Source organism: Algibacter lectus (assembly GCF_004368925.1).
GTDB lineage: Bacteria > Bacteroidota > Bacteroidia > Flavobacteriales > Flavobacteriaceae > Algibacter > Algibacter lectus.
The window spans coordinates 1,112,314-1,169,984 of sequence record NZ_SORL01000007.1 but is presented as its reverse complement, the minus strand read 5'-3'; the positions used below and the strand labels follow the sequence as shown (position 1 = coordinate 1,169,984).

The window sequence follows — 57,671 nt, the reverse complement described above, 5'->3', positions numbered from 1 at the left end:
AAAAGAAAAGTGGAATAAGAAAGTTTTTGAAAAAACAATTGATGTGTATCCAGGTTATGGACATATGGAGGTTATATTCAATGTAGATAAAAAAATGTCTAAATCTGCAACTTATGTTGTAGAAGCATTAATTAGAGATATTAACGACGAAAATAAATCTAAAGGAGCCTTAGATACAAGTACTTTATTTTTTACAATCCGTTAATGTTTTTAGTAGTGAATAATTATAAAATGGGAAGAAAAGCAATGAGAAGACTAGGATTATTATTGATGTTATTAGTGTGGTGCAATAGTTTTTATGCACAAGAACGAACTCAAGATTTTAATTTTAATTGGAAATTCACATTAGTTGAAGATACTAAAACTCCAACAAATTTACCTTTAGATGATACTAAATGGAGAGATGTGCGCTTGCCACACGATTGGAGTGTAGAAGCGTCGTTTAGTGAAGATTTAGATGGTGCTACGGGATATTTACCAGGTGGTGTTGGCATATATCAAAAACATTTTGATGCGCCTGCTGATGCTGAATCCAAAAATGTATTTGTATTGTTTGATGGTGTATATAATAATGCAACCTTTTGGCTAAATGGTAAATTATTAGGCGAAAATCCATATGGTTATTCACCAACTTATTTCGATTTAACTGAAGTTTTAAAAACAGACGGCACTAAAAATATATTAACCGTACATGTAGATCATTCTCGTTATGTGGACAGCCGTTGGTATACAGGAAGTGGTATTTACAGAAATGTAAAGTTAATAACGGTAGATAAATTACATATTCCTATTTGGGGAACTTTTGTAACTACACCCGAAGTTAGTACAGAAGTTGCAACGGTTCAAATACAGACCAAAATTAAAAATGGTTATAGTAAAAATCAGAATATCACGTTAATCACAAAAATTATTGATAACGAAGGTAAAACGGTTACCCTTCAAGAAAAAGAAACAAAAATAGGCTCAGGTAAAGAAATAGAGGTTTTACAAAGTTTGCAAGTCGCAAATCCTAAGTTATGGGATACAGATCACCCTAATTTATATAAAGTAATTACCAACGTATCTGTAAAAGGAAAAGTGATAGATACCTACACAACGCCTTTCGGAATAAGGAGTTTATTATTCGATAAAGACAAAGGTTTCTTCCTAAACGGTAAACCAACTTATGTAAAGGGTGTTTGTTTGCATCACGATGCAGGTTTGGTTGGTGCTGCTGTTCCTAAAGGTGTTTGGGAAAGAAGATTACAAATATTGAAAGAAGGTGGTGTAAATGCTATCCGTACCTCTCACAATCCTTTTTCAGAAGAATTCTTAGATCTTTGTGATGAGATGGGATTCTTGGTTCAAAACGAAATTTTTGATGAAATGGATAACCCTAAAGATAAGCAGCACAACATGAATGAAAAAAGTGTGCAGTACATTACTAGAGGTTATACTGAACATTTTCAAAAATGGGGAGAAAGCGATTTAAAGAGAACCATGTTAAGAGATAGAAACCATCCTTCTGTATTTCAATGGAGTATTGGTAATGAGATTGAATGGACTTATGAGGGCTATAAGCACGTAAGTGGTTTATGGGATCCCGAAGTAAAAGGTGGGTATTGGAATAAAATTCCGCATTTAACTAAAGAAGAAATGATAGCGCGTTACAATGCGTTGCCAGACAGAAAATTTAAATTAGCCGAAACCGCAAAGCGATTATCTAAGTGGGTTAAAGAAATGGACCAAACACGTCCTGTAACCGCTAATTTAATTATACCCGTAGCAAGTTTAGCTTCTGGTTATGCCGATGCTTTAGATGTGGTTGGGTTTAGTTATCAAACCAATCAGTACCATTGGAGTAAGAAAAACTATCCGAATAAATTATTTACCGGTACAGAGAACTCAGGCGGTTGGCAAGATTGGAATTCTATTATAGAAAACCCGATGGTGTTTAGTATGTTTATGTGGACAGGTATCGATTACATGGGCGAGGCTACAAATAAATGGCCTCAAAAAGGATGGGATGGCGATTTATTAGACTTTGCAGGTTTTAAGAAGCAAGGTTGGTATTATTTTAAAAGTATTTGGGTGAATAAACCACATGTGTCTATTGGCACAACACCTTTAGAAGGTTCTGGTTTTGAAAGCGATTCTTTAAGTGGAAAAGCAGTAGTATCTTCTAAAAAAGTATTGAATTGGAATAATAGTAAAGCCAACATGCATTGGAATTATAAACCAGGAGAGTTAGTGGTGGTTGAAGTTCCAACAAATAACCATGTAGTAGAATTGTTTTTAAATAATCGTTCCTTAGGAAGTAGAAGTTTAAGTGATAATCCTGATAGAATTTTACGTTGGGTAGTTCCTTTTGAAGCTGGTACATTAACAGCACGTGCAGGTTTTGAAGGACAAGAGGTTGAGTCTGTATTAAAAACGACATCTGCTGCTGTGGCCATTAAATTATCTGTAGATAAGACCACTTTAAATTCCGATGGGTATGATGTAGCTCACATCATTGCTCAATTAGTGGATAAAGATGGTTTAGAAGTAAAAACTGAAAATGCAGAATTAACTTTCAATGTAGATGGTAATGTTAAAGTTTTGGGTGTTGATAATGGCTCAAAGGATAATATTCAAGATTTTCAATCGAATAAAATCATAACTTTCAAAGGAAAAGCTTTATTGTTAGTACAGTCTTTAAAAGATAAAACAGGAAAGATGAATATAAAAGCTAAAGCACCAAATCTTAAAAGTAATTTGGTGGTAATTCAAGTTGAATAATTAATATAATTTATGCTCCTGAAGGTTTTCAAGCTTTCAGGAGCATTAAAAATTAAGTATTAATATTATTGAAAAATAACAAGGACTTTTTAATATGCTCTTGCCAATATGGCCATTCATGAGCTCCTTCAAATTCCTCATAGACATGAGGGATTTTTTGTGCTATTAATTGGTTGTGAAGTTTTCTGTTATGTTCAATTAAGAGGTCATCTTTACCACAATCAAATCGGGTAGGCGGCAAGTTGTTTTTATTACTTAGTATCATATCCAAAACAGAAGTTTCTGTTTGCTCTTTCTCGGTGTAAAGGGCTTCATCTTCTTCCACAAATAAATGCATTTGTGTAATATCGGTTATGGAAGAATGTCCGGAAATAGCACTATAAGTTTCTGGATGTTTTGCTCCTAAACGTAAAGCGCCATAGCCACCCATAGATAACCCTGAGATGAACAAATCAGATTTAGTACTCGTACAATCAATATTTTCAATAATAGCGTTATTTACATCTTCAACGATCCAGTTTTCAAAGTTTTTACTATTGTGTGGTAAATATGCAGAACCATCGCCCCATAAGCCATCCGAAGGCATAGCAATAACCATAGGCTTTAAGATACCAAGTTCCATCATTTTTAATGCCGTAAAATGAACACCAGCTTTGTGCGCCCAAATCCAAGCACTTCCATAAACACCATGCAATAATGTTACAATAGGAATATCTTTAAGATTCTTCATTGGTGGCACAAATACACAAATATCGCCACGACCTTTTAAATTGGGCGTTTTTACTGTTATAAACCGAAGATTATTACTTTCAAATTCTGGATTTGATAGTTCTGTAGTTCTAAATTTTGATTCCATACTGCTTGCTTAGTTTACAATAACTGCTGTATTTGTGCCTTCTAACTCACCTGAAACTGTTTTTAATAGAATGGCTCCTTTTGATTTGGATTGTACATAAATAACAGCTTGTCCGTTAAAAAAATCTCTAGTAGGTTTCGATAGGTTTTGTACATTGGTTGGATCGCCATTTCCTGATGCTAAAAATTGAGCGGCACCACTAACTTCAATACTCATGGTTTTGTTGTAATGTGGGTTTAAATTTCCGTCTTTGTCTACAACTGAAACCACGTACACGGCAACTTCACCATCGTTTATTTTTTGTACTTCATTTTTAATATGAATATGATGAGGTTTACCTGGAGTAACTCGTTTAGTTTCTGCTACTTTCTTACCTTTTTTGTTATATCCAACAACTTTAACTTCACCAGGCTCGTAAACAACATGCTCCCAAACCATAGCATAGGCTTTTAACTGAGCCATAGTTGTACCACCCGAAGCTTCTTTTTTTATGTCTTTAGCTAGAAATTCTGGTACAAGTGGTTTTTCCTTCGTTTTGATACCATAACTTTTGCCGTTTACAAACAGTTCAGCTTTGTCGTAAGTGGTATAGCAAACCACAGGGATTTCTTTACCTGCCATTTCAGGAAGTGACCAATGTGGGAAGACATGTAAAACTTCAGCATCTTCATTCCATTCGCTTTTGTATAAATAGAATTTGTCTTTTTCTAAACCTACCATATCAACAGGAGCAAAGTAAGAACTTCTTGATTTTGCTGTGTGGTATGGAGATGGTTCACCTAAATAATCGTAACCCGTCCAAATAAAATCACCGTAAACAAAATCGTTATATTCTTGTGAGGCTAATTCTTTGTATGGTGCATAACCCCAAGGTACATTGGTGTTTTCATAGTTTCCAGGTTGACCATCGGCATATAATTCTGTATTTACAGAGGTCCCTCTTTTATTTTGTAGCGTATCAAAAACAACAGGAAATTTATAGGAGTTTCTAGTACTTAACGCACCTCCTGTTTCACTTGCATAAAACTTTAAATTTGGATAATGTTCTCTTATTTTATGATAAATCCCTGGTTTATAATTAAATCCAGCCACATCAACTGTAGCTGCCATACCACTTTCTAAAGCATTATTAGCGGAGTTAAAGCCAGCGGTAGTAGCACGAGTGCTATCTAGTGTTTTTACAATATCATTTAGGTAAGCAGTAATGTTATTAGGGTCATGTTTGTATTGCTCCATAATTTCATTTCCAATACTCCACATAATGATACTTGGGTGATTTCTATCTCTTAAAATCATGTCGCTAAGATCTTTTTTAGCCCATAAATCGAATTGCTTGGAATACCCATTTAAAACCTTGCCTAATTGCCATTCATCAAAAGCCTCATCAATAGCTAGGATCCCCATTTCATCACAAATATCTAAAGCTTCAGGAGCTGGCGGATTGTGAGAAAATCGAATAGCATTTACACCCATATCTTTCATTTTTTTCATTTGACGTACAAATAATTCCTTATGAAAAGCGGCACCTACAGGCCCGAAATCATGATGCATATTCACGCCTTTAAACCGTGTTTTTTTATCGTTTAAATAAAAGCCGTCTAGTTCAAAACGAATACTTCTAATTCCGAAATTAGTAATATAAGAATCAACTAGGTTTCCATTTTTTAAAATTGACGTTTTTAATTTATAAAGATGAGGTGTTTTAATATCCCAAAGTTGAGGTTTTGTAACTTTAAAATCTTCAGATAGTTTCTCTTCTCCATTTAGAGAAATAGATTTTGAACTTTGTGTAATTTGTTTTCCGTTTGGATCGATAATTTCATTTAACAGCGTGTAATCACCTTCACCTAAAACTTCTAAATCTAAATGTACTAAAGCATGCTTTTTAGTGATTTGAGGTGTACTCACAAAAGTTCCCCATGTTTTAATATGGGTTTTATTCATTTTAGTGATTGATACTTTTCTGTACAAACCAGCACCAGGATACCAACGCGATTGACTATTGAAGTTTTCTAACCTAACAGCAATGGTGTTATCTCCGGGTTTTAAGAATTTAGTAATATCAAAGTAGAAAGAAATATAACCAAATGGGCGCTCACCAACATATGTGCCGTTTACGTAAACCTTAGCATTACTCATGGCTCCATCGAACATCAATTGAACCTTTTCCTCTAAATCGGCTGCCGAAATAGTATGTTTTGTTCTATACCATCCGATACCGACATAAGGTAAAGCACCTGTTCTTCCTGTTCTATATTTTGGCTTGGTTTCACCATCTTGAATCACCATGGTTAGTTGGATATCATGGGTGAAGTTAAAATCTTCTTTTACTGCCCAATCATGAGGTACGGTAACGTTTTCCCATTCCGCATCATCAAAATTTTCTTGAAAAGCCGCTCCATAATCGTAATTAGAAAACTTCCAGTCTTTTAGAATTTCAACGGTTCTACTTTGAGCCGTTAACAAGTTAATGGTACAAATTAAGATTATGATTGATGCGTATTTTTTCATTTTGTATACTATTTTAATTGAAGTTTTAGTCTTTTGAATCTACTAACTTATAAGTTCTTATATAATCAATGAAAGCAGTTCGGTCTTCTTTGTTTGCACTAGCAACTTTTCCGCCATCTTCAGGAATTGGATTCCAGTCGTAACTTTCAATAGAAAAATGAATGAAGAGTTGTTGATCAAAATCTACAGGTGGTTTTATGGTATATACATGTTTTCCGTCGAGGTAGAATAACAGTTCGGTTGGACTTTTCCACCAACAACCATACGTATAGAATTTATCAGAATTTTTAACATCAGGAATTATCATGTCTTGACTTCTTGTGGCTTCATTACATTCTGTTTTTCTAAAAATAGTATTAGAATGCATTATTTTGTCCCAAATTTTTCCCCAGTCTTTAGCTAGAGGCGATACACTTCCAACAGATTCTGTAATGTCTATTTCGTGTTTTTTACCACAATTATTTCTAGACATTAACCAAAAGCCACCGCCCATTTCGGTTTTACTCATTTTGAATTTAGATTCAAAATAATGACCGTATGAAATAGGTTGAACCGCTCTAATGATACCACCGTAATAGTTGTAAATAGATGGTGTTTTATATTTTAGGCTAGTGATGGTTTTATCTAATTTTCCAACTTCAATTTCCATGAAACCTTTGTTGACTTTGATAGAGCTTTCTTTGAATAGGGCAGGAGGTCTTCCAATCCATCCGAAGTCTGGATGCTTTTCAGGATCGCCTATCCATTTTTTATCATCTAATTTTTTTCCATCAAATTCATCGGAAAGATTATCGATTTTTACCCATTTTTTTCCTTCCGGAGCAGGTGTTTGCGCATATAACCCGCTGTTAAATAATGTACAAGTAAATAATATTATATAGAGCTTTTTCATTTTCAATTAAATTTTTTATTCAAAAACAATAACACCTTTTGCGTTTTTACCAGTAAGCATATCATCAAATGCCTGTTGTAAATTTTCTAACGGATAGGTTCGCGTTATCATTTCATCTAGCATTAATTCACCTTTATCATAGAGGTTTGTTAATTTAGGGAAGTCTATTTGCGGGCGACATTTACCGTACAAAGGGTTAATGTAGATTTTATCCCATTCAAACAATCGCATATCGATATTGATCTCTTGCTCGATACCACTTACTTGAACTGCTGTTCCTGCATTTCTAATCATGGCTAAAGGTGCAGCTCCTAATTCTGGAATGGCGGTACATTCAAAAGCATAATCGGCACCTCTACCGTTGGTCATTTTTTTAACTTCTTCCGAAGCTTTTATTAAACCTGTATCATTTTTATCGGCCAATATAGTGTGAGTTGCGCCAAATTGTTTTGCCATTTCTAATCGCTCCTGATTGATATCGATAGCAATAATTTTAGCTGCACCAGATATTCTGGCACCTTGAATAACGTTAAGGCCAACACCTCCTGTGCCTAAAACAACAGCCGAACTACCAGCTTGAAGTTTTGCAGAATTTACTACCGAGCCATAACCCGTCATAACACCACAGCTTATAATACTAGCGGAAGGCATTGGTATATTATTTTCAATCTTTACGCAAGCCGATTCTTTTACTAAAGTATATTCTGAAATGGTACCTATATTAAATGAACGCTCTATAGGTTCGTTGTCCCAAAGTGTGCCTTCTATATGGGCATGACCAGGTGTATAACCATTGCCACCAGCGGTTACTGGGGAGTTGTTTTCGCAAATATGTTGGTTTCCTTCTTGACATTGAAAACACGTCATGCAAGGAGTAGCCCAATTTAAAATAACAGCATCGCCTACATTTACGCTCGAAACGGCGCTACCTATTGCGGTAACAAGTCCGGCGCCTTCATGCCCCATAACAATAGGTTTTCCCCAGTTTAAAGAATCGTGATCTGTATGGCATAAACCAGCAGCTTTTATTTTTACGATAACTTCATCTGGTTTAGGATCTGCAACGGTTACGGTATCAATAATGAAAGTGCCGTCTCCCTTTGCAATGGCTGCTTTTGATGTAATAGGCATAATTTTATTTTTTTAAGCTAAAAAGCTGTTTGGTTTAAATGGTATGGATAAATCTGAGATTTTAGATTTGTCTAGTTTTTGTTTTGATTTGATGAATTTTGTTCCCAACACATAAGCTTTGGCAAAATTAACGGCGTCTACTGCTAGTAATTCGTCGTCTTTAAAATACCAGGCTGAAAAGCTGTTTTCGGCTTCTTCTTGTCGTATAATAATCTGATTATAACCTTTTGAAAGACCAACAATTTGAAGTTTTACATCGAATTGATCCGACCAAAACCAAGGAATGGTATCGTAAACTACTTCTTGCTCACAAATGGCTTTTGCTGCAGCTTTAGCTTGGTCTACCGCATTTTGAACAGATTCTAAACGCAAATAATATTTGTAATGCGGATTATAATGATAGGTACAATCGCCAATGGCATAAATATCAGGATCATTCGTTTTGGCGGTTTCATCTACTTTAATACCGTTTTCAATGACAATTCCAGCATTTTGAGCGAGTTCACTATTCACTTTAATACCAACCCCAACAACAATTAAATCGGCATGAAATTTAGTGCCATCATCACAAACCACAACGTTGTGATCATCTTTGTTTTCAATAGAAATTACATTTTTACTAGTGAGAACTTTAACACCATTATTTTGATGTAATTGCGTGAAAAAGTCTGACATTACTGGTGCTGTAACTCGGGCTAAAACACGTTCTTCTCTTTCTAAAACAACAACATTTGCAACTAGTTTTTTTAATGATGCGGCGGTTTCTAAACCTATATATCCTCCACCAATAATTACAGCTCTTTTTGTAAGTGAATTATTTATGGTTTTTCTAATATTAATAGCATCTTCAGCAGTACGCATTGGAAAAACGTTTTTTGCCAAATCTAGACCTTGAATAGGAGGGATGAACGGTCGAGCGCCTGTTGCAATTACTAATTTATCATACTGTTGTACGCTGCCATTAGCGAGAGTAATTGTTTTTTCTTCTTTGTTTATAGTGTTTACAGCGATACCTAATTTTAAAACAATGTTATCGGTTTTATAGTTTTCCTTCGGAAATAATAAACTTTGTTCCGTTCCTTCTTCACTAGTCAAATAGGCTTTAGAAAGTGGTGGACGATGATAAGGGAATTCCTTATCGTTATCATACAGGATAATTTCTCCTTCCCAACCTTCTCTTCGAAGTGCAAAGGCAAAATTAACACCGGCATGACTTGCTCCAATTACTATACAAACCTTATTTTGTGTTGTGCTGCTCATTAAAATGTTATTTAGCAACGGTTAAGATAAGTCCGTCTAGATCTTCACTAACTTTCATTTGACAAGATAAACGACTGTATTCACTTACGTTATCATCAAATTCTAGCATATCATTTTCAAGTTCATCAGGCGCTCCCGTTTTGTCCCATTGTTCTGGATTAACATGTACATGGCAAGTTGCGCATGAGCAAACGCCACCGCAGTCGCCATCAATACCTTTAATTTTATTTTGAACTGCTAATTCCATCACAGACCCTGTAGAACCTTCTACAATTGTTGTATTTCCATCACTTGTTATAAATGTTATTTTAGCCATTTTCGTTTTTTTTTAGAGTTTATTAAATTTTACTTGAATACTATCAAAGCCAACTTTACGCTTAAATTCATCAAGATTTTCTATGTTTTCTTCACAATCTAAAATCTCCATAGATTTTACTTTTTGTGTAAGTACAGTTAACAAAATTCTCATAATTTGACGCGCGTGAGTGGCACCTAAACAGTTATGAGTTCCGAATCCAAAAGCAACATGCGGATTTACTTTTCGGTCTAAAACCACCTCGTTTGCTTTTTCAAAAACACGCTCATCTCTATTTGCCGAAGCCCAACACATAGATATTCTGCTTTGTGCTTTTAAAGCATGCTCACAAACTTGAGTGTCTTCTGTAACAACGCGTCCCATTTGTGTTAATGGCGAGAAGTAACGTATAAGTTCTTCGATGGCAGTGTTCATTATTTCAGGCTCATCACGCAAACGCTCTAAAGCTTGCGGATGCTCTGCAAAATAAGCTATGGAGTTTGTTACTGCATTAATAACCGTATCTCTACCTCCTGCAAAGGTTAAAATCATGACTCCTTTTGCTTCTTCCTTAGTTAATTTTGTACCATTATTTTCTGAAGCCAATAGTACAGAGTACAAATCATTTCCAGGGTTAGCAATAGCTTTATCTAATTCTGCATCAATATAATCATATAAAATATTAGCTTTACTACTATCTAGTGCAGTGTCTTCGCTTCTAAATACATGAGTTCCCCAAGAAATCCATAAATCTGCTTTTTCCGGAGGCACATTTAATAATATAGTTAAGGCTCTAGATTGTAGTTTTAAAGCAAATTCTTCAACAACTTCAATTGTTTCTTTTGATAATGCTTCATCAACTACATTGTTAATGATTTGAGATAGGTTTTCTTGATATTTTGCTTCTAAAGGGCGCTTAAACCAAGGTTCTACTATATCTCTATAGCCTTTATGTTCTGGCGGATCCACTTCAAAAGGAATTTGACGCGTGTCTCTAATATGAACTTCAGAAGGAACTACAATTCTGCCAACTTCTTCACCTCCAGATTGAAATGTTTTCCAATTATGAGCAGATTTACGAACATCTTTATGACCTAAAATCATTGTTACAGGATCGTTTTGGTCATTCATTTTTCCAAAACCTTTTTCAAGTCTTGCTTTTTTGAATGGGTCTGAAATTTTGCTTTTTTCCATGAGTTGAATTTTTAACAAAATTGAATATAATATGCGATGTATTTATAGCCTTTTTTAGCTGATAAGTAACTTATTCTGTTTATAAAAGTGTATTTATAAATTAATAGTGATAAAATAGAATATTTATGAAGCCAGTATTAGAACAAATTGAGTTAGGTAAAAAGCAATCTATTTTGGTTTTTGAATATAATGCTCCTTATTTTGATACGCCTTGGCACTTTCATCCTCAGCATGAGTTAGTACATATTGAAGAAAGTGTTAGCACCAAATATATTGGTGATTATGTTGGGTTTTATGTTTTTCTTTTTAAAAACCTGCATATATGGAATCTCAAACGGCCGCAGTTTCAATGTTTAGTAAATTAGAATGATAAATTGTTTTCCTTTTAGTAAGTCAACCTGAAGAAGAATCATTAAGGTAATCAACACCTATATTAATATTTAATTAGGTAGTTTTTTCACATTCTTCAGGTGGATTTCATTCATAATTACTCATTTTTGTAATTCACTGCATGCAATCTACTAAGTACAACATCTTTAATTTTTGGAATTACGTTTTTCATTAAATACGGAGGATATGCACCTGCAATGTCTTTTCCAATTTCATTGTATAGTTCTCTCATATAAGTTGTGTGAACAATAGTTCCTACATTTAGCTTTGCGACACCCATTGTGATAGAACGTTGAATATCTTCATCTGGAATACCAGTTCCACCGTGTAAAACTAAAGGAACGCTTACGGCCGCATATATTTCTGCCAATCTATCAAAATGAATTTTAGGTGTTCTTGGTGTAAATCCATGTGATGTGCCAATACCAACAGCCATAATATGTGGGTTGGCTTCTTCAACCATTGCTTTTACGTCGGCTACACTTGCTAAAAAGTCGGTATCAGATTTTACAATAACGTTACGCCCCATAATTTTTCCAATTTCGGCTTCTACTAAAACACCGGCAGATTCAGCATATTTTACGACTTCTTTAGTCATTGTGATGTTTTCTTTCAAACTTTTTTGAGAGCCATCAATCATAACCGAATGATAGCCATCATCAATGGCTTGTTTACACATATCCACAGATACACTATGATCTAAATGTAAATAAATAGGTTGTTTTGTATAAGTTTGAATTCCTTCAACCATTTTTTTACATAATAAACTTGAATTTAATTCAACAACAGGAGGGTAGGTCATTGCCATTACCGGACAATTTGCTTCTTCCGCAGCTAATGCAACCGCTTTTAAGTCGTATATGTCATTTATATTAAACCCAATGATACATTTTTTTTGCTCTCTATAATTGTTTAATAATTGTATTAAATCTTGATTTTTCATTTTTTGAATATTTTAATGTTAGTAGTTTAAGTTTTTTTGAATACTTCGTCCTGTAGTTCCAGACTGGACAAACTCTAAATCTTTAATGTTTGCCCAATGATTAAATTCTTTTAAATCTTCTTGAATATGGCCTCTACCAATGATCCAATGGTGATCTAAACCTTTGCTTAAAATGGTTCCTACAACTGCTGAGGCTTTTACATTTTTAGGTGCAACTTCGCCATAAGCACCTCTAAATCGCATTGGAGAATCTACAATTTCACCTTCAAAAGAAAGCATACTAGAAGCATGTGGATATTGATATTTAGCGATGGTAATATGTCCTTTTTCTAGTAAAAATTCCAATAACATTCCATAAGATTGCGCCTCATCATAATTATCTAAAATACTATGGTTTCGTATTTCAAAGCCAGTTCCTTTACGAAGTAATTTTGTTGGAGAACCACCACAATGCCACATTCCTAATTTATTTTCGTCAGAATTTAAAATTGATAAATCGGTTAGAGTAGGCAAAGCATTTCCATTACTAATTTCGTTCATCGTAATCATGGTAAGTAAACCTCCCATATCAGATTCATCAGCGACTGGAATTCTTAGATCTTGAACTAAAGCACCAGCACCATCACCTGCAATTTGGTAATTGTCAAATAGTTCTGGCCAGTTTTTTAAAGCTACACCCAAATAGTTGCCTTGTCTAACGTAATCTGCAATTGCTAAACTAAAACGAACAGAAAGAAACAATTCACGCTCGCTTACTTTTTTATATTTACATTCTTTAGCGTTAATTAATTTTTTTACAATGGCATTAATACCTTCTTTTTTAAATTTGTTACCATGTTTCCAAACCGTTTCAATATCAACTCTGTCAACTCCTAAGCCAAAATGTTTAGCAATAGACATTTCGTTTAATTCACAATCGTAAAAACCAGGTACTCGCATACCTCCAATCATTAGTATATTAGCATGTTGCATTCTTTTTTTTGCACTTACAACTCTAATTAATCGATCTAAAACAACATCTAATTGTTTTGTTTTAGGCGCGTTGAAAACCCAAGAGTATTTAACTTCCAATGAGTTTAAAATGTTTAATAAAAAGTTTTGACCACAAAGCCTATTTGCGGTTAATCGCCCTCCTGTTACTTCAGGATGTGACCAACTTAATAAAGGGGTATTGTGTTCACGTAACCAATTTCCTAAGGCCAAAGCGAGGTCTCCAGCAATGTATGAAGCTTGGTAAATAATTAAACCGCTTATTCCTTCCGCTTTAAAATTATTTAAAACGTCTAATAATTCTTTTTTAGTTTGAACAGGCTCTTTTAAAGCTAATAATGCGTTGTTTACGCTAAAAACACTTTTAGTTTGTTCTACAGCTTCAGAATAGGACTGTTTTGCTTTTTCCCAATCAAAATGCAACTCAAAACCAATTCCGATAAGCCCAATTTTAACATTTTGTTTATTTCGAGCCTTACAAATCAATTTTTCCATTTCTTCAGCTACAACACCTTTGCGCTGTAAGATGTCTATATTTAGATTTATAGAATGTAGGGCGGATTTTTCTAATATATCTGTTTCCATAATTTATTTTTTTAGTATTTGTTGTTCAATTTCTTCAGTACTTGGGAAATAGCTTCTTCCACCAAAATGTTTTGCTATTATTGATGCGTATGCCGAAGCAAATTGCAATCTATCTTTTAAATTTTTGCCTTCTAATAAAGCGGCAGCGTATGAGCCGTGAAAAGCATCACCACAACCAGTTGTATCAACAACTGTTGTAGGAAAAGCAGGTTGATGAATAATTGTATCGCTTTCAAGAGCCCAACTACCATTGGCACCATCTGTAATAACTAACTGACCTTTAGTTAATGAACTTAGGCTTTTTAAACAATCTTTAGGTTTTTCTAAGCCACTTACCATTTGCGCTCCTTCCAAAGGCAAAATAATGTGACTTCCAAGTGAAATCATTTCTTTTAAAACACTTATATCTCCTGTTTCAATATCTAAAACAGATGGGATATTGTGTTTTTTCGCCATTTTTAATAGTTCCAAATTTCCAACTACATCGTAACCATCAACAAATAGTAACCTGCTGTTTTTAATCCATTCTTCATTTAGGTCTTTGGGTTGAAGTGGTTTGTAATTATTTGTTGAATAAAATACCGTTCGCTCTCCATTGTCTGAATTTATTTCAACAACAGCAATTGCAGGTTGAAAATCTTCCTTTTGAATGAGTAAGGAGGTATTAACACCACATTTAATTAATTCCTGATTGGCAATCATACTCAATGTATTGTCTGCGGTATATCCCAAAAAAGTGGTTTTTAATCCTAACTGTGCAATTACGCAAGCGGCATTTCCTGCAGGTGCACCACCTTGAATAATTATTTTTGAAACTTCGTGTTTTGTTCCTGATTTTATGTTAGATGGAACTTCAGATAAAATATCTACAACCATCATTCCTGAAACGATTACATCAAATAGCATTTTTAATTCCTTTAAAATTATAAGGTAAATGTACCATTAGCTACGCCTGATTGTTAAATACAGGATTGGTCATAAAGTGTACTATTTTTCCATATATTTGGTTTATTGTTTAGCTAATGTGAAAATATATACATAATGAAGGCAGTTTTTGAACCTATATCTAATTATTCGAATGAGTCATTTTATTATAGAGTGTTCGAAAAACTTGAATTTGAAACTCCTTGGCATTATCATCCTGAGTGGGAATTGACTTTTATCACAGAAAGCACAGGTATAAGAAGTGTAGGGAATTCAATTAAAGCTTATCACCCAGGGGAATTAGTATTATTAGGTCCAAACTTACCCCATTGTTGGAAAACAAATAAAACAACTAAGCAACTTGCAAAGTCTACAGTAATTCAGTTTGATAAAAATTTACTGGGTGAAGGCTGGATGGAAAAAGAAGAATTTTTACTAATTAAAAAACTGCTTTGTAAAAGTAGCTATGGATTAATATTTAATGAAAACGTTTCAACTATTTATGGAGAAAAAATGGTTTTGATGAAAGGAATGTCTCCTACATTAAGAATAATTGAAGTAATTAAATTACTTCATGAATTATCATTAGAAAAGTATGAAGTATTAAGCTTAGGAGCAAGATTTGATGTTGATGCTGTTGTTTCAAAACGAATTGAAAAAATTATTGATTTTGTAAATAATAATTATCAGGATAAAATTGATTCTTCTCAGTTAGGAGAATTAGTTTTTATGACTCCAGTTTCATTTTCAAAATTTTTCAAGAAAACATTTAAGAAAACATTTACTTCCTATTTAAATGAATACAGAGTTAGTAAAGCATGTGAATTATTAAAAGAATCGGATTCTTCAATTGAGCAAATAGCTTTTGAAACAGGGTATCCAAATCTATCTTTCTTCCATAGACAATTTAAGCTTTTTACATCTCGTACACCTGCTCAATATCGAGCAGTTTTTTTTAGATAATATATATTAATTAATAAGTAGCTTATTCTGTTTGTAAAAGTGTATTTTTGAATTAATAGTGATAAAATAGAATATTTATGGAGGCAGTATTAGAACAAATTGAGTTAGGTAAAAAGCAATCTATTTTGGCTTTTGAATATAATGCTCCTCATTTTGATACGCCTTGGCACTTTCATCCTCAGCATGAGTTAACTTATATTGAAGAAAGTGTTGGTACCAAATATATTGGTGATTATGTTGGGTTTTATGAACCTGGAGAGTTGGTGCTACTCCGTTCTAATTTACCACATTGCTGGAAAAACCATAGTGATGCTGGCAAACAATCTAAGTCTATTGTAATCCAATGGAATAAGGGTGTCTATGCAAAAGTACCAGAATTGCAATCTTTGTTTAGAATGTTAACTAGCGCATCTCGAGGTGTTATTTTTGATAAAGAGGTTGCTGCATCTTTTTTGCCAAGGATTAAAAAAATGACTCAATTAGATAGTCATCAATTATATATTGAGTTATTGAATCTACTTTCAGATTTATCAGAATGTGATTATACCACATTATCTAAAGCCCATTTTATTGACGATTTACCTATTGAATTTGGCAGCAGAATGAGTAAAATTCATGATTTTATTGAAAAGCGATTTCATGAAAAAATTTATTTGAAAGAATTGGCAGATTTAGTGAGCATGTCAGAACAGTCGTTTTCGCGATTTTTTAGCAAAATGATGGGGCGTCCGTTTTTTACATTTCTTAATGAATACCGAATTAATATTGCTAGCAGAATGTTGATTGATACCGATTTAACAATTGCACAAATTGGTTATGCTTGTGGTTATGAATCGCTACCATTTTTTCATAAGCAATTTCAAAAGTTCATGTATGTATCGCCTCTAAAATTCAGGAAAAAATATGCCATTCAATAAATTAATGTTTTCCCTTTGGGTATAAATCATTTGTGTATCTAAAAACTTCAGCTTTTCCGGTACCTCTGGCTTGTGTAATTTCAATTTTCCATTGCGCTCTTAGTGTATTTAAAACCTCAGCATGATCTTGCTTATTCACTAAATTATGTAGCTCTGCAGGATCCTCTTTTAAATGGTATAATTCTTCGTAAACTGGTTGTTCATTATTTAAAGGCGCGTCAATATAATCACGATAAACAGCAATACCTGGGTCGTGCATATTATAAAGCATCTCGTTTACAGGGATTCCTAATTCTTTAGCATACTTAATTTCTTTAGTAGCAGAGAAATTGTTGTTTTTATAATATCTAATGTATTTCCATTCCTTGTTTTGAACCGATTCGCAACGTGGATTTCCAAAATGTGTAGACCATAAGTTTTCGGTAAACACGTAGTCTCTAACTTCTTTTTTATCGCCATTTGCCAAATTAGAAATATCTTTTCCTTGAAAACTACTTGGTTTTTTAATGCCGGCCATTTCTAACATAGTAGGAGCGATATCAATGGTTTGTACGAGCGCATCACTTTTTTTACCTCTATTTTTCTTAGGTGTGTTTGGATTGAAAATAATAATAGGTACGTGTGTTGTTTGCTCATAACACAAAGCTTTACCTCCTAAGCCTTGTTGGCCGCCAAATAAACCATGATCTGAAGTGAAAATAATTATGGTGTTTTTGTGCAGTTTTAATGCCTTTAGTTTTGCTGTAAGGTTACCAACCAATCTGTCAATACCCGTCATGGCTTGTAATTCTCGAATGTAACGCTCTTTAAGGTCTTTAGGGGTATCTACATAATTATAGCCTGTTTGTCTATCTTCTGTATGTAAAAGATTTTCAGGCAGTTTAGGTGTTTTTATATCGGCTTTTGCAATATAATTTTTGTGTAAAGGAATTTCTAAATCTCTGTATAAGGTTTTATAGATAGTATCATCAGAATCTTTTTGCTTCATAGTACGCGTACTGGCACCATGAGGTAAATTGAAATTAATGGATAGCATGAAAGGTTTGTCCGATGGTCTTTCTTCTAAAAAATGCAAAGCACCTTTTAGTTTTCGAGCATTTGGATCTAAAAATTCATCTACACCTTCATTTATAATTTCGGGTTGTGTAAATGCAATAGCATCGTTAAAAATGTCATGATTATCCTTAGGGTAAAATCCTAAATGGCCATGACCGGCATACCAATAATCGAAACTTTTTTCCATGAGTCCGCTGTTATATCCACCTTTTCCAATTGGTGCGTGGTTTTTTCCAATCCATCCTGTATAATAGCCATTGTTGCGCATAATTACAGGGTACGAATTTTTCCAGGCCGTATCTGAAACACTTGTTCCAGAATTAAAATTAACACCATGTTTACGTTCATATTGACTTAATAGAATGGATATTCTACTTGGTGTGCAAATGGCGCTAGTTACATGAGCATTGGTAAATAAAGTTCCGTTATTGGCTAGTTTATCAATATGAGGTGTTTGCACTATGGCGTTTCCTGTACAGCCTAATAAATCGTAAGATTGATCGTCGGTTAAAATGAAAATGATGTTTGGCTTTTGCTGAGCTTGTAAAATTCCAGAGAATATTAGAAATATTAGAGTTATTTTTTTCATTTGTTAAGTACTAAATATTATATGGTTATTTCGAAAATCAATCTATAAATTTTGGTTAGATCTATGTTATGGATTTGTAGACCATAGCGCGGCACTTTTAAGCATTGCTCGTCTTGGTAATTTTAGACCTGCAACTATTAAATCAGCAAAATCTTCTGGTTGTAACACATTTTCTGAACCTTTATCTAGCATGCCCAATTCAACAGTCATATCTGTTTCTATAGTGCTTGGTGTTAACGTATTTACTCGAATGTTGTTTTTACGAACCTCTTTCATTAGTGATTCAGACATACCGATAACAGCAAACTTTGATGCGCAATACGCCGATATATTTGGGTTTCCATTTAATCCTGCCGTAGACGATACATTAATAATATCCCCTTCATTTTTATCTATTAAATGTGGTAAAACTTCTTTGGTAACATAATACATACCCATAACGTTGGTTTGAATAATTTCACTCCATTGCTCAACAGGCATTTCATTGAAAGAACCAATAGCGGCAATACCTGCGTTATTCACTAAAATATCTACACCGCCTAAATTGCTAATAATATGTTTAATGTTAGTTTTTACGTCTTCATAATTACCAACATCAAAAACAGCATATGTGGCTCTAACACCAAGTGCCTCAATTTCAGAAACAGTTTCTTTTAAAAGGCTTTCCGTTCTCCCGGTAATGGCTACGTTTATACCCTGTTTAGCAAAAGCAATTGCCGTAGCTTTTCCTAAACCTCTTCCGCCTCCGGTTATTATGGCATTTTTGTTGTTTAAGTTTTCCATTTCTTTAAGAATATTAATTGTTTTTTGTCCAATAGTCCATTACAAAAACATCACCTATAATTGGGCCTACCTCATTAACTAATTTTAAATGAGCTTTATGAAAGAGGTAAATTTCTCTGTCGTGTTCACTATTAAACGTTATTGTAAAAGTGTGAGTAAAACCTTTACTAGCGCCTTCGGTACTATCATTTACTCCCCATTCTATATGAGCGATTTCCGGAATTTCATTTTTTAAATCTAAAAAAACTTTAACAGCCGTATCAATTTGTGCGTCTGTTGCATCTTCTTTATATTTTAAGTTTACTATGTGCCTTAAAACTTTGCCCTCTCTATTTATTTTAGGAGCTATTTTGTAACTGGCTATTTTACCTAAATCGAACCTGAAGGAACCTGCAATTAAGAAATTGTTATCTTCAATTTTATGAGACCTTAACCCATAGTAGATTGAAAAACCAGTTTCTAAATAATTAATAGGCGTAAGGATACCTTCTTTATTTAGCTTTAATAATTGAATGCTAGCATCGTCTCTTGTGCCAACTGCTAGAATAGCTTCAGCATTATTTGTTGAGATAATTTCAATTCTTGTCTGCCCTTGTAGCTTTGTAGTTTCATCATCTTTAAGAACAAAATGCGGAACTAAAGCTCCTTTTTTATTCACTTTAAAAACACTTACACCATCACCATGATATACAAAATCGGTTTTTTTTATAAAACCACCTCGCTTATAATATTTATGATGTCTGTGTCCTACAACTACATATTTATTTTCTGCTATGGTAACCCCAGTTACGGGGTAAGCACCTGTTAAATATCTATCTGTATTATTATCACTTATGTTATTAATATTTTTAAACGTACCATCTTCGTAAACTCTAAAACTACTTACGCCATTGTCTTGAAAACCGCCTGTGTATAAATAGGTTTTTCCTTTAATGTTATGCACATACATGCCTATGATACCATCTGTATGAACGGTTTCGTCGTCTTTCATAGACTGCACATGGGTTAGCTTCCCATCATTATGTATTTTAAAACTACTTAACCCAGGAGTTTCTTCTAAACCGCCTATGAAAAGGTACGATGCTTTTTTCATGTGAACGACCTGTAACGTAATAGCTGTTCCTAAATATGTTTTATCGTTGTCTTCAACTAAAGCAACACGTTCTAAAGATCCGTTGTTTAAAATTTTAAATGTTTCAATGACATTGCCGTGCTTGTTAGCCACAAAAAGAAAATCTGTTCCATTAATACGGTCTGCAACCATACCTCGAGCAGGACCTTTTTTCATATAAAGTTCATGGTTGCTTATTGGGGTTAGAATACCTTCTTTATCTAAACTATAGACATCAATATTACCTACGCCACCTGCAAATACATAATGAGAGCCGTCTTTCTCGTAACTAGTTACAGAAACTGTGTTTTTTCCAGATATACTTTTGAAGTCTTTTCGGTAAAGCATGACATCATCAGATATCTGGGAGAAGCTTATTTGTGATAACACTAAAAGGCCAAGAAGAAGTATGTTTTTTAAAAGATTCATGTTTTTAGTTTTTTAAGTTATTTAAAATAGCATTTGCTCCTGCAATGGCAATATCTCGATCTTGTTCTATAGTGCCACCACTAACACCAATAGCTCCAATAATATTTTTATTTTGATCTATTATTGGGATTCCTCCGGGGAATGTAATTAAGCCACCATTAGAATGTTCAATGTTATAAATAATTCCTCCTGGTTGACTAAGCTTTCCTAAATCGCCTGTAGCTATATTGAAGTAGCGTGATGTTTTTGCTTTTTTTATAGCAATGTCAATACTTCCAAGAAACGATTCGTCCATTCTTATAAACGATTTTAGGTTTGCGCCAGCATCAACTACGGCAATGTTAACGAGAACATTTAATTCTTCTGCTTTTTGTTTTGCTATTAAAAGCGCTTTTAAGGCATCATTATGTGTAATATCATTTGATAATTGAGCATTTGCCAAACTTGATGTTAATGAGACCATAATTAGAATGACACAAATTTTAAAATGTTTTAATGAATTCATTTTTCTGATTTTTTATGAATTACAAAAATTAGAAACCATTAATAGAAAACAGTTGAACAAGTTCAACATGTAAAAAAATATTATTAAATTAAGATTGCCTTTTTATCTTACTTAAAAATTCGTGCCGAATACCAAGGTAACCTGCTATTTGTTTATCTGTAAGTTTTGATGCAATGTCTGGATACTTTTCAATAAAATGAAAATATCTTTCTTTTGCTGTGAATGAATGATTATTTATTAATCGCCTTTGCCATGAAACCAGAGCTTTTTGAGACATAATTCTAAAAAGTTTTTCAACCTTCGGAAACCTATCGTATAGCGCTATTTTATCTTGCTTATTCATTAAAAGAACCTTACTGTCTTCTAAAGCTTGCATATTTAAGTTAGAAGGAATTTGGTTCATAAAACTATCAATATCCATTAGCCACCAATCTTTAGCGGCAAAGTATAAAGTGTTCTCATTACCTTTTTTATCGATAATGAATATTCTGAAACAACCTTCTAAAACAAAACCTTCGAATTTGCATATTTCACCTTGGGTTAACAAGAATTCCTTTTTTTTAATGGATTTGGAGTGAAATAGTTGGGTGAATTCTTCTAATTCTGTTTTAGAAAAAGCTACATTTTTAGTTATATTTTTTATTAATAAATCGTTTATCATTAAAAGCGTAGTTCTAAATTTTTATATCACTATGTATTCATGTTATATTTTTTTGATGTACGCATAGTATACTGTGTTATTTTGTTCTGTTTTATCTAAAAAATTAGCTGTAAACTTAGTTTTTCCTGCTTTTAATGAAACGGTAAATGTGGTTGATAGATCAGTTTCATTTACAACCTTTTCTAATTTAAGTTGATTGTCAAACTCAATGGTAGCTTTTACAAAACTCAAGTTTTTTCCTTTTGGAATATCGTTTTCCAAACCGGGTAGTTCTTCTTTTGTTATAGCAGGTGTTGTTGCATTTATAGCTAAGTTTGATTCTATAGGATATCGTCTTAAAGACACCTCGTAATTGCCGCTTTTTAAAATATCGACACTCCAGTACCCATTACCAATTACACCTTCTCTAATATAAATTTGGTTCCAAGGATAAGCTCCCGATTCTGCATGAATATCATGTGCAGTAAGTGTTATAGGGTTCTCATGTTCTGAGCCTAGTTTAAAGTAAACTTCTTTATCAAAATCTTTAGAAACTTGCGTCCACCAGTTTTCATAAAAGGCTTTCATTTCATTTACTTTTTCAGGATGTTTAGCTGTAATATCATTTTGCTGTCCTTGATCTGTAGAAATGTTATATAGTTCTTTTCCGTTTATCAATCTCCAATTTCCTTGCATAACGGCAGAGTTTTTCCATTTTTTAGGATGTTGAACACGTTGCGAATCTGTTACTAGCATTCTGTTTTTTAAGGTGTCTTTTCCTCTTAAAAGTGGCACTAAACTTTGTCCGTCTAAAGGTTGATGGTTTTTTGGTAAATTAATGCCACACAAATCTGCTAAAGTGGGCATAATATCTAATTGTGCGGTTAATGTATTTATATCTTTAGGCGTTGTGATTTTTCCGTTTTTCCAATGAATAAAAAACGGGACTCTATGTCCACCTTCATATTCGCTTCCTTTGGTACCACGCATATCAGCATTAAAGCCTGTAATCCTGCCTGTTTTATTGTAATACCCAGAAGAGGTACCATTATCGGTCATGAAAATAAGAATGGTATTATCGGCTACATTTAATTCTTTCAGTTTGTTTCTTAGTTTACCAAAATTATCATCAATATTGGTAATCATTCCGTAAAAACGTTTTTGGGTATCTGCTAAAACATCATTACCTAAATCTTTATATAAATTGTAATATTCCGTTGGCACATTGTATGGACCATGTGGAGCATTTGGAGCTATATAGCAGAAAAAAGGATTGTCTTTATTCTTTTCTATAAAGTTTAGAGCTTCGTTGAAAAACACATCTGTGCAATAGCCCTGATATTTTTGAGGTTTTCCGTTATGAAAATAAGTGTCGTTAAAATAGGTGTTGTTCCAATAATCTGGAGTTTGTTGAACGCCACCGCCACCGTGCATTACGGTTTCTTGAAAACCTCTATCTTCTGGTCTAAACGGGTAGTTGTCTCCTAAATGCCATTTTCCAAAACCACCGGTTTTATACCCAGCTTCGGCAAACATATTGGCCATAGTTTTTTCATTTTCTCTCAACAATGACCAGCCTCCAACGGTATGCCAAACTCCTGTGCTATTGGCGTATCTAGCCGTCATTAATCCTGATCGAGTAGGAGCGCAGGTAGGGCCCACATGAAAATTAGTTAAATGATAGCTTTCTTTGTGGAAGTTATCAATATTTGGTGTTTTTATAATTGTATTTCCGTGTGCACCAACATCTCCGTAACCCTGGTCGTCGGTAACAATAAGAATAACATTGGGTTTAGAAGTGTTTTTGGCTTCAATATTTTGTTCATTTTTAATACCACAACTTGTGATAATTAAAAAAAGCACTAAAATTTTTATAATTTTCATCTTCTTACTTGTTATTTTATTTGATTTAATATGAAACCATTTAGCCATAAAGTTCCTTTGGCATTGATACTTTTAAATTTTAGAGTAACAGCTTTAGCGCCATTTGATGTAAAGGTTGATTGTATTGAAATTGGTTTACGCTCGCCACTGCTAGCATTATCATAATAATTCACAATATGATCGTCGGATGTGCGTGTAAAACTTCCATCGACATCTTCAATAGTAACTTCTATGTCGTTGGTTAATTTAATATCCGTCTTTCTGGCATGGTGAAAGGTTTCTATAGCATATTTACCAGCTTTTAAGTTCGTTAGTTTTAGAGTGATTTCTCCTTTTTCAACAAATATTCCATCTGTCCCTACAAAACTTAAATCACCAATCATACTTGTGCCATTTCCTAACCAATTTATATTTTGGTCCGCACTTATTTCTACTTTTGTATTGGTTTCTTTTAAGGTGTATTTTAATTCGTTCTTAGAGTTTCCTGTCCATTCTTGCCATTCAAATTGCACCAATTGTTTATCGCCACCAATATCTACGCGTTCTATTGGATAGTCGAAAATAGGTTGAGCTTGGTTTGCAATTTCGTTGGTGTTAAATTTTACGGTATTAATTGTTGCTTTTCCTGACTTTAAACCTTTCGCTTTTGCAGTAATGGTTATGGTACCTGTTGCATTAGTTCCTTTTACATAAATAGCGGCTACACCATTGTAGACTAGAGCAGGATTAGCATAGATTTTTCCATTATCAATTATTTCGCCAGCGCCAGATACTGAGAACTGAACTTCGTTTTTTGTGTTGGTAACGACTTCGTTATTTTCATCTAGAATAGAAGCGTATACCAATCTAATATCCGATCCGCCGGCATAAAATGGTTGATCTGTGATGTTATATTCAACTTTTATATGATGTGGTTTGCCTTCCTTTTGTCTTGTGAATGCTGTTACTTTTTCTCCGTTTGAATATCCAATAGCTTTTAAGGTGCCTTTTTTCCAGTTATGTTTGAATGTAAATGAAGGATGATTTAAATTGGTTTTTGTAACATCATTATCCGGTAATTGTCTTGCTATTAGTGTTCCATCTTGATATAATTCTACTTCTTGACAATTACTAAAAACTCTAACTTTCCCGTCTTTTGAAGCTGTTTCATCTGCAATATGAACTATTGGTTTTTTTACAAGTTCTGATTGATACCAGTAATAAACTGGCTTCGGAACTCTATAAGGAGACAGCACGCCATAAGTGGTCATGAAATCTCGCGACCATTGATCGTCGTTAATATCGGGTTGTAAATGATTGTAATCTGCACCCAACCAAGTAATGGCAGCAAAATTATTTTTATTGCCTTTGTATCTTGAAATATGAAATTGATTGACTTCAGCATTTGGAGAACTTCCGTGTTCCATAACCATAGTAAACGCACTCTCAGGGAATTCTGTTCTTCTATAATCCATTGTGGCATGAACATCTGTAATGCCTTCGTTTTTTGGACCATCCCATGGCGCAGAAGCCGAGGCCGTTAATCTAAAAGGGTCTTCTTCTTTGGCAACAGTTTGCATTCTAGGTACAGGACCTCTATGATTGATACCTGCACCCCAAACTATAATTGACGGATGGTTTCTATGGTTACGAATCATGGTTCTGGTTGCTTTTTCTAAGTTTTCGAACCAAGTATCATCGCCCCATTCAATCCAAGTAGATGGTTCTTCATAAACAAAAATCCCTAATTCATCACAGGCATTAATAAAAGCATCATCTTGTGTGTAATGTGATAATCTTATGATGTTCATTCCTGATTTTTTATACTGTAAAGCTTCATTATAATGAAATGAATTTGGAACAGCATCACCAATATTAGGATAACTTTGATGACGATTGGCACCGACTAAAAAAAGTGGTTCTCCATTTAAAACGAAACCTTTGCCTTTTTCTAAAGAAAATTTTCTGAATCCGAATTTGTTTTCTACAAAATCTACAGGTGTTTCTTTGTCATAAATAACAGAATTTACACGGTATAAATATGGTGTATCTGGAGACCATAAATGATAATCTTCTTCAACCGTTGCAGATTGTCTAAATGTATATGATGAGTTTGCAGCAATAGCAACTTCTGAAATGAGCTTCTTAATTACAAAACCTTCTTTATTAATAATATTGGTTACTATCTTACTGTTTATATCTGTTGAATTTTCATTTTTTACAGTGGTTTTAATAGTAACTGTACCGTTGTTTCTGTTTACAGTTGGTGTTGTGATGTGTACACCTGCATCAAAATTTTCCCAATTGAAATTGACATGTAGTTTGTTAGTGGTTACTAAGTAAACATCTCTGTAGAGACCTCCAAATTTTACATAATCTGTTCTATGAGGATCGGGAGCAATAGTTTGGTTATAGGTGTTATCTGCTTTTATAGCAATAGTATTTTCTTGTCCGAATTTTACAAAATTGGTAATATCAAAATGAAAAGGAGTATAGCCATTTACAGCGTAATTACCCACTTTTTCTCCATTAACCCATAACTCTGTTGCGTTATGTACGGCTTCAAACTCTAAAAATATTTTTTGAGAAGTATTAGCTTCAATCTTCAGTTTTTTTCTATACCAACTAATATCTCTTAAATAGTTTTCTTGTACCCAAGTTTCTTTAATACTATCCAGCTCATAAGAAACTAATTGCGGGTTATGTGGTACAGAAACATCTTCCCAATTACTATCATCAAAGTTTATGCTTGTTGGTTTCGCTTTAAGATCTCCTAAATGGAATTTCCATCCTAAATTTAGGTTTGTTTTTGTCCTGTTTCCGGCCTCAAAACCTTTTGGTAAATTATTACTTTGGGCAAAATTAAGATGACCAATTAGAAGTCCGATAATTAAGAATTTGATTTTCATTTTTTGTTGTATAAAATTTATCCATACCAAAAATATTTATTCTCATCTCGTGTGGTAATTAGATATGGATAGAATGATAGAACATATGGTCTAAAATGAAGAAAGGCTTTGAATTTTCATCCAAAGCCTTTCTTATTAATACTATTTTTCAGTTTATTTTAATTCGAGTTCTTTAATTTCAATGTCGGATTTACCTCTTAATTTATGGTAGGTTGCAGTCAATTCAGCTAATTTTTCTTTGTTAGTATTTGCTAAATCATTTTTCTGAGCTCTATCTTCTTTTAAATTATAAAGTTGATATTCATTAGAAATTCCTAATTCAATGTTTACTTGCTTATTAACAGGCTTTCCTTCGTAAGGCGGAATTAATACCCAGTCTCCACTGCGTAATGCTGTTTTTTGACCAGCCTCTAAAATTAAGTTTTTTCGACCCTGGTTAGATTTTCCTAAAAAGGCATTTAATAGTTGTTCACTATCATCTGTTTTTTCAGTACTACCAGTTAAATGTGCTAAAGAGCTAAATAAATCTAATTGGCAAACTACAGCATCTGATACCGTTGGCTCAATAGTTCCTTTCCAGTATGTAATAAATGGCACATGTGTACCTGCATCAAACAAGCTATATTTTCCACCTCTTAAACCTCCGGTAGGAGAGTGGTTTCCTAATTTCTCTACAGCATCATCATTATATCCATCATTTAATACCGGGCCATTATCACTAGATAAAACAATAAGTGTATTTTCTAAGATTCCTTCTGTTTCAAGAGTTTTAATGAATTCTCCAATAACCCAATCGGCCTCTAAAATAACATCGCCACGTGGTCCCATACCAGATTTTCCAACAAAGCGCGGGTGTGGTGTGCGTGGTACATGTGGTTGTTGTAAGGCATAGTATAAAAAGAATGGATTTTCCTTATGCTTTTTTACATAGGTTTGCGCTTCTTTTAAAAAGTGGTCTGCCATGTCTACATCGTTCCATTTTGCAGCTTCGCCACCTTTCATGTATCCAATTCTAGGTATTCCGTTTACAATACTGTTATTATGGCCGTGGTGCCATTCCATAGATAAAAGTTCTGGATTATCTTTCCCTGTAGGCTCTCCTTCAAAATTTGTTTTGTAACTAATTTCAATAGGATCGTTAGGATCTAAACCGTCTACATGACCGTTTCTTATATACACAGTTGGCACTCTATCTTGTGTTGCAGCCATAATATACGATTCTTCAAAACCAACTTCATTTGGTCCAGGAGACACGCGTTCATTCCAATTTACATTTCCTCTACCTAAACCTAGATGCCATTTACCAACTATAGCAGTTTGATAGCCTTGTTGCTTTAACATTTTAGGAACTGTAGTTTGTTCTGTACTTATAATTAATGGAGCTGTACCTGGTAAAATAGCAGCATCTTTATTCCTCCATGGATATATACCTGTTAAAATCCCGAAACGGCTAGGAGTACAGGTTGCTGATGTTGCATAACCGTTTGTAAAACGTACACCACCATTGGCTAATTTATCGATGTTGGGCGTAGAGATTTCTGTTGCTCCATTTGCGCTGATGTCACCATAACCCAAATCATCCAAATAAATGAAAACAATATTTGGTTTGGTTTCTGTTTTTTGAGGTGCTTCTTGCTTCTTTTCGTTTTTACAGCTTACGGATAAAGCAAGCGTAATTATCATAATAGAGCATTTAAAAAATGTTGGTTTAAATAGTTGAATCATAAAGAAATAGCTTTAGTTTGAGTTTGTTGATTTTTTTCTAGTTTGTTCCCATCTTTTTTCTTCTTTAAGCACATTTTCTGCATGTGGATCAAGCCAGTTAGGATCAATATTTTTAGCATCCCATTTTTTATAAGCAGCTTCTAGATTGGCTATGATTTTTGAATTACCATCCGAAATATCATAACGTTCTAAACTGTCCTTTTTTAAATTAAACAGTAGGGTTTTGTTTTTATAAGCACTCTTGTATAGTTTGTAATCTCCTTTTCTTACTGCATATTCAAAGTTTCCAGAAGACCTCCAAAAAAGTTCATCGTGTGGTGCCGATTTTACTTTATTTGTAATATATGGCAATAAATCTACTCCATCTAGTTGTTTTTCTTTTCTTGCCTTAGCTCCAGCCGCATTTAAGAATGTAGGAAATAAATCTAAAGATGATACAATATTTTGATAATGTTGATTCTCTCTAATTTTCTTTGGCCAAGTCATGAAAAATGGCACTTTTATACCGCCTTCAAATAACATCCCTTTATGACCTCTATATGGTCTGTTATCTGCATGTTCAATTCTACCGCCATTATCGCTTAAAAATACAATAATAGTATTGTCTTTAATATTATTGGCTACCAAAGTAGAATCTATTCTACCAACATTATTATCAACAGCGTTTACCATGGCAGCATAAATACTTCTACCAGCGTATTCAATATGTTTTGTTTTTTCTAGATATTCTCTAGTTGCTTGATCTGGCGAATGAGGTGCATTATAGGCTAAATACATAAAAAAAGGTTTGTCATCTTTTTTAGAAATATACTTAATAGCTTCATCTGTAAAATCGTCAGTAAGGTACTTTAATTCGTTTTCAGGAACAACTTTACCATTTCTATATATGGTTTGAATATCATTTTTGGATTTCCCCCAATAGTTCATGCCGCCTCCAGGAAAACCAAACCAATGATCGAAACCTTGATTAGGAGGATATAAATCTGGATGATCTCCAAGATGCCATTTTCCAATAGCACTAGTTCTATAGCCTTGTTCTTTTAATGCTTCAGACATCATTTTTTCTGATAAAGGAGTTCCTACTGTTGCATCATTTTCTTGATGATAAGGCATGTTACAATCATGACCAAAACGAGCTTGATAACGCCCCGTTAATAAACCAGCTCTCGACGGACTGCAATAAGGGTGAGATACGTAGCCGTTTGTAAATACAACACCTTGAGAGGCTAACCTGTCTAGATTTTGAGTTGGGATGTCTGTGCTGCCATTAAAACCAACATCGGCCCAACCTTGATCGTCGGTTAGGATCACAATAATGTTAGGTTTGTCTTGACCAAATGTATTATTTATGGAGGTAAATAATATTAAAAATAAAAGGCCTAAAGTTCTTTTTCTGAAATTCATTTTTACTTAGTGTTTACAATTATGTTATCTACCTCTAAACCAATAGAAGTAGCTTTTATATTTATGGTTCCTGCTTTTTCGGTGCCTTTAATAATTGCTAAACATTTACCGTAGAAAGCTTTGATGTGATCTTCTTTAAATGATTCTAATGATGCAGAGTTACCATTCCCCACAGATTCTAAAACACCATTTCCGGTTATTTCAAAATTCACTAGGTTTTCAGCATTTGGGCATAAGTTACCATCCTTATCTTCAATTCTAACGGTTATAAAAGACAAGTCTTTTCCGTCTGCATCGATTTCAGTTCTATCAGCTATTAATTTAATTTTAGCAGGTTTTCCTGCTGTTTTAATTTCTTTGGTAGCAGCAACTTCACCGTTTTTATAAGCAACCACTTTAATGCTACCCGGTTGGTAAGGCACATTCCAAGATAACCTGTATTTTGATTTAAATATACCTCTTTTAAATCCATACCCTGAATCTAAAAAGCCTCTGTATTCTGTATGAACTTCGGTTAAATCTTTTCCTTTTACTCTTTTTCCGTAAGATTTTCCGTTTACAAATAGTTCAACTTCATCACAATTGGTATAGGCGTAAACAGGAATAGTTTCTCCTTTTTTAGCTTCCCAATTCCAGTGAGGTAAAACGTGAACCATTGGTTCTGTTGTCCATTGACTTTGGTATAAATAAAATCTATCTTTTGGAAATCCACATAAATCTACAGGAGCAAAATAAGAGGCGTGAGATGGCCAATCGTCATTCCAATAACCATTGGTTGTATTATCTCGACCACCATAAGGCGTTGGTTCTCCTAAATAATCAAAACCTGTCCAAATAAACTCTCCTAAAGAATGTGGATTTGCTTCTTGAGCAGCAAATTCAACATCTGGAGAATATGCCCAAGATGGTCCAACAGTAACATCGTAACTAGAAACCTGGTTGGTTTCCTTTTTAACCTTGTAATCTAAGGGTATATCGTAATAACCTCTTGTACTGGTTTGAGAAGATGTTTCAGATCCATAAAAAATCATATCCGGGTTTTGTTCTCTAATTTCACCGTAATATGCCGGTTTGTAGTTTACACCAACAACATCAATTTGATACGCTAATTTATTTGTAAATGATGCAGGATAGTAATTAAAACCAGCAGTTGTTGGTCTAGTGTTATCTTCATCATGGCAAATATCATTAAGCATTTTTGCTGTTTTCCAACCATCAGGTTTACCTTGTTCTAAAATTTCGTTACCAATACTCCACATAATAACAGAAGGATGATTACGATCTCTTTTTATCATATCTCGTAAATCGGTTTCTGCCCATTCATCAAAATAATTACTGTAGCCATTAGGTACTTTTGGTAGTTTCCATTCATCAAAAGCTTCATCAATAACAACAATACCTAATCTATCGCAAACTTGTAGCATTTCTGTAGATGGCGGGTTATGACTTGTTCTTAAAGCATTAGCGCCCATAGATTGCATAATTTGCATTTGACGCTCTGTAGCTCTATAATTTACAGCGGCTCCTAGAGGTCCTAAATCGTGATGCATACAAACACCGTTTAGTTCTACAGCTTTTCCGTTAAGGTAAAAACCTTCTTTTTTAAATTCAATTTGTCTAATACCAAATTCTGTTTCAAACTCATCTACAACGTGACCATCAATTTTAACTCGGCTAATGGCTTTGTATAAATTAGGAACACCAATATCCCAAAGTTTTGGGTTGCTTACTTCAATATCTTGAATTTGTTTTACTTCGGAATTTTTTTCTAGTTGAATAGTTTGAGTAGATACCGCAACACTATTATTTTCTGTATCTAAAATAGTTGTCTCTAAAGTAGCTTCCGTATTAGAATCTGTTGCGTTTTTTATTTTAGTTTCAATTTTAACAGTTGCTTGTTCTGCAGTTGCGTTTGGCGTTGTAATATAGGTTCCCCATTGCGGAATATGTACGGCATTGTTTAATTTTAAGCGTACATTACGATAAATACCAGCACCAGGATACCATCTTTCCGATAGGACTTCAGGAGCACATTGTACTGCAATAACGTTATCTTCTCCAAATTTGATATGCGGTGTTAAATCGTACTCAAAACCGCTATAACCATAATGCCTTTTACCAACATTGTGACCATTAATAAATACGGTAGAATTATCCATTACACCATCAAATTCTATAGAAATTTGCTTGTTTTTATGGTTAGAATCAACAGTAAAATGTTTTCTATACCAAGCAATGCCATCTATTGGTAAACCGCCATTTCGAGCATTGTGCTTATTATCAAAAGGACCTTCAATAGCCCAATCGTGTGGTACATTTAATTTTCTCCAACTACTATCATCTAAAGTGATGCTTTCACCTTGAGGAATAGTGTCTTTTTTAAATAACCAATTCTTGTTAAAGTCTTTATCGGTAATTAACGTTGGTTTGTTCTCATTACATGAAAACATAAATAGAATTAAAATGAATACTAATATTTTATGAAATTGCATAATTCAATTAGGGTTTAAAATTTAATCGATTTTGGATTTTTTATTGTTGTTTTTAAGTCTGAAGGCAATAAATAGAATTGATATTGATATGTACCAGGTTTTATTAAATATTCGTCGTGAGGTTCAGCACCTGGAGACCAAGTATCATCGCCACCCACACCTGTTTGATTTAAATCGATGTTGACAGTAAAAACATCTCTATTAACTAATTCGTTGGTGTGTTTTGCTTCTTGTAGATTTTGTGTGCTATATGGTATTACACTAAAATTTAGTTTGTCTTTACCAGAAACTAACACCGATTTACCTTTTGGGTTTTCTAGTTTAAACCAACTTATTTCTGTACGGTTTCCGTATTCTTCTGGATAAACATATTGGTAATTCATGCTGTTTACATTTCCAGAATACAAACCAACATGTGCACCATAATTTCTATCTGCATAATTTGGTTGTGGTCCTTTGCCTAAATACGTTACGTTTTGGAATGTATTCGGGATATCGAATTGCATACCTATACGCGGTAGATTTGGCGCTCCATAGTTAATTTTAGCGGTGTATGATACTTTTACTTGGCCATTTCCTAAAATGGTATATTGTAAATTAACTTCCGTTTTTGGTTTTTCAATGGTACCTAGAACATCTATTATAGCTTTACCGTTTTCATTTTTAACAACCGTAACTTGTTCAGATTTAAATTGATCGCCAGCATGCATCCAATCTAATTCGTTTTGTTTTTTGGTTGCTTTTCTATAAGCTTCATCATTTTCTGTTTCAGCCCTCCAAAAGTTTAATTTTAAAGGTGAAGCCATTAATGATGTACCTTTAGATATATATGAAGTGATATAACCGGATCCTTTATCTATTTGAAGTTTAATATTTTTGTTTTCAACGGTTATAGCGTTTTCTTTATCAATGATGTTTAAAGCTGATGCGCTTTTTACGGTGTTAGCTTCTTTAATAGTATAATTTAATTTAAACTGTTCATTAAAAACGATATAGCCTTTTTTAGCCCATAATTCATTTGATTTTAGCTTACCTTCAATATTGAAATAATAAGCACTAGCTGCATTTAATTTCGGCTTTTTGTAGCTTATTTTTAATGCACTAGTTTTAAAAGGAGCTGTTGTTAATTGGTCTATCGTTCCTTGTTTTATAACCACACCATTTTCTGTTATATTCCAAGACAACTCGTATTTAGATAAGTTGATGGCATGATGTCTGTTTAAGATTTTAAACTCACCTTTTTGAGCATCTATTTCAGAAATTTCTACAGGTTGATTTACTTTTTTACACTCGTACATGGCTGGTTTGGGTGTTCTGTCTGAAGCTATAACGCCATTTATACAGAAACTTCCTGAGTTTGGTTTATCTCCAAAATCGCCGCCATAGGCTAAGAATTCAACACCGTTTTCATCTGTTTTCACGATGCCTTGGTCGATCCAATCCCAAATATAGCCACCTAAAGCTCTGTCGTTTTTATAAATAACATCCCAATATTTTTTCATGTTACCAGTTGAATTCCCCATAGAATGAGCATATTCACACATTACAACAGGTCGGTTATCAATTGGACTTGTATGGTCTATTAAATCTTGTAAGTCTTGTGGTGAAGGGTACATTCTACTTAGCATATCTACCCAAGATGGATCTGTTGGGTTGCCTTGGTTTTTCTTGAAGAACTTTTGTTTGTAGTCCGGATGAGAGGGAACACCTTGGGCACCTTCGTAATGAAGATAACGTGTTGGGTCAAAATCTTTAATCCAACCAGACATGGCCGCATGATTTGGCCCCATTCCAGACTCGTTACCCAAACTCCACATTACGATACTTGGGTGGTTTTTATCACGTTCCACCATTCTAATAGCCCGCTCTAAGTAAGCCTGAGCCCAACTTGGCTCATTTGCTAATTTCCCACGAATACCATGTGTTTCTAGATTTGCTTCATCCATAACATAGATTCCGTATTTATCACATAAATCATAAAAATAAGGATCGTTAGGGTAGTGGGAGGTACGCACGGCATTGAAGTTAAATTGCTTTAATAGTTTAACATCGGTTTCCATATCTGCTCTAGATACCGTTTTTCCGTTTTTCATGTTATGATCGTGTCTATTAACACCAATCATTTTTACAGGATTTCCGTTAACTAAAAATCTACCTTTATCATCAATTTCAATTTCTCTAAAACCAACTTTTGTACTAGAGTATTGAATGGTGTTTCCTTTATCGTCTTGCAATTCAAATAAAAGCGTATACAAATATGGATCATCAGAAGACCATTTTCTAGGCGATTTAATTTCAGTTTCAATTAAACCGAAATAGACATTATCACGCTGCGGATAACTTTCTCCAAAATAATCTCCTAATTTTAATGTGTTTTTATTGCCAACTGTATAGCCTTCAGCATCGATTAGTTTGGTTGTTAAGGTCCAATTATCAACCGTAGTTTTTAAAGGATTATCTCCAAAATGGCCTACTTTTTCAATATACTTATCTGTAATGTTGGCTATAAAATCTGGTCTTATTTGTAATAAAGCATTATTGTAAGCGTCATCGAATTCTGTTCTAACAAAAAAGTTAGATAAACGTACTTTAGGCACGGCTTTTAAATAAACTTCTCTTTCAATACCACTCATGCGCCAATGGTCTTGTGCTTCTAAATAACTACCGTCGCACCATCTATAAACTTTAACAGCAATTGTATTTTTACCTTTTTTGATGTTTTTAGTGATATTAAATTCTGATGGTAAACGCGTGTCTTCACTATAACCAACAAATTCACCATTTATCCAAACATAGAATGCAGAAGATACGCCTCCAAAATGAAGAATGATATCTTGTTCATTCCAAGACTCATCGATTTCAAAAGTTTTAATATAGTGTCCAACAGGATTATCGGAGTTATTTATATATGGGAAATCACTAAAAAACGGATAAGTTGAATTCGTGTAAATAGGAGTCCCGTAACCTCTCATTTCCCAGTTTGATGGTACATCTATGGTTTTCCATTTGGATGTATTATAGCTTGTTTCTTGAAAAGAATTAGAGGCTTCAGCAGGCGTAGCCACCCATTTAAATTTCCAATCGCCGTTTAATGTTTTATATTGGCTAGAAGCTTCTCTTTCTCCAGAAATAGCTTGGGCTTCATTATCAAAATTATAAAAAGTTGCGGTTGCCGGAAGCCTGTTAATTTGATTAACCTTCGGGTTCTCCCAATCATTTTGCTGAGCAAAAATAGAAAGGGATAGAATAAATATTAAATAGCTTAATTTAAATTTTCGCATGGGTTATTTATAAAAATTTATAATGTTTTATTTAAAGCCGAAATGTCTAATGGATCGTCCATGTCTTTTTGAAGCTTTAATAGTTGATTGAATAATGTTTTTACGCGTTCTCTTTGTTCAGGGTTTTTAGAAATGTCATGTATTTCCTCGGGATCTTTTTTAAGATCGAATAACAATACTTTTTCAATTTTAGGGTATACCAAAAGTTTATATCCGTCTTTTCTAATCATCCTTTGGGCATCTTTATAAGCACCGTAAATAGCATGGTAATTACTAGTTTTCTTAGCACCTTTGGCAATGTCTAAAAAAGTATTAAACTCAATATACTTTGGTTTTTCTACACCTGCAATATCTAGTGAAGTGGCCATGGCATCTTGCAAATACACATCTACATTCGTTTTTTTATTCTTAGGGATATCTGGTCCTAGAATTATCATTGGTGGTCTAATACTATGGTCAAATAAGCTTTGTTTTCCTATTAAACCATGTCTTCCCATAGCTAAACCATGATCTGCAGTGAAAATAATATAGGTGTTGTCCATTTTACCAGAAGCTTTAAGCGCTTCAATTATTTTACCTATTTGTGCATCTACGTGTGTAATACTCGCGTAATATTCTTTGGTATGTGTTTTTACAGCTAATTCAGTTCTTGGAAATGGCGCTAAGGCTTCATCTCTAACATTTATACCGCTAGCAATATCCTCATTAAAAGGGTACTTTGGCAAATAACTTTCAGGTAACGATATGTTATCTAAGTTATACATATCAAAATACTCTTTTGGTGCTTGCCTTGGATCGTGAGGGGCATTAAAAGCTAAGTACATAAAAAAGGGATTGTCTTTAGTTTTTGCTTCATCTATAAAAGATATAGCATCATCTTTTAATACTTCACTCCAATGTGTTCCGCCTTCCCAAAAACCACCTTTAGACGTGTCAAAAGACCTCCAAGTGGTGTCGTTAATAGATTTTGGTCGGTTATAACCATTAGGCATAATAGCTTCGTAATCTGGATTTTTTGTTTTAGATAGCGAATCGAATTTTGCAACCATTTTCCAATGATCCCAAGTGTCTTTTGGCATTCCCGGACGCACATGTTTGGTATGTTGAAAAACCTGGTTTGCAGGTGCATCTACATGCCATTTCCCTGTCATGTATGTATCATAACCATTTGTTTCTAGAAGTTTTCCCCAGGTTTTATTTAAGGAGTCTTTTTTTATCCAATTTTTTCTGAAGTTATTTACATTCCAAACAGATCTACCAGAAATTAACATGGCTCTAGAGGCAGCACAAACGGCGCCACTCCAAGCTCCCATGTTGTAAGCATTTGTAAATGTGGTTCCTTCTTTAACCAACAAATCCATTGTTGGGGTTATTATTTCATTATTCCCAAGTGCATGAATAGAAGAGTAAGTTTGGTCGTCGGTAAAAATGAAGACGATGTTTGGCTTTACTTTAGAAGCTTCTTTTTCAACCTTTTTGTTACATGAAGAAATAGCAACTATTAAAAATAAAAAACAGATTTTAATTTTCATGTTTCACGTATAGAAATAAAATTAGTATTTTTTTTTGATCACGAGTCTAATAGAGACTCGTGAGAAAACTTTTAGAAAAAGTTACAATACAAATTTGATATTTCTACATTTAAATGCGAATCACAGATGGTTTTTAAAGGGTAACAAATGTTTTAAGCATCTGTTTCCCCTTTTTTAGCATCATCAGAATCTGAAAGACTTATGTACTTGCTAGGGATAACTCCAAATTGCTTTTTAAAGCATTTAGAAAAGTATGAAGCCGTGTTAAAACCAGTCATATACATGATTTCTTTAACAGAAAGGTCGCTGGTTTCTAATAACTGTACAGCGCGTTTTAAACGAATATTTCTAATAAATTCACTCGATGAAAGCCCGGTAAGTTCTTTGGTTTTTAAATATAAGTTACTTCTACTCATATTCATTTCTTTTACAAACATTTCAACGCTAAATTCTGAATTCATCATGTGTTTTTCAACAATTTCAATAGCATTTTGAAGGAAAGATTCATCGGAAGATGTTACTGTAATCTCATTCGGTTGTAAAGTAATATCTCTATTAAAACGCTTTCTTAATTCTTCACGATGTTTTAAAATATTCGAAATTTTTAACTCCAAAAGTTCTAAATCAAATGGCTTTCTTATATAAGCATCTGCACCAGTCTTTAGACCTTCAATTTCTTTTTCTTGAGATGTTTTTGCGGTTAACATTACCACAGGAATATGACTAGTTTCTTGAGAGCTTTTAAGCTGATTACAAAATTCTATACCATCCATAACAGGCATAACTAAATCTGTAATTACAATGTTAGGCATAAATTTATTTGCTAATTCTAATCCTTTTAATCCGTTTTCTGCTTCGTAAACATAATACTTCTCTCCAAATCCTTTTTTAATGAAAGATCTAATATCTGCATTATCATCTATAATTAATAATATCGGCAGCTTAGATCGTGATCTCGATATGTTTTGGTCAACAATATCATCCATAAAACTTATGGCATGAGAGTCGGCATCTTCTTTAGTAAGGAAAGTGTTGGATTCAAAAACCTCATGAAAATTTGTTTCATTGTTCGTATTAAAATTTTCCTTGTCTTTTGGCAGCCATACTATAAATTTCGATCCATTTTCCGAATCGCTAATTACTTTTATAATGCCTTGGTGCAGTTCTACTAGATTTTTCGTGAAAGAAAGCCCAATACCAGTACCTTTTGTGTCTTTTTGTTTAGTGATACCTATTTCGGTATAAAAGCGCTCAAAAATATGTTGAATTCTATGTGCAGGTATCCCCGGACCAGAATCTTTAACTTGAATTACAATGTATTTAGATTGCTCTATATCCATTGAAATGCCTTCAGGTTCAATGAAATCTTCACCATCAAATATATCTAAGCTGATAGCACCTTCTTCCGGAGTAAATTTAAATGCGTTTGATAGTAAATTATTTATTATTTTTTCAACAGCATCAGGATCAAACCAAGTTAAAATGGAATGTTTTGAAGCATCTATTTTAAAAAAGATGTTCTTCTTTTTGCTTAAAAATTGAAAAGGTTCTCCTATTTCTCTTAAAAATTCAACAATATCACTTTTACTTAAATTCAGATTCATTTTACCCTGATCCATTTTTCTGAAATCTAATAACTGGTTTATTAACCTCAGTAAATAGTCGGTGTTTTTGCGCATAATCCCGTACTGATCCTTGGTTTCCTTAGGACTGATGGTTTCGCCTTTTTTTATTAGGTAATCTAATGGACCTTTTATTAGGGTTAATGGCGTTCTGAATTCGTGCGATATATTAGTAAAGAATTCCAGTTTTAAACGGTGAATTTCTTCATTTTTTTCTTTCTCAAATTGGTTGAGTTCCAATTGATGCTTTTTAGCAGAACGTATAATAGTATACCTTCTATAAGCTAAAAGAAGACCTATAGCGATTAGCAAGTAAAGAAATTTAGCGGCATTGGTACGCCACCATGGTGGAATTACATTAATACGTAATTCTACAGGAGTTTCATCCCAAATATTATCATTGTTTGATGCCTTAACCTTTAGCGTATAAGTTCCTGGTTCTAAGTTGGTATATGTGGCGTATCGATTGTCTGATGTTGTGTAAATCCAGTCTTTATCAAAGCCTGCAAGTTTGTATGCGTATTTGTTTTTACTAGAGGCGGCATAGTGTAGTGCGGCAAATTCGAAGGAAAAACTATTTTCAATGTATTTTAATTCAATCTCGTCTATGGAGTTTATAGATTTGTTTAAAATTACGCGTCCGTTGATTTCTTCACCAATAGAAACGGGTTTGTTAAAAATAGAAAAGGCAGTAAGTACAGTTTCTGCTTTTATTTTGTTGCTAATAATGTCTTCTGGATAAAATGCATTAAATCCGTTTACACCACCAAAAAGCATTTTACCGTCCTTAGTTTTAAAGGCAGATAATTCACTGAATTCGTTGCTTTGCAAACCATCATTTACATCATAATTTTGAAAGGTTTCATTTTCGGTATTAAATTTTGATAATCCTTTATTTGTAGAGAGCCACAGGTTTTTTTGATCGTCTTCTAAAATCCCTTTAATAACATTATTGGGCAGTCCATCTTTTTCAGAATATGCTTTGAAACTAATCTTGTTATCTGTTACAATCAGCTTATTCAATCCGCCTCCAAAAGTCCCAATATAGATATCCCCAGATTTGGTTTCAAAAACAGTTAAAATATAGTTGTGGCTTATAGATGTTTTGTCTTTTGGATTGTTTTTGTAAATGTTGAATTTTGGATTTTTTACATGAATTTGATCCGGCGTTAATCTAGATAAACCATTACCTGTAGCAAACCAAATGTTTCCTTTTGAATCTTGAAAAATATCACGAATAATATTGTTAGAAACACTAAATTTCTTGTTTGGATTGTTAGAGAGTATGTCTTTCTTAAAACTAATGCCGTCTTCATTAATTAATCGTCTATGTATACCACCATTGTAAGTGCCTATCCAAATGTTTCCATCTTTATCTTGAAGCAAAGAAAAGACACCGTTTGGAAACTGTTTTAAGGGTTTTAAGTCACTATCTTTTAATTGATTGGTTTTTGATAAATCTGATAAGTCTATTTCAAATAACCCAGGAGAACCTTCACCACCAATAAGTAGTTTTTTGGAGCCTTTTAATTGTATTTCTTCAAGGGCAAATACCTTACTTAGTTTTATAAAATGATGAAATTGATTGTAATTATTGTCATTTGCTGTTTTACTCAAAAAATTTAAGCCGCCACCTTCGGTACCAATCCATAAATTTTGGTTGCTGTCTTCAAAAATAGAGCGCACTTTATCGTTACTTAAACTACCAGGGTCTAAGCTATTTTTAATATGACTAAATTGCTTTTTGTACGGGTCAATTTTATTAATACCACCACCATTAGTTCCAACCCATACAATGCCCGCGTGATCAATAAATATGGACCTTACGGCATTTTTACTCAAGCTAAAACTAGGGTTTTTGGGGTCGTATTTATATTTGCCAATTAACTCTGGTGTTTTTGTTTCAGAGAAATTAGTAAACTCCAAAAGACCATCATCTGTTCCTGCCCAAATATGATTATCATTTATAGAAACGGCATTGTATGATCCTTTACCTATTAATTGAACCTCTTCAATGTCATTATTAACAACATATCGATATAACCCATCATTGGTGCCTAAAATTAAATTACCATAACTGTCTTCGTTTATCGTTTTTACATCAAAATAGGGTAAATTGATAAGGTTGTTAACGTGATGGAAATAAAAATCTCCATTTTTATCTCTCGATAATTTTGATAAACCGTTAATGCCTCCAAACCAAACTTGGTGTTTACTATCTTCATAAACTGTGCTTATATTGTTTTTAGACCTTGTTGGTTTAGAGCTGTTTTGATAGAGGTTGAAATGTTCAAATTTTAAAGAGTCTATTGGTTTAGAGAGATCAGCCATATCTATACCTTCATTACTACCAACCCATAATCTGTGGCTGCTATCACGAAAAAGCACTCTAATATGGTCACTTTTTATACTATCCGGATTGTTTGGGTCACTTTTAAAAGATTTAAACTCTTCAGTTTGTTTATCAAAATAATTTAAACCTCCACCTGTTGTAGCAATCCATAAGTTCCCTTTGCTATCGTCAATAATTTTCCAAATTAAGTTACTGCTTATGCTCTTTGGATTTTTAGAATCTGGTTTAAATATTCTAAAGTTGTAGCCATCATATTTGTTTAATCCGTCATGCGTACCAAACCACATAAAAAGGTTGTCGTCTTGAAATATGGTATTAACGTCACTTTGTGATAACCCATTTTCAGTTGTAAAATGTTCAAATTTTACCGTATTTTGGGCATAACAATACGATACAGTTATCAATAATAAATAAATTATTAGATTGCTGTATTTTCTCTTTTTGTATTGTTTATTGAAGCTGTTCGTCATACTAACAAATATATAAATTAAACAGAGAAAAACTAGGTGTTTTAATTTAACTAGAATATACGTGTTATTGATGTTTTTGTTTAAAACCTTGGAAGTGAGTTTTTTAATTTTGTATTTCTTCTTAATGAATTTAAAATTATAACATATGTTCTAGCTTTTAGAACATATACTATAATCCAAAAAACTTTTATCAACGAACTTTATCGAATATTACAAATAGTGTTTAATGCTTATTGTTAACTGTAAGTATTGAATTGAAAAAAATAGTATTATTAGAAATTTTATCTAGAAAAAATGAAATATATAGTTTGCGAAAAACCCGGAGAATTCATCTTAAAAGAAAAAGAAGCACCCGTTAGAAAACCAGGTGAAGCTTTATTGCAAATAAATAAAGTTGGTATTTGTGGTACCGATTTACACGCTTATAGTGGTAATCAGGCCTTTTTTACTTATCCAAGAATTTTAGGACATGAATTGGCTTCGGAAGTTTTAGAAATCGATGAAAATGCAAAAGGAATCAAAGCCGGAGATAAAGTTGTAGTTATGCCTTATGTAAGCTGTGGCGAGTGTATTGCTTGCAGAAACGGGAAAACCAATTGTTGCACAAACATTCGTGTTTTGGGTGTACATGCTGATGGTGGTATGCAAGAACAAATTACCGTTCCTGCTAATATATTATTACCTGCTAATAATCTTTCAAACGATCAAATGGCTATTGTAGAACCTTTAGCTATTGGCGCTCATGCTATTAGACGAGCAGATATTAAAGCAGGAGAAACTGTTGTGGTTGTGGGGTGTGGTCCTATCGGGATTGGTATTATGAAACTTGCGCAAATTGCAGGCGCGAAAGTAATTGCATTGGATATGAACGAAGACCGATTAAAATATGCTAAAGAAAGTATAGGTGTAGATTATGTTGTAAATGTGAGTAACGATCCTGTAAAGCAAATTGAAGAGATTACAAATGGCGATTTAGCCACTGCTGTATTCGATGCTTCGGGAAATAAATTTGCTTTAGAAGCTTGTCCAGATTATATGTCTCACGGCGGACGCTTTGTTTTAGTAGGGCTTTCCAAAGGAGAATTAACATACACACATCCAAAAGTACACGCCAAAGAAATGACTTTAATGTGCAGCAGAAATGCCACAACAGAAGATTTTGAACACGTTATTAGTGTATTAGGTCAATTTCCGACAGAATCTTTTATTACACACAGCGTACCTTTTACAGAAATGATAGCCAATTTTGATAGTTGGTTAAAACCAGAAACGGGTGTTATAAAAGCAACCGTAAATTTCAATTAGAAGATGTCTAATAATTACGTACAAATAGATCCTAAAGACAATATTATTGTCGCCATAACGCCTTTGCAAAAAAGCATGTTTATAGATGTTGCAGGCCAAACGTTTACTTTACATGAAGATATTAAGCAAAAACATAAATTTGCTTTGTACGATTTTAAAGTGGGCGATGCCATTTATATGTATGGCGTTTTAATAGGAAAAGCTGTGCTACCTATAAAAAAAGGAACGGCTATTACTATTGAAAATGTAAAACACGCTTCCGCGGAATTTAACGCTTCACAAGAAAAAATATCTTGGTCGGCTCCTGATGCTTCTGCTTTTGAAAATCGCACATTTAACGGCTATCATAGAGAAGACGGAAAAGTAGGTACGGCCAATTATTGGTTAGTAATTCCGTTAACCTTCTGTGAAAACAGAAATATTGATGTTTTGGAAGGGGCACTTTCAGAACAATTAGGATACGAAACAAAAAAAGATTTCGCTGTAGACACCGATGCTTTAATTAAGCAATATAAAGCAGGAGGTTCTGATACCGATATTCTAAATACACCTATTATAACAACAAAGGAAGAAATAGAACAAAACAGAACCTTCCCGAACGTTGATGGTATTAAGTTTTTAAAACACGATGGTGGTTGTGGCGGTATTCGTCAAGACTCCGAAACACTTTGCAAGTTACTAGCGGGTTATATTACTAATCCTAATGTTGCTGGAGCAACCGTTTTTAGTTTAGGTTGCCAAAATGCGCAAATAGAAATGTTGCAAAGCGCTATTAATGCTATAGACCCTAATTGTAAAAAAACGGTTCATTATTTAGAACAGCAACGCAGTTCTAGCGAACGCCATTTAATAGAGGAAGCTGTAAAACATACTTTTTTAGGATTAATGCAGGCCAATAAAACAGTCCGTAAACCAGCACCATTAAGTAAACTTGTATTAGGTTTAGAATGTGGCGGGTCCGATGGGTTTTCTGGTATTTCAGCGAATCCCGCTTTAGGTTATGCTTCCGATTTATTGGTTGCTTTAGGCGGAAGTCCTGTACTTTCTGAATTTCCAGAACTAAACGGTGTGGAACAAGACATTATTAATAGATGTGTTACCGATGAAGATTCTAAAAAATTCTACGGATTAATGCGTGCCTATTCAGCAGCAGCTGTAGCCGTAGGTTCTGGTTTTGAAAATAACCCTTCACCCGGAAATATAAAAGATGGTTTAATTACCGATGCTATGAAATCTGCAGGAGCAGCAAAAAAAGGAGGTACATCGCCTGTTGTTGCTGTTTTAGATTATACCGAGCAGGTTACAAAACCGGGTTTAAATTTATTGTGCACACCCGGAAACGATGTAGAATCTACAACCGGTTTAGTCGGTTCAGGTTGTAACGTTGTGGTGTTTACTACGGGTTTAGGCACACCAACAGGTAATCCGGTGGCGCCTGTTTTAAAGATGTCGAGCAATACTAGTTTATACGAGCGTATGAGTGATATTATAGATATTAATGCAGGTACTGTTATTACTGGCGAAGACACCATCCAAACCATGGGAGAAAAAATATTAGACCATATTATTAAGGTGGCTAGTGGAGAAGTAGCTTCAAAAGCAGTTCTGCACGGTAATAACGATTTTATTCCATGGAAACGTGGCGTTTCGTTGTAAATTAGTCACAAAAATATAATTAGAAAATGACAAAATTAAATAGAACTACAGCAAACAAACCCGTACAGCATCCTGTGCGTATTATGCAATTTGGAGGAGGTAATTTTTTAAGAGCCTTTTGCGATTGGATGTTTGATGTTTTAAATAAAACCACTGATTTTAATGGGAGTGTTGTGGTTGTAAAGCCTACTAAACGCGGCGATTATACAGAGTTAAGAACTCAGGATGGTTTGTTTCATGTAGCTCTAGACGGCGTAAGAAACGGTAACTTGGTTTCCGAAGTAACTTTAGTAGAATCTGTTAGTAGTGTGATTCAACCTTACACACAATGGGATGAGTATTTAGCTTTGGCAGAACAACCTCAATTGCGTTTTGTGGTATCAAACACTACCGAAGCGGGAATTAAGTTTTCTGAAACTGATAAACTAACCGATTGTCCACCACATGAATTTCCAGCGAAGTTAACTTTATGGTTGCATCATCGTTTTAATCATTTTAATGGAGCAGCAGATAAAGGTTGTATTTTATTACCATGCGAATTGATTGAAAATAATGGCGATGCTTTATTAAAAACCATTCTACAATATGCTGAATTTTGGAATTTATCCGAAGCCTTTCAAATTTGGATTTTACACCATAATCATTTTTGTAGCACGTTGGTCGATCGTATTGTTTCCGGTTTCCCGGAAGGAAGAAAAACTGAAATCTCGCAACAAATTGGTTTCGATGATGATTTATTAGTAGCTGGAGAAGATTACCACAGTTGGGTGATTAAAGGTCCTGAATTGGTTCAAGATGAATTACCTTTTTCTAAAACTGATTTAAACGTTCAGTTTGTAAACGATTTATCGGATTACAGAGAAATGAAAGTTCGTATTTTAAACGGAGCGCACACTTCACTGGTACCTGTTGGATATTTAGCAGGATTACGTACAGTAAAGGAAAGTATGGATGATGAAGTTGTAAAAAATCATGTTTTGCAAGTGTTATCGACTGAAGTAAAACCAACCTTAACTAATTTTTCAGAAAGCGAAATTGATGCCTTTATTGCTTCTGTTATCGACAGGTTTAAAAACCCAACATTAAAACATTATTTATTAGCTATTTCATTAAATAGCACCTCTAAATTTCAAGCGCGATTATTGCCTGCTTTTCGAGAGTATACCGCTTTAAACGAAACTTTTCCGAAGCGCATTGCGTTTTCATTAGCTTGCATGATTCGTTTTTATAAAGGAGAATTTAATAATGAAACTATTGATGTTAATGACGATGCTAAGGCTTTAAAATTCTTTCAGAAGGAATGGGAAAAAGTAGATTCAGGAGAGCAAACGTTAGCCGAATTAGTTAAAAATACATTAGCAAACAAAACGATTGTAGGTGATAATTTATCTGAATACAATGGTTTAACAACTTTCATTACAGAAAAAATTAAAGCGATTGAAACTCATGGCGTTTCATTTGCATTAAACACATTAATCGATTAAATATGGTTATTGATTCGCATCAACATTTTTGGTATTACGAACCTGAAAAACACGCCTGGATAGACGATAGTATGTCGGTTATTCGTCGTGATTTTACACCTTCAAACTTAAAAACCACTTATCAAGAAAACGGTATTGATGGTTGTGTGGCTGTACAAGCCGATCAAACTTTAGCCGAAACTGAGTTTTTATTAAGCTTATCGGCTAAAAACGATTTTATAAAAGGCGTTGTAGGTTGGGTAGATTTACAAGATGAGCAAGTTGTTGGCGTTTTAGATGAATATGCTCTCCATGGTAAAATAAAAGGTTTTCGACATATTGTACAAGGTGAAGCCGATCATAATTTCTTACTGCGTCCTAATTTTATGCGCGGGATTTCAGCTTTAGAAAAACATCAATTCACTTATGATATTTTAGTGTTTCCACACCAATTAGGAGCAACTTTGGAATTCATTAAAAAATTTCCAAATCAGAAATTTGTTGTCGATCATATAGCAAAACCTTACATCAAAGATGGTTTTTTCGATGGTTGGGCAACAATGATGAAAGAAATAGGAAAGCATGAAAATGTTTCGTGTAAACTATCAGGTATGATTACCGAAGCCGATTTTAAAACCTGGACTCCATCTCAAATAGAACCTTATATGCAATTGGTTTTGAATGCTTTTGGAAGTGAGAGAATATTATTTGGATCGGATTGGCCTGTGTGTTTAGTCGCCGGAAATTACAAACAAGTAAAAGATTTAACAACAGATTTTATAGCAGGTTTAAGTACCGACGAGCAGGCCGATATTATGGGCCGAAATGCTATAAAATTTTATAATTTATAATTATGGATTTAGGATTAAAAGGAAAAGTAGTGGTTGTAACAGGCGCTGCTGGAATAAAAGGAAGTATTGGAGAAACTATTGTACAATCTTTAGCCACTGAAGGTGCAATTCCTGTAATAGTTTGCAGAAACGATAGGGGTTTTGGTTACGAAAAAGAGCTACAAGATAAAGGTATTAATGCCTTATTTGTAAAAACAGATTTATCGGATTACAAGCAAATTGAAGCGGCAGCCCAAGTTATTGAAGCTAAATATGGTAAAATTGATGCCTTAATAAATAATGTAGGTGTTAATGATGGCGCCGGTTTAGATGCTTCTATGGATGATTTTATGTATTCTCTAAAACTTAACATGGTGAGTTATTTTGCTATGACAAAATACTGTTTGCCTATGTTGAAAAAAGCAAAAGGAAACATTTTAAATATTGGGTCTAAAGTGGCATTAACAGGCCAAGGTGGTACTTCTGGCTATGCGGCATCTAAAGGTGGTGTATTTGGATTAACACGCGAATGGGCTGTAGATTTAATTCCGTTTGGTATTCGTTCTAACGCGATTGTTATTGCCGAAAGTTGGACGCCGGCTTATGATGCTTGGATTAAAACTTTAGAAAATGGCGAAGAAAAATTAAAAGCGATTGTTAAGAAAATTCCTTTGGAAAACAGAATGACGATGCCAAATGAAATTGCCGATCAATGTTTATTTACTATTTCAGGTAAATCTTCACACACAACGGGACAATTTATCACTGTTGACGGTGGTTATGTGCATTTAGATCGCTCGTTACTATCAGAATAAACAAAATTATACACCAACTAAACTAACGAATATAAAATGAGTATACCTAAGAAAATTCCTGTTGTAAGAAAAGAACTTTTACTTCCGTTTATAATTATTACTTCACTATTTGCACTCTGGGGCATTGCGAACGATTTAACTAACCCCATGGTTTCTGCCTTTAAAAAAGTAATGCCAGAACTGTCTAATGTTCAGGCATCTTTAGTTCAGTTTGCTTTTTATTTTGGATACTTCTTTATGGCATTACCTGCAGCTTTATTCATTAGAAAATATAGTTACAAATCGGGTATTTTGTTAGGCTTAACATTATACGCTATTGGCGCCTTTATGTTTTATCCTGCGGCAGCGAATGAGGAATTTAATTTCTTCTTAATTTCTTTATGGATTATTACTTGCGGATTGGCGTTTTTAGAAACCACCTCGAACCCTTTAATTTTATCTTTAGGTGATAAAGAAACGGCAACACAACGTCTAAATTTAGCACAAGCATTTAATCCGATTGGATCGCTTACAGGAATGATTATTGCTCAGGTGTTTGTAATTGGAGCTTTGCGCTCAGACGATTATACAACCGAAGCCTACAATGCTTTAAGTTCTGAGGAGTTAGCAAGTATTAGAGAGAACGATTTAAGCGTTATTAGTATTCCATATATTGCTTTAGGCGTATTGGTTTTAGCAATTATGGCGCTTATCATTTTTACCAAAATACCTAAAACAGCCGCAGAAGATAAGATGGGATTATCAGAATCTTTCAAAAAACTATTTTCTAACAGAAATTATAAACATGGTGTAATAGCTCAAGCCTTTTATGTTGGTGCTCAAATTATGTGTTGGACTTATATTTTTCAATATGTAGATAATTTGAATGCTAGTACTGGTGAGGATTATACGGCTACTTATTTCAATGTAGCGGCTATGATTTTATTTCTTGCAGGCCGATGGATTGGTACAGGTTTAATGAAAACCATAAACCCGTCTAAAATATTAATGTTATTTGGTATTGGCGGTGTTATTTGCTGTGTAGGTTCTATTCTATTGCCAGGCATTACTGGTTTAATTGCCTTAGTTGCCGTATCTATTTTTATGTCTATTATGTTTCCTACTATTTACGGTATTGCGCTTAAGGATATGGGAGATGAAGCTAAAATTGGTTCGGCCGGATTGGTTATGGCTATTGTCGGTGGCGCTTTAATGCCCGTATTACAAGGTAGTATTTTGGATATGGGCGGTTCTGGATTTGCCGATATTCAAATTCTTGGATTTATTCCTGAGGTGAAATTTTCATTTATATTACCATTAATCTGTTTAGCTGTTGTGGCCCATTATGGTTACGCTACTTATAAAACTTCAAAATAAAAACATATGAGTACTAAAAGACACTGTTTTTCTTGTGATTTAAAAGACGATTCTAAATTAATTGCAGAATATAAAGCGTATCACGCTGCAGGAAATGCTTGGCCAGAAATCACCAAAAGTATAAAAGATGCAGGTATTGTGGATATGGAAATTTACCTTATCGGAAACCGTATGTTTATGATTATGGAAGTTGATGATACGTTTGATCCTGTAAAAAAGGCAGAACAAGACGCTAACAACCCGAAAGTACAAGAATGGGAAAACCTAATGTGGAATTACCAACAAGAATTGCCTTGGGCCAAAGATGGTGAAAAATGGATTGCTTTAGAACGGGTATTTAAATTATAAGGTTAGAACGTAGTTCTTTTTTGAAAAGATATAGGGCTTATTTTATATCATGACATACATTACTAATTAAACTATAAAAGCTATAAACACAAAGTTTATAGCTTTTATAGTTTAATAAACGACTAGGGAAGGAGTTACTTCTTAATTTTAGTAGGAAAAATGCTTTTATTCTAATCCTTTTTTCTCTGGATTCCAGAACGGTTTTATATTAATATGTTTAGTATTCCAGTTTAATTCTTTTCTGAAATATTGATTTAAAGCAACACAAACACGACTGTCTCCTGCAATGTAAACCATTTTATCGCCTTTCATTTTTGGTATTATGTTTTTAACTAAATTCAAAATTTCTTTAGTTGAGTTTTGCTTCAAACTATGAAAATTGAAAGGTTTAGAACCATCACTATCTGCGAATAAATCGTTTGTATTTTCGCTGTAGATTAAACTTTCAACTTGTTTATTATCAGGTAAATTTCTGTTTATAATGTACAAATGCGACAATGCTGATAAATCGCCGATCATTAAATAACTATCGGCATTATCATTTAGTAAAAAGTTTCCTTTCTTCCATTTAAAATAAACAAAATCTCCTACTTTGGCATCGACTACCCATTGAGATCCAATTCCTTTGCTTTCTGTTGCAATTGCTAAGTCTAAAGTGCCTTCTGCTTTGTTAATATTCCAAACACTATAGCTTCTTACTTTATCTTTTAAGGTCAAGTTATCATTACCAATTCCAATTCCTAAACGTAAAAAATACCCAGGTTTAAATTCTGAGTTTTTTATAGCATCACTTTTCAGTTGAATTTTAAAAACGGAAGACGATAACATGTCCTTTTTGCTAATAACAGCCTCTTCTAAGACCACTTTTTTTAATATGTTTTCTATTAAACTCATGGTAGGGCTATTGTTTTACAGTTTTCGTCTTTAATCGTCTTTCTATAAGTTTCTCTTTTATAGTTGGTATTCTAATTATAAAGCCTAAGCCAGAAATTACAGCATAAATAATCCAAGTTTTATCTAAAATAGCAACATGAACTAAGCTTAAAAAAATGGCGAGGTATGCAAAACTTTGTAATTTTTTCCATCGCTTTTTTAGCTTTTTCATGGATTTCCTATTCGATGTAAATAGCAATGGAATAAGTATTAAAATAGCAATAAACCCAGCTAAATAGTTAAACTGAGTAAAGGTTTCTAATAGGCCTTCTGCAATTACAAATATGGTAAAGTGTAATAAACTCCATATTGCGGTTGCAATTCCCATGGCTTGCCTCACAAAAAGATTGTTTACTCCAAAAAGGATGTAAAATGGTGTTAAAGTTAATACGGCAGTCATCCAACGGATGGCAAATTCACCGGATATATGATAGAGCATTTCGAGGGTTGTTTTTCCTTCGCCTGTCGTATTTTCTACCAATGAAATGGAAATTTCATTAGAAAAATCAATATTCACCATTTTGAGAATTGCTAGTAAGGGTAATGAAGCCAACAGTGTAACAATGATCCACCCGTAATTTCTTTTGAGAACGTACATTTATATTACTTTTTTAAATGATCAATGACTCCAGTTGAGAATACAGTTTTTAATGTTCTTTCTGGTTTGTTTTCATAGCCTATAATAATAGAACTATGTATTATCATTTTATCAAAATCAAAAACTATGGTTAAATAATCTTTTTTTCCTGTTTCATGCCAATTCACTATATATAAGTTTTCTCCAATTTTACGTGATCGGTATGGAATGTCCGCGTTTCCATTACCTTTTCCTGGTCCTGAAATCCATTCATATTGCGCTTTTCCGTCGTTAAACTCCATATGTATGGCTTTTCCATCTTGATATTGGAAGTTTAAGGAATATCCATCTAAAAAATGTTCATCCTCTGCAAATTGAAATTTATTGTCGTCTGCTACTTTGGTTTGTGAAAAACCGAGACTAAATATTATAAGACTGATAAATGTTATTAATTTGAGTTTCATTTTCTTTAGTTTTAATGATGCTACAAAGATGAAACAACTATAACTTGTAGAAAAGATGAAAATGGGTGTTAAAATGGTTAAAGTTGAACCATTACTTTGTTTTAAAGAGTTTTACAAAGAATTTTAGGGGTGAACTTGGATTCTTTTTACAGTATAATTGGTGAAGTGGTTTTGCTTAGAATATCCTTTTGAATATGGAGTAAAATAAAGGAGAAAAACTTCAATTATTGGTGTTGTAAAATTTAATAAGAAATGAAAAAAAATGAGCTTATGGGTAAAATAGTAGTAATATTCCAACTCAATTGTATATTTTTAATTTTTTAATAAATTACACTAATTATGGCGATTAATTTTGGATTTGATGGAAGCTCTAAAAACAACGATGGTGTTCAGGAAATCCCGTCAAATAAATCTCTGTTAATTCAAAAATTAACAGATTTACCACCATTGCTACCCGAGGTTGTAAAAGGGTTGCAAAATACCGAAGCTGTTTTTCAGCACTTTAAACCGAGTGTAAATGTCGTTTTTGATAATCTAGATAAAGGCATGGTTAAGGAAACTATTCGTTTTACTGATATGTTGGATTTTGAAGTTGAAAAAATAGTTTTAAGAAGTGAATTTTTGACAGAGTTGGAACTTAAAAAACGGATCTATTTTGATATTGTAAATAAATTACAAAATAATAGCGAGTTAAAAGAACTCCTTAAAAACAAGGATTCTAAAACAGCTCTTTTGAAAAAAATTCAAGATTTAAAAAAAGAAATAAAAAACTCATAATATAGATGTCATTAGTTCAAGATAAAAGTTCTGAAAGTGAAAATAATCGCGATTTTGAGATTAATCAATTAGAAGATTTAAGTTTTGAAGTTTTGGAAACCATTATTCCAGAATTAAGATATTTGAACTCTAACAAGCCTCAAGAAAAGCATAACTTTTTAAAAACATCTGTAAGTAAAAAAGATAAAGAAGAGCTTTTATTAACTCTTGATTTATGGGAAGAAATACTTAAAGAGGATGCTGAAACTGATGAGATGATACATTCTACCGCCCAGAAAATAACAGATACCGGTTTAAATTATATTAAAAACTTAAACTTGTTGGTACAGAAATCTAAAGATTTAGAGGTGGCGTACAAATCTGTTGCTTTGTTTTTTGAAAATACACAGAAAAAAAAGGTACATAATTTAACCATTTTAAATGCCGATTTAGAACAGCTAAAAGATTTAGATAATCCTGTGTTTATTGATGCTGTGCGCAATGAAATTAACGATGCTTATGATAGGTTAGATTTAGTTGATAATTACTCGCTTTTAATTATTCCAGGGTATTTAGGAAGTAATATGGTTTTAGATAAATGGGCTAAAATAGCTCATGATAATAAAGTGTTATTAATTACAGATTTTGCTCATTTGGATGGTCCAGATGATGTGGTAGAACTATTTGAAAGTACAGACCATGTTCGAGCAGATACTTTCTTGTCGAATACCATCATGACCTGTAATTGGTTGGTTGGTAGAGGTAGGCATGATTATATTAATGAGGACGATGATTTATACATTCCGCCATCTACATCCTTAGCAGGTAAAATTTATAGTAATAAAATGTCTCAAGCGAGTGCTGGAACAAAGTTTGGTGTTTTGGCAAGAATTGGAGGTGTAAGTTTTGATCTCAAAAAAAATGATTTAGCATCATTGGAGCGCCTTGGTTTAATTCCGATGGTTTATAAAAATGGCGAGATTATAGCTTTTTCGGCCAAAACTATGTTTAATGGTGATAATTTAGGGCTACAAACTTATTCTGTGGTTAGAGTCTTTGATTACGTAAGCAAGGCGCTTATCGATTATTTTAACAGAAAAACTTTTGAGAATTTTAATGTCCGTACTAGAAAAGAATTTATGCGGGAAATAGTAGATTTTTTAGATAATAACACAGGATCGCAAAAATTGATTGAGAGTTTTGCCATAAAGCGTTTGGAACAAGACTCCCAACATAAAGATCGTGTTTATTTAGAATTACATATGGAACCTTATTTTCCTGCTAAAAACTTCTTAATTAGGTTGGATGGTAAAATTGGTGGTTCAGGCAAAGCTAATACTTGGGAAGCGTCTTATGAGCAAAAGGCTAGAGGGTAGTTGTAATTCACGCTGCATTAAAAGCTGTGTAAGTCCCATGGTGTAACGTAAATTAGAACTTGTTGACATATGTTGAAACAAGATACTTACGTCAATACTGTTTTATCGAATTAAAAAATATAGAAAGTAGAATGAGCTACTTAAATTCTTCAGCCGTTTTAACCCCTGTGCTCATAAAGACCCTGTCAAATTCATTTTTATTTTTAGAAAAATATTGTCGCACTTGTTTTGGAAGGCTATTATCGTAAAATGGATTAAAATTAATCATTGTAATAATATTGTCATTTTTATTCAATATTAAAATTAACCCTCTTTTAAAAAAATCATGATAATTTCCTTCTATATCTTGTTTACTCTCATAATTTTTGTTGTAAGTATATAAGTCATCATAAATATTTTCGGCTTTTATAGATGTGTCATAAAATAATTCAAATGAAAGATATGGACCAGCTGATGAAGAAGTTATACAATTAATGAACTGTGCTTTAAATAAGGAGCTGAAAACTTGAGGTGTTGGGTAATATAAAACACTTTCTTTTATAGAATCATGGTATGTTATTTTCTTTGATGCCATGAATTTATTCAATGAAGCGGAAGATGTTCTAAAGCTTTCATCACAGATTTTAATTTGGCTGGGTTTTGCGATATTAGGAGTTGTAGTTGTAGGTTTTATTGAGTCATTTTTTGATATGATATTATCATCATCATATTCTGCTGATTTTTCTTTTGACTGTTTACAAGAAAGTCCAAATATCATTAAACATATAATGAAATATTTCATTGCTATAATTTTTTTTAGATTGTCTAATTATTTCTTCTATAACTATTTCAACAGCTTGTATTTTATTTGTTTCAAAATCTATTGGAGGCTTTGGTAAGGCTAATACTTGGGAAGCTTCTTATGAGCAAAAGGCTAGGGGGGTAGTTGTAACTATTAACAAGGTTGAATAGTTTTGAACTTAGATATTATTTTTACTTGAAGTAACGTTTCTTTAGGGATATACTTATTATTAAATTTAAAAGGTTTATTTAAAGGATAGATATTCCTTTTTTGTAAGTAACAATTTCTTTAGTATTGCCTTGCTCATTATAAGTACACCATTCTCCTTCTTTTTTACCGTTTTCGTAGTTTCCTTCTTCTTTTAAAATGCCAGTTTTGTAGTAATAATCTTTGTATTTGCCATTGCCTAGAGTCCCAAATGTAGTTTTATAAAGCAATTCACCTTTTGTATTATAGACTCTATATTTGCCTATAACTAAGCCATTATTGTAATTTATAGTTTTTACTAATTTATTTTTATAGGTGGTTTTCCATAAGCCGTTTTTATAACCTGCATAAAAGAAACCTTTTAAATACGTGCTAGTACTTACGCCTTTTAATCCATAATTTGGAATATCATTGCCTTCATTATTTTTTTGATATTCATATGATTTAGATTTTTCTTTCTTTTTTCTAACTAATATTAAGTACTCTCTATTTGCCAAGGCTTTTTTTTGTTCAATAAAAGAGAAAAATTCTTTACCTGATTTAATCGTAGTACTTAAATCCAATGAATTAACATGAATAGCTGGAATTTTTGGTTTCTCTCCTGCATTTTGGCTAAAAGAGTTAATACCAATTATTAATAATATTAAAATTATTGCTTTTTTCATTTTTATTATTTTTCATTGTAAAACTTTATCACATCGTCATGCAACGCTTCCCACTGGTATTTCCAAAAAGACTCTCTAACATTGTCATAATCCATAATGTTATCTGTTGCTCCTTCCTCAAAAATATAAGGATTTCTGTAATGGGTATTCAAATAACGTCTGTATGATTTATATTGATCTTTGTAAAAATTCCATTCTTTTGAAATTTCTTCTTGAGATTCGGTTTTAATCATAGAATTTAAACGTTTATCAACTTCTATTATAAATTGATTCATTGAATAGACATCTTCTTCAGGTGACTTAGTTTGAAATGAATGTGTCAGACCTAAAACATGAGCAATTTCGTGTGCAACAGTTGTTTTATCCCAAAGATTAGATAAATAAACAACAAGTCTTTTAGCGTCTAGCTCGCTGATTTCACCTTCTCCACCTGCTTCTTCTTTATTTAAAGGTGACAAAAATAATACTAAACCTCTTTTTTTAGCTTGAATAGGATGTTGCTTTTTAAACTCCTTGTCAAACTTTTCTAATACGTCTACATCTTTAAAGATATTTCCTTCGTCTTGAATTAAATCATCTTCAATCCATTCGCTTTCGTCTATAATAATATCATAAACCTCGCTAATATTACATTGTAGTAACGCTTGGTTTAATGAGTTTTTATTTAGATAATTTTGAAGATTTGTTAAATCTGCAGTTAAATCCCTTCCTTCGTCTCCCCAGCCTTTTACTTGTTCTTCAACACCATTTTTTATTATTGTTCCTTCAAAATCTATCTGTTCTTCAATTATGTTAATGTCAATTTCTTGAGAGTTTTTTCTAAGAATACGTACAGGTATAATGTTAAAGTGTAATTGGTCGTGATTCGCATTTTTAAATACATTTAATTTACCGACCTCATTATTATCTTTGTCTAACAATGAGATAGCAACATCATTACTCAATGGCGTTTCGCAAATTATAGTTATTTCTTTTTCGTTAGCTTCGGACACTTTTATCTCGTTCGGCTCAAATTTTATTCCTTCTTTTGACGGAAACTTTATAATATCTATATCTGTCGGAGAGCCTTCTATTTGATTTATTTCCAGTTTTAATTTTACATTTTCTTGGTTGGGAAACATGCTTAACCACGGCACAAAATACTCATTTTTATGTATAGTTACAGGAGTGTATTCATCTTTTAATTTTTCATAATCTTCACAATTAGTTATGTAGTCATCACGCATCCAGTCAAATCCGTATTCTCCTTTATAACTACTTGGACGTCTAAAGTTTACTATAAATTTTTTTGGCGATGCTACTTTCGGAACTTGAATAGAGGTTGAAGTATTAGGAAACCCTTTTATTGTTATTGTTTGTGCCATAATTAATCTTCTTGTAAAATTGCTTTTAAGGGAATATTAACGGTATCGCCATCAATTTGAACTTCTAGTTTATCTTCTTCTAGTTTTACACCGTTATATTCATAATCTAGCTTGCTATCATCTAAATCTAATTCAAAAATTTCTCCTGCAGCATTGCTACTTTCAACTACTAAAATTATTTCTTCACCAACTTCTATTTCCTCTTTTTCAATGATGTTACCGTCTAAATCTTCAATATGATATCCTACAATTTCTGGTTCGCCTAAGGGTGTAGTATCTTCGACATCCTCATTAACAAATGGATTACTAGGATTCCATTTTTTTTCATGAATAGTTCCTCTAACACGACTAATACCATAAGATATTATAATGTGCATATACATTGGATCATCGCCTGTAGATGAAAAATGCTCGTATAAATTAATAATATGTGCATTGGCAAACTCAATATCAAAATCTTTTTGGAAGCCATCGCGTTTAAAAAAACGAATGTATCCTTTAAACATGCGGTCTGGATGGAACATGTAATTATAAAACAACTCGTCGTCTTTAGTAGACTCGAAAGCAAGTTGTAAAGGCTCACTAACGGGCAGTTGTGTGGGTCTTCCATTGTAATCGGCTATTTGTGAGTAAACTAGAACTGAGTTTAGTAGGTTTCGCTCTTGGCCTTCTATATATAGTTTTGCTTTAAATGACACTTATATACGTTTTAATTAGTTGGAAACAAGGTAAAAAAAAAACCTTAATATTTGAAGATTAAGGTTTTTTTTGTGAGAATTTTATTCTTCAGAAATAACAATGTTATCTATTTGGTATTCTGTTTCAGATGGTGTACTACTTTTTTTGTTATATCTAAAACCTATTCTAAAACTATCATAATCGCTAGGTATAGTAATTGTAGTTTCTTTAGTTATAAAACCACTTGTGTCTTCTGAAAGTACAATATCATCGATTTCGTTAGCTTCTGAAAAATTAATATTATCACCTGAAACATTTTCTACAATAAATATTTCAAGATCATTACTATTAAAATTATTTACATTGATGTCTACTGAAAGCTTTAATGTACGTGTATTAACTATCTGTACTTCTTTGGTGATTAACCAAGCATCGTATTTTTGAGTAGATCCACCTTTTTCTATTTCGGCAAAAATATTATCATTTGTTTTTTGCGCTTCCCAACGTATAAAAAGTTGTGGGTCCGAAATATTGATATCAACCCATCCATCTAAAGTAATTATTTCATTAGTTTCAGTAATACTTTCAAAATCTTCATGTAGCAATACACTATCATCTATGCAGCGCTCTTCTGTAAAGTCGATATCATTAGTATCTCTAATAATAAGTTTGTTTTTTGAAAGTATTGCAGTAATTGTACCTTGTTCTGTAGGGAAGGGTAG

45 protein-coding genes (1 of these 45 running past the window's edge) are annotated in these 57,671 nt (G+C 33.3%); 14 read left to right on the top strand and 31 right to left on the bottom strand.

The features are described from left to right. Positions 1 to 205, top strand: the 3' portion of a protein-coding gene (locus tag DFQ06_RS05655; protein WP_133966564.1) for a family 16 glycosylhydrolase. It extends 1,061 nt beyond the left edge of the window; 205 of the gene's 1,266 nt are visible here — the last part of the coding sequence; the start codon falls outside the window, past its left edge; the stop codon is at positions 203 to 205. Between the two features lie 41 nt (positions 206 to 246). Beyond that, entirely contained in the window at positions 247 to 2,760 is a 2,514-nt protein-coding gene (locus DFQ06_RS05650; RefSeq protein ID WP_235833494.1) for a glycoside hydrolase family 2 TIM barrel-domain containing protein, read from the top strand. 52 nt (positions 2,761 to 2,812) lie between these two features. On the opposite strand, the gene DFQ06_RS05645 is transcribed toward DFQ06_RS05650, so the two are convergent. From DFQ06_RS05645 to DFQ06_RS05615, 7 genes are read right to left on the bottom strand one after another with little or no spacing between them, the layout of a single operon-like run. Then, complete coding sequence (locus DFQ06_RS05645; RefSeq protein WP_133966560.1) at positions 2,813 to 3,616, bottom strand: alpha/beta hydrolase; 804 nt, start codon at positions 3,614 to 3,616, stop codon at positions 2,813 to 2,815. Positions 3,617 to 3,625: 9 nt separating this feature from the next. Then, positions 3,626 to 6,127, bottom strand: coding sequence for a glycoside hydrolase family 2 TIM barrel-domain containing protein (locus DFQ06_RS05640; protein WP_133966558.1), 2,502 nt, complete (start codon positions 6,125 to 6,127; stop codon positions 3,626 to 3,628). A gap of 25 nt (positions 6,128 to 6,152) precedes the next feature. Continuing rightward, positions 6,153 to 7,019: a LamG domain-containing protein gene (locus tag DFQ06_RS05635; protein ID WP_133966556.1), complete on the bottom strand. Its 867-nt coding sequence runs from the start codon at positions 7,017 to 7,019 to the stop codon at positions 6,153 to 6,155. 15 nt (positions 7,020 to 7,034) lie between these two features. Continuing rightward, positions 7,035 to 8,150, bottom strand: coding sequence for a Zn-dependent alcohol dehydrogenase (locus DFQ06_RS05630; protein ID WP_133966554.1), 1,116 nt, complete (start codon positions 8,148 to 8,150; stop codon positions 7,035 to 7,037). Between the two features lie 12 nt (positions 8,151 to 8,162). Further along, a complete protein-coding gene (locus DFQ06_RS05625) occupies positions 8,163 to 9,410 on the bottom strand; it encodes an NAD(P)/FAD-dependent oxidoreductase (protein ID WP_133966552.1) in 1,248 nt (415 codons plus the stop codon). 7 nt (positions 9,411 to 9,417) lie between these two features. Next, entirely contained in the window at positions 9,418 to 9,726 is a 309-nt protein-coding gene (locus DFQ06_RS05620; RefSeq protein WP_074935620.1) for a 2Fe-2S iron-sulfur cluster-binding protein, read from the bottom strand. A 12-nt stretch (positions 9,727 to 9,738) separates the two neighbouring features. After that, positions 9,739 to 10,899 carry a cytochrome P450 gene (locus tag DFQ06_RS05615; protein ID WP_074935619.1) on the bottom strand — a complete coding sequence of 387 codons (1,161 nt, stop codon included), beginning with the start codon at positions 10,897 to 10,899 and terminating at the stop codon, positions 9,739 to 9,741. Between the two features lie 125 nt (positions 10,900 to 11,024). On the opposite strand from DFQ06_RS05615, the gene DFQ06_RS05610 reads away from it, so the two are divergent. Beyond that, positions 11,025 to 11,264, top strand: coding sequence for a cupin domain-containing protein (locus tag DFQ06_RS05610; protein WP_042498918.1), 240 nt, complete (start codon positions 11,025 to 11,027; stop codon positions 11,262 to 11,264). Positions 11,265 to 11,386: 122 nt separating this feature from the next. Here DFQ06_RS05610 and DFQ06_RS05605 read toward each other — a convergent pair whose 3' ends face one another. Genes DFQ06_RS05605 through DFQ06_RS05595 form a run of 3 tightly spaced genes read right to left on the bottom strand, consistent with a single transcriptional unit; the run spans position 11,387 to position 14,713 of the window. Beyond that, positions 11,387 to 12,232, bottom strand: a complete 846-nt coding sequence (locus DFQ06_RS05605; RefSeq protein WP_133966550.1) for a class II fructose-bisphosphate aldolase — start codon at positions 12,230 to 12,232, stop codon at positions 11,387 to 11,389. An 18-nt stretch (positions 12,233 to 12,250) separates the two neighbouring features. Beyond that, positions 12,251 to 13,807 carry an L-fucose/L-arabinose isomerase family protein gene (locus DFQ06_RS05600; protein WP_133966548.1) on the bottom strand — a complete coding sequence of 519 codons (1,557 nt, stop codon included), beginning with the start codon at positions 13,805 to 13,807 and terminating at the stop codon, positions 12,251 to 12,253. A gap of 3 nt (positions 13,808 to 13,810) precedes the next feature. Next, positions 13,811 to 14,713: a carbohydrate kinase family protein gene (locus DFQ06_RS05595; protein ID WP_133966546.1), complete on the bottom strand. Its 903-nt coding sequence runs from the start codon at positions 14,711 to 14,713 to the stop codon at positions 13,811 to 13,813. Between the two features lie 135 nt (positions 14,714 to 14,848). On the opposite strand from DFQ06_RS05595, the gene DFQ06_RS05590 reads away from it, so the two are divergent. Further along, positions 14,849 to 15,694, top strand: coding sequence for an AraC family transcriptional regulator (locus DFQ06_RS05590; protein WP_133966544.1), 846 nt, complete (start codon positions 14,849 to 14,851; stop codon positions 15,692 to 15,694). A 77-nt stretch (positions 15,695 to 15,771) separates the two neighbouring features. Next, positions 15,772 to 16,611 (top strand): AraC family transcriptional regulator, encoded by an 840-nt coding sequence (locus DFQ06_RS05585; RefSeq protein WP_133966542.1) that lies wholly within the window; start codon positions 15,772 to 15,774, stop codon positions 16,609 to 16,611. A gap of 1 nt (position 16,612) precedes the next feature. On the opposite strand, the gene DFQ06_RS05580 is transcribed toward DFQ06_RS05585, so the two are convergent. The 13 genes from DFQ06_RS05580 to DFQ06_RS05520 all read right to left on the bottom strand — a co-directional run bounded on the left by DFQ06_RS05580 (position 16,613) and on the right by DFQ06_RS05520 (position 41,309). Beyond that, the gene (locus DFQ06_RS05580; RefSeq protein ID WP_133966540.1) at positions 16,613 to 18,256 is read right to left on the bottom strand and encodes a sulfatase-like hydrolase/transferase; all 1,644 of its coding nucleotides are present in this window, start codon (positions 18,254 to 18,256) and stop codon (positions 16,613 to 16,615) included. Positions 18,257 to 18,322: 66 nt separating this feature from the next. Continuing rightward, complete coding sequence (locus DFQ06_RS05575) at positions 18,323 to 19,039, bottom strand: 3-ketoacyl-ACP reductase (protein WP_042506597.1); 717 nt, start codon at positions 19,037 to 19,039, stop codon at positions 18,323 to 18,325. Between the two features lie 13 nt (positions 19,040 to 19,052). Further along, entirely contained in the window at positions 19,053 to 20,579 is a 1,527-nt protein-coding gene (locus DFQ06_RS05570; RefSeq protein ID WP_133966538.1) for a Dabb family protein, read from the bottom strand. Between the two features lie 4 nt (positions 20,580 to 20,583). Next, entirely contained in the window at positions 20,584 to 21,084 is a 501-nt protein-coding gene (locus tag DFQ06_RS05565) for a GlcG/HbpS family heme-binding protein (protein WP_133966536.1), read from the bottom strand. A gap of 88 nt (positions 21,085 to 21,172) precedes the next feature. After that, positions 21,173 to 21,745 carry a Crp/Fnr family transcriptional regulator gene (locus DFQ06_RS05560; RefSeq protein ID WP_133966534.1) on the bottom strand — a complete coding sequence of 191 codons (573 nt, stop codon included), beginning with the start codon at positions 21,743 to 21,745 and terminating at the stop codon, positions 21,173 to 21,175. Positions 21,746 to 21,787: 42 nt separating this feature from the next. Then, complete coding sequence (locus DFQ06_RS05555) at positions 21,788 to 23,608, bottom strand: arylsulfatase (RefSeq protein WP_235833493.1); 1,821 nt, start codon at positions 23,606 to 23,608, stop codon at positions 21,788 to 21,790. Between the two features lie 11 nt (positions 23,609 to 23,619). Further along, positions 23,620 to 26,496: a glycoside hydrolase family 2 protein gene (locus DFQ06_RS05550; RefSeq protein WP_133966531.1), complete on the bottom strand. Its 2,877-nt coding sequence runs from the start codon at positions 26,494 to 26,496 to the stop codon at positions 23,620 to 23,622. A gap of 153 nt (positions 26,497 to 26,649) precedes the next feature. Next, positions 26,650 to 28,179 carry a sulfatase family protein gene (locus DFQ06_RS05545; protein WP_235833492.1) on the bottom strand — a complete coding sequence of 510 codons (1,530 nt, stop codon included), beginning with the start codon at positions 28,177 to 28,179 and terminating at the stop codon, positions 26,650 to 26,652. 54 nt (positions 28,180 to 28,233) lie between these two features. After that, positions 28,234 to 29,625: a sulfatase-like hydrolase/transferase gene (locus tag DFQ06_RS05540; protein ID WP_133966528.1), complete on the bottom strand. Its 1,392-nt coding sequence runs from the start codon at positions 29,623 to 29,625 to the stop codon at positions 28,234 to 28,236. Between the two features lie 2 nt (positions 29,626 to 29,627). Further along, a complete protein-coding gene (locus DFQ06_RS05535) occupies positions 29,628 to 32,117 on the bottom strand; it encodes a glycoside hydrolase family 2 TIM barrel-domain containing protein (protein ID WP_133966526.1) in 2,490 nt (829 codons plus the stop codon). A gap of 14 nt (positions 32,118 to 32,131) precedes the next feature. Next, positions 32,132 to 35,398: a beta-galactosidase, LacZ type gene (locus DFQ06_RS05530; RefSeq protein ID WP_133966525.1), complete on the bottom strand. Its 3,267-nt coding sequence runs from the start codon at positions 35,396 to 35,398 to the stop codon at positions 32,132 to 32,134. Between the two features lie 17 nt (positions 35,399 to 35,415). Further along, a complete protein-coding gene (locus tag DFQ06_RS05525) occupies positions 35,416 to 36,930 on the bottom strand; it encodes a sulfatase family protein (RefSeq protein ID WP_074935601.1) in 1,515 nt (504 codons plus the stop codon). A gap of 152 nt (positions 36,931 to 37,082) precedes the next feature. After that, a complete protein-coding gene (locus DFQ06_RS05520; protein ID WP_235833491.1) occupies positions 37,083 to 41,309 on the bottom strand; it encodes a hybrid sensor histidine kinase/response regulator transcription factor in 4,227 nt (1,408 codons plus the stop codon). Between the two features lie 360 nt (positions 41,310 to 41,669). Between DFQ06_RS05520 and DFQ06_RS05515 the strand changes: the two genes are divergently transcribed. The 7 genes from DFQ06_RS05515 to DFQ06_RS05485 are packed head-to-tail and all read left to right on the top strand — an operon-like array spanning position 41,670 to position 49,148. Then, entirely contained in the window at positions 41,670 to 42,680 is a 1,011-nt protein-coding gene (locus tag DFQ06_RS05515; protein ID WP_133966522.1) for a zinc-binding alcohol dehydrogenase family protein, read from the top strand. Positions 42,681 to 42,683: 3 nt separating this feature from the next. Beyond that, positions 42,684 to 44,336 (top strand): UxaA family hydrolase, encoded by a 1,653-nt coding sequence (locus DFQ06_RS05510; protein WP_133966520.1) that lies wholly within the window; start codon positions 42,684 to 42,686, stop codon positions 44,334 to 44,336. A 26-nt stretch (positions 44,337 to 44,362) separates the two neighbouring features. After that, positions 44,363 to 45,820, top strand: coding sequence for a tagaturonate reductase (locus DFQ06_RS05505; RefSeq protein WP_133966518.1), 1,458 nt, complete (start codon positions 44,363 to 44,365; stop codon positions 45,818 to 45,820). Between the two features lie 2 nt (positions 45,821 to 45,822). Next, positions 45,823 to 46,650: an amidohydrolase family protein gene (locus tag DFQ06_RS05500; RefSeq protein ID WP_133966516.1), complete on the top strand. Its 828-nt coding sequence runs from the start codon at positions 45,823 to 45,825 to the stop codon at positions 46,648 to 46,650. Positions 46,651 to 46,652: 2 nt separating this feature from the next. Next, a complete protein-coding gene (locus DFQ06_RS05495) occupies positions 46,653 to 47,444 on the top strand; it encodes an SDR family oxidoreductase (RefSeq protein WP_133966514.1) in 792 nt (263 codons plus the stop codon). Between the two features lie 36 nt (positions 47,445 to 47,480). Beyond that, the gene (gene fucP / locus DFQ06_RS05490; protein WP_133966512.1) at positions 47,481 to 48,800 is read left to right on the top strand and encodes an L-fucose:H+ symporter permease; all 1,320 of its coding nucleotides are present in this window, start codon (positions 47,481 to 47,483) and stop codon (positions 48,798 to 48,800) included. Between the two features lie 6 nt (positions 48,801 to 48,806). After that, positions 48,807 to 49,148 carry an L-rhamnose mutarotase gene (locus tag DFQ06_RS05485; protein ID WP_042506619.1) on the top strand — a complete coding sequence of 114 codons (342 nt, stop codon included), beginning with the start codon at positions 48,807 to 48,809 and terminating at the stop codon, positions 49,146 to 49,148. A gap of 165 nt (positions 49,149 to 49,313) precedes the next feature. On the opposite strand, the gene DFQ06_RS05480 is transcribed toward DFQ06_RS05485, so the two are convergent. The 3 genes from DFQ06_RS05480 to DFQ06_RS05470 form a co-directional block, all read right to left on the bottom strand. Further along, positions 49,314 to 50,042 (bottom strand): SIP domain-containing protein, encoded by a 729-nt coding sequence (locus DFQ06_RS05480; protein ID WP_042506620.1) that lies wholly within the window; start codon positions 50,040 to 50,042, stop codon positions 49,314 to 49,316. Between the two features lie 7 nt (positions 50,043 to 50,049). Further along, positions 50,050 to 50,601 (bottom strand): ferric reductase-like transmembrane domain-containing protein, encoded by a 552-nt coding sequence (locus DFQ06_RS05475; RefSeq protein ID WP_235833490.1) that lies wholly within the window; start codon positions 50,599 to 50,601, stop codon positions 50,050 to 50,052. Between the two features lie 83 nt (positions 50,602 to 50,684). Then, complete coding sequence (locus tag DFQ06_RS05470; protein ID WP_042498879.1) at positions 50,685 to 51,122, bottom strand: MoaF-related domain-containing protein; 438 nt, start codon at positions 51,120 to 51,122, stop codon at positions 50,685 to 50,687. Positions 51,123 to 51,461: 339 nt separating this feature from the next. Here DFQ06_RS05470 and DFQ06_RS05465 point away from each other — a divergent pair, with 339 nt between their 5' ends. Together DFQ06_RS05465 and DFQ06_RS05460 are read left to right on the top strand one after the other, a co-directional pair. After that, positions 51,462 to 51,899 carry a hypothetical protein gene (locus DFQ06_RS05465; protein ID WP_133966508.1) on the top strand — a complete coding sequence of 146 codons (438 nt, stop codon included), beginning with the start codon at positions 51,462 to 51,464 and terminating at the stop codon, positions 51,897 to 51,899. A 5-nt stretch (positions 51,900 to 51,904) separates the two neighbouring features. Then, positions 51,905 to 53,254: a type VI secretion system contractile sheath protein TssC gene (locus DFQ06_RS05460; RefSeq protein ID WP_133966506.1), complete on the top strand. Its 1,350-nt coding sequence runs from the start codon at positions 51,905 to 51,907 to the stop codon at positions 53,252 to 53,254. A 136-nt stretch (positions 53,255 to 53,390) separates the two neighbouring features. Here DFQ06_RS05460 and DFQ06_RS05455 read toward each other — a convergent pair whose 3' ends face one another. From DFQ06_RS05455 to DFQ06_RS19380, 5 genes are all read right to left on the bottom strand, one after another. Continuing rightward, the gene (locus DFQ06_RS05455; RefSeq protein ID WP_133966504.1) at positions 53,391 to 54,035 is read right to left on the bottom strand and encodes a hypothetical protein; all 645 of its coding nucleotides are present in this window, start codon (positions 54,033 to 54,035) and stop codon (positions 53,391 to 53,393) included. Between the two features lie 248 nt (positions 54,036 to 54,283). Then, positions 54,284 to 54,907, bottom strand: a complete 624-nt coding sequence (locus DFQ06_RS05450; protein WP_133966503.1) for a toxin-antitoxin system YwqK family antitoxin — start codon at positions 54,905 to 54,907, stop codon at positions 54,284 to 54,286. A gap of 5 nt (positions 54,908 to 54,912) precedes the next feature. Beyond that, positions 54,913 to 56,271 (bottom strand): zinc metalloprotease, encoded by a 1,359-nt coding sequence (locus DFQ06_RS05445; protein WP_133966501.1) that lies wholly within the window; start codon positions 56,269 to 56,271, stop codon positions 54,913 to 54,915. A gap of 2 nt (positions 56,272 to 56,273) precedes the next feature. Then, positions 56,274 to 56,969, bottom strand: coding sequence for a type VI secretion system tube protein TssD (gene tssD, locus DFQ06_RS05440; protein WP_074935591.1), 696 nt, complete (start codon positions 56,967 to 56,969; stop codon positions 56,274 to 56,276). 81 nt (positions 56,970 to 57,050) lie between these two features. Continuing rightward, positions 57,051 to 57,671 (bottom strand): choice-of-anchor J domain-containing protein (locus DFQ06_RS19380; RefSeq protein ID WP_159140077.1); only part of this gene is annotated, 621 nt, incomplete at its 5' end.

Bases quoted from the DNA above. Each gene is read 5' to 3' on its own strand.
- DFQ06_RS05650 (WP_235833494.1), top strand. From the start codon at position 247: ATGAGAAGACTAGGATTATTATTGATGTTATTAGTGTGGTGCAATAGT.
- DFQ06_RS05645 (WP_133966560.1), bottom strand. From the start codon at position 3,616: ATGGAATCAAAATTTAGAACTACAGAACTATCAAATCCAGAATTTGAA.
- DFQ06_RS05640 (WP_133966558.1), bottom strand. From the start codon at position 6,127: ATGAAAAAATACGCATCAATCATAATCTTAATTTGTACCATTAACTTG.
- DFQ06_RS05635 (WP_133966556.1), bottom strand. From the start codon at position 7,019: ATGAAAAAGCTCTATATAATATTATTTACTTGTACATTATTTAACAGC.
- DFQ06_RS05630 (WP_133966554.1), bottom strand. From the start codon at position 8,150: ATGCCTATTACATCAAAAGCAGCCATTGCAAAGGGAGACGGCACTTTC.
- DFQ06_RS05625 (WP_133966552.1), bottom strand. From the start codon at position 9,410: ATGAGCAGCACAACACAAAATAAGGTTTGTATAGTAATTGGAGCAAGT.
- DFQ06_RS05620 (WP_074935620.1), bottom strand. From the start codon at position 9,726: ATGGCTAAAATAACATTTATAACAAGTGATGGAAATACAACAATTGTA.
- DFQ06_RS05615 (WP_074935619.1), bottom strand. From the start codon at position 10,899: ATGGAAAAAAGCAAAATTTCAGACCCATTCAAAAAAGCAAGACTTGAA.
- DFQ06_RS05610 (WP_042498918.1), top strand. From the start codon at position 11,025: ATGAAGCCAGTATTAGAACAAATTGAGTTAGGTAAAAAGCAATCTATT.
- DFQ06_RS05605 (WP_133966550.1), bottom strand. From the start codon at position 12,232: ATGAAAAATCAAGATTTAATACAATTATTAAACAATTATAGAGAGCAA.
- DFQ06_RS05600 (WP_133966548.1), bottom strand. From the start codon at position 13,807: ATGGAAACAGATATATTAGAAAAATCCGCCCTACATTCTATAAATCTA.
- DFQ06_RS05595 (WP_133966546.1), bottom strand. From the start codon at position 14,713: ATGCTATTTGATGTAATCGTTTCAGGAATGATGGTTGTAGATATTTTA.
- DFQ06_RS05590 (WP_133966544.1), top strand. From the start codon at position 14,849: ATGAAGGCAGTTTTTGAACCTATATCTAATTATTCGAATGAGTCATTT.
- DFQ06_RS05585 (WP_133966542.1), top strand. From the start codon at position 15,772: ATGGAGGCAGTATTAGAACAAATTGAGTTAGGTAAAAAGCAATCTATT.
- DFQ06_RS05580 (WP_133966540.1), bottom strand. From the start codon at position 18,256: ATGAAAAAAATAACTCTAATATTTCTAATATTCTCTGGAATTTTACAA.
- DFQ06_RS05575 (WP_042506597.1), bottom strand. From the start codon at position 19,039: ATGGAAAACTTAAACAACAAAAATGCCATAATAACCGGAGGCGGAAGA.
- DFQ06_RS05570 (WP_133966538.1), bottom strand. From the start codon at position 20,579: ATGAATCTTTTAAAAAACATACTTCTTCTTGGCCTTTTAGTGTTATCA.
- DFQ06_RS05565 (WP_133966536.1), bottom strand. From the start codon at position 21,084: ATGAATTCATTAAAACATTTTAAAATTTGTGTCATTCTAATTATGGTC.
- DFQ06_RS05560 (WP_133966534.1), bottom strand. From the start codon at position 21,745: ATGATAAACGATTTATTAATAAAAAATATAACTAAAAATGTAGCTTTT.
- DFQ06_RS05555 (WP_235833493.1), bottom strand. From the start codon at position 23,608: ATGAAAATTATAAAAATTTTAGTGCTTTTTTTAATTATCACAAGTTGT.
- DFQ06_RS05550 (WP_133966531.1), bottom strand. From the start codon at position 26,496: ATGAAAATCAAATTCTTAATTATCGGACTTCTAATTGGTCATCTTAAT.
- DFQ06_RS05545 (WP_235833492.1), bottom strand. From the start codon at position 28,179: ATGATAATTACGCTTGCTTTATCCGTAAGCTGTAAAAACGAAAAGAAG.
- DFQ06_RS05540 (WP_133966528.1), bottom strand. From the start codon at position 29,625: ATGAATTTCAGAAAAAGAACTTTAGGCCTTTTATTTTTAATATTATTT.
- DFQ06_RS05535 (WP_133966526.1), bottom strand. From the start codon at position 32,117: ATGCAATTTCATAAAATATTAGTATTCATTTTAATTCTATTTATGTTT.
- DFQ06_RS05530 (WP_133966525.1), bottom strand. From the start codon at position 35,398: ATGCGAAAATTTAAATTAAGCTATTTAATATTTATTCTATCCCTTTCT.
- DFQ06_RS05525 (WP_074935601.1), bottom strand. From the start codon at position 36,930: ATGAAAATTAAAATCTGTTTTTTATTTTTAATAGTTGCTATTTCTTCA.
- DFQ06_RS05515 (WP_133966522.1), top strand. From the start codon at position 41,670: ATGAAATATATAGTTTGCGAAAAACCCGGAGAATTCATCTTAAAAGAA.
- DFQ06_RS05510 (WP_133966520.1), top strand. From the start codon at position 42,684: ATGTCTAATAATTACGTACAAATAGATCCTAAAGACAATATTATTGTC.
- DFQ06_RS05505 (WP_133966518.1), top strand. From the start codon at position 44,363: ATGACAAAATTAAATAGAACTACAGCAAACAAACCCGTACAGCATCCT.
- DFQ06_RS05500 (WP_133966516.1), top strand. From the start codon at position 45,823: ATGGTTATTGATTCGCATCAACATTTTTGGTATTACGAACCTGAAAAA.
- DFQ06_RS05495 (WP_133966514.1), top strand. From the start codon at position 46,653: ATGGATTTAGGATTAAAAGGAAAAGTAGTGGTTGTAACAGGCGCTGCT.
- fucP (WP_133966512.1), top strand. From the start codon at position 47,481: ATGAGTATACCTAAGAAAATTCCTGTTGTAAGAAAAGAACTTTTACTT.
- DFQ06_RS05485 (WP_042506619.1), top strand. From the start codon at position 48,807: ATGAGTACTAAAAGACACTGTTTTTCTTGTGATTTAAAAGACGATTCT.
- DFQ06_RS05480 (WP_042506620.1), bottom strand. From the start codon at position 50,042: ATGAGTTTAATAGAAAACATATTAAAAAAAGTGGTCTTAGAAGAGGCT.
- DFQ06_RS05475 (WP_235833490.1), bottom strand. From the start codon at position 50,601: ATGGTGAATATTGATTTTTCTAATGAAATTTCCATTTCATTGGTAGAA.
- DFQ06_RS05470 (WP_042498879.1), bottom strand. From the start codon at position 51,122: ATGAAACTCAAATTAATAACATTTATCAGTCTTATAATATTTAGTCTC.
- DFQ06_RS05465 (WP_133966508.1), top strand. From the start codon at position 51,462: ATGGCGATTAATTTTGGATTTGATGGAAGCTCTAAAAACAACGATGGT.
- DFQ06_RS05460 (WP_133966506.1), top strand. From the start codon at position 51,905: ATGTCATTAGTTCAAGATAAAAGTTCTGAAAGTGAAAATAATCGCGAT.
- DFQ06_RS05455 (WP_133966504.1), bottom strand. From the start codon at position 54,035: ATGAAATATTTCATTATATGTTTAATGATATTTGGACTTTCTTGTAAA.
- DFQ06_RS05450 (WP_133966503.1), bottom strand. From the start codon at position 54,907: ATGAAAAAAGCAATAATTTTAATATTATTAATAATTGGTATTAACTCT.
- DFQ06_RS05445 (WP_133966501.1), bottom strand. From the start codon at position 56,271: ATGGCACAAACAATAACAATAAAAGGGTTTCCTAATACTTCAACCTCT.